The sequence below is a fragment of the Faecalimonas sp. LCP19S3_D12 genome (genome assembly GCF_052121495.1).
Taxonomy (GTDB): domain Bacteria; phylum Bacillota; class Clostridia; order Lachnospirales; family Lachnospiraceae; genus Faecalimonas.
This window is the reverse complement of sequence record NZ_JBQKED010000029.1, coordinates 1-43835: the sequence shown is the minus strand read 5'-3', so window position 1 is coordinate 43835 and position 43835 is coordinate 1. Positions and strand designations below refer to the sequence as shown.

The window sequence follows — 43835 nt, the reverse complement described above, 5'->3', positions numbered from 1 at the left end:
CCGCATAACCTTAACTTCTCAATATTCAATTTTTAAAGCAGCCACCGAAAGATGGCTTATTTGTCGTGTGCTTAAGGTAATGGATACCCTCTACTTCTCATTTTCAATCTTATTTCCCTCTTTCTCTTGCAATCACATAGATTCGTTCACTCGCCTTTGTCGGTGCTTCTTTTGTAAACGCATCATATGCCGTAATATATTCTAATCCAGACTGTGTAATCAGCCTTTTCATTGTCTCCAGGTCATACGCCTTTTGAAAATGTGTCTCTTGGTATTTGCGATACAACTCAGAATCTTCTTCCCGAATAAACAGACTGAGTTCATATTCATTTATTCTTTCCTCTTCGTAATAATAATTATCCCAGATAAAACTGCATTCCTCACGGTTCTCTGCAATCGTCTGATCACCTAGTATTTCCCTGTATTTATAAACCGTGTTGAAATCAAAGATAAACACTCCGCCAGGATCAAGATAATTATTAACGAGCCGAAATACCTCCTCCAGCTCTTCTTCCTCTAATATATAATTGACAGAATCACAGATACTGACAATTGCTTTCACTGTTCCATACAGTTCAAATTCTCGCATATCCTGCTGAAGATATAAAATATCAAGCCCAGATTTCATCCTTTTTTCTATCGCAATCTCAAGCATCTCTTCTGCATTGTCCACCCCGATCATATCGTAGCCGGATTGTGCCAGAATCTCTGTCATATTCCCGGTTCCACAGCCAAGTTCTAATACAAGTCCCTCACGCACACCGTATTCGTATAACAGATTTTTCAAATATTTTCCCCACTCTTCATATGGAATATTATCCATAAAGGTATCATAGACAGCCGCAAAACTTGTATACGCCTCCACAGAGCATCCCTCCTATTTTTACATAAGCTGATATATTATAGCATATTTTTAGTTTTGGAGCAAATTTTGAATAAAACTATTGACAAGTTCTGTTTCTCTGTATTAGACTAACAAAAAGAATAAGATTCGGTAGGTGAGGCTACCACAGGGATTTGGATTTTCCTAAGATTGCTGCCGCAACAACGTGGAGACACGATTCGCTGGTTAGCAGGATATGTCGCAGATAAGGCATATCTTAATGCAATTTATATGCCCTGTGATGCTAAAGCTTGAACGATGTTGTCACGGAATGATTCCCGCCATTGTTTTTGCTTTGGCGGGATTTTTTATTGCGTAGAAATTGCATCGCACTGCAGCGAACAGGTATCTTGTTCTTAAATTTTTATACGAGGAGGTGAGGGCAATGGATGCTGGTGCCAGTTTTGATCCCCAAATACAAACGAAAAATAAAATAATGAAAAGGAGAACGGACTATGAACAGAACAACTTTTATCGAACTGTTAGAGAAAAGAGATTTCAAAACGCTCAAAAACACGTTGGAGATAATGAATGCAGTAGACATTGCCCTGCTGCTTTCTAACTTAGAAGACAAGGAGAGAGCCTTTGCGTTTCGTCTGATTCCCAAGGACAAAGCTGCAGATGTATTCTCCAATATGAGTAATCCCATTCAGTCTTACCTTGTAAAAATTTTTACCGAAAAAGAACTTCGTGAACTGCTGGATAATTTATATATGGATGACACAGTAGATTTATTAGAGGAACTTCCGGCAAACCTTGTAACCAGGATTTTGCATACTGTTAGTTCCGATAAACGAGATCTGATCAATCAACTTTTGAAATTCCCTGAAAACAGCGCGGGAAGTATCATGACAACCGAATATGTATCTTTAAAGAAGACTATGACAATCAAAGAGACTATGAAACATATCAAAGAAGTCGGAATCCACAAAGAGACCATTTATACGTGCTATGTGTTGGAAAACCGTCGTTTGATTGGAATTGTCTCTGCCAAAGACCTGATGACTTTAGACGACAATACATTTATTCAGGATATTATGGAGACTGAGATTATCTCTGTAGGCACACATACCGATCAGGAAGAGACAGCCAGACTGTTTTCCAAATACGATCTGCTCGCACTTCCTGTTGTAGACCTCGATAACCGAATGGTGGGAATCATCACTGTGGACGATGCTATGGACGTTATGGTGGATGAGGCCACCGAAGATATCTCTATCATGGGTGCTGTAAATCCAAGTGAAAAAACTTATTTTGAGACTTCAGTCTTTTCACATGCAAAAAACCGTTTTTTATGGCTTTTGATTTTAATGCTGTCGTCAACCATCACCGGAACAATTATAACACAATATGAAAATGCATTTGCTGCTATCCCTCTGCTTGTCTCCTTCATTCCAATGCTGATGGATACCGGCGGAAACTGTGGTTCTCAGAGCTCCACTTTAATCATACGCGGACTTGCATTGGACGAGATCCGTTTCAAAGATATTTTCAGAGTCATGTTCAAAGAATTCCGTGTCGCACTGCTTGTAAGTCTTGGACTTGCACTCGCAAACGGACTGCGAATTTTTATCATGTACAAAAATTTGAAGCTTGCTGTCGTGATTGGTCTTTCCCTGATTTGCACTGTCATTTTATCAAAGATCATCGGCTGTATTCTGCCACTGTTTGCAAAAAAAGTACATTTAGATCCTGCAATCATGGCAGCTCCGCTTATTACAACACTCGTGGATACCTGCTCCATCATCATCTATTTTACGATTGCCACGCACATCTTTCAGCTTTAGACAAAATTAGGGACGTCACAACTCTCTGCGATGTCCCTTCTGTTTCTTTCCTATTTAATAACTTTAATCCAGCCTTCCGGAGCTTTGATATGTCCCATCTGAATTCCTGTCAATGTGTCATATAATTTCTTTGTCACAGGTCCCATCTCTTCCATTCCACTTGGGAAGCAGATCTCTTTTCCATGATCTACCACTTTTCCAACCGGTGAGATGACTGCTGCTGTTCCGCAAAGACCACACTCTGCAAACTGCTTCACTTCTTCAAACAACACTTCTCTTTCTTCCACTTCCATACCAAGGTACTCTTTTGCAACATATACAAGTGAACGTCTGGTGATGGATGGAAGAATCGTATCAGATTTCGGCGTTACCAACTTGTTGTCTTTTGTAATAAAGATAAAGTTCGCTCCACCTGTTTCTTCTACTTTTGTTCTTGTCGCAGAATCTAAGTACATATTCTCATCGTATCCCTGTCGATGTGCGTCCATGATCGCATAGAGGCTCATCGCATAGTTCAATCCCGCTTTGATATGCCCTGTCCCATGTGGTGCCGCACGATCAAAATCGCACACACGAATTGTGATTGGTTTTGCACCACCTTTGAAATACGGTCCTACCGGTGTTGCAAATACACGAAATTGATATTCATCTGCCGGTTTCACTCCGATCACCGGATTCGTTCCAAACATATACGGGCGGATATACAATGTAGCTCCTGAACCATATGGAGGCACATAATCTGCATTTGCCGCAACAACCTGCTCAACCGCCTTTATAAAACGATCTTCCGGAAATACCGGCATCTCCAGTCTTCTTGCACTGTCTGCCATTCTGCTCGCATTCAAATCCGGACGAAATGTGACAATATGTCCATCTTCAGTTCTATATGCTTTAAGCCCTTCAAAAACTGTCTGAGCATACTGAAGAACACCCGCACACTCATTTAATACCACATTTGCCTCTTCTGTAAGTCCGCCTGCATCCCATTTTCCATCTTTATAATTTGAAACATATCTTTTATCCGTCTGCACATAGCCAAATCCGATATTTGACCAATCTATCTCTTTTTTACTCATCACAATTCCTCCATTCCGTTACTGATTTCTCTTGTTTTTTATTATTATACTTTTTTATCCGCCTGTCAATAGAGCGCACTCTGTTTTTTGTGTTTTTTCAAAAAGAGACTAAGATACTTATCGTTCTGCCATATTGATTGCTTCTATTCCAACGCTTCCGCCACGGACAACCTCAATTGCCTTAAACTCTTCATTCATCAGCTTAATCAGCGCATCATTTTTTGACGCCGTCTGCACAAATTCCAAAAGCAGGCTGTCTTTCCCGTAATCGATGATCTTTGCTTTAAAAGACTGTGCAATCTGGAACAGTTCTTCTTTATCCTCTCTCGTACATTTTTTGACTTTCACATACATTAGTTCTTTCATGCACACAGAACTGTTTGTAAAGTCAATTACTTTAATGACCTCCACAAATTTATTGAGCTGTTTTTTGATCTGTTCAAATGTCTCATCATCACTGACTGTCTCGATCGTCATTCGCGAAATCGTCGGATCCTCCGTTGTTCCTACGGTAAGGCTTTCCAAATTGTATAATTTTCCGGAAAACAACCCTGATATTTTAGGAAGTACACCTACCTGATTTTCCACATACAGAGAAATCCATCTCTTTTTCATTGTCGTATTCATAATTTTTGCTCCTCCTAACAATCCATCAACATCTCTTCTAATGTTCCGCCCGGCTTGATCATCGGATATACCAAGTCCTCCGGATCCATAATGAATTCAATCAATGTCGGGGTCTTCGTATTCTTTCTCGCCTCTTCAAATGCTTCTTTGATTTCCTCTGATTGGAATACGCGAATTCCTTTTGCGCCATAGCTCTCTGCCAGTTTCACAAAGTCAGGTGTATACGGCGGGCACTCACATTCCGGTGTTCCGCATTTTCCCTCACAGGATTTTCTGGCACGAAGGCAGGTCATGGAATAACGCTTTCCGTAAAATAACTTCTGCCACTGACGCACCATTCCAAGATAGTTATTATTAAACACACATAAAATGAGAGGAAGTTCTTGCCCGACTGCAGTTGCAAATTCCTGTATATTCATCTGCATACCACCATCTCCGGAAATCGCAATGACCGGCGTGTCTGGATTGCCAAGTTGTGCGCCGATCGCCCCCGGAAATCCATACCCCATTGTCCCCAGTCCACCGGATGTCAAAAGTTGTTTTTTCTCCGTCAGTTCCAGATATTGTGTTGTGAACATCTGATGCTGTCCCACATCTGTCACCACAATTGCCTCCTCAAATGTCTCATTGATTGTCTCAATGACTTTTTGTGGTGTCAGCACTAGTTTTTCCTTCATTTTCAATGGATGTTCCTCTTTCCATCCTTCTATCTTTTCAAGCCACTGTGCCGTATCATGAAAGGCCGCATACTCCAAAATCTTTTCGGTCGCAGTTTTCGCATCTGCCACAATCGGAATATCTACATGTACATTTCTGGAGATAGACGCAGTGTCAATATCAATGTGTACAATCTGTGCATTTGGAGCAAATTCATGTATCTTTCCGGTAATCCGATCATTGAATCTTGTTCCAATCGAAAACAAAAGATCACATTCACTGACTGCCATATTTGCCGCATATGCTCCATGCATGCCCAAATTTCCGATAAACAGTGGGTGATTCGTAGGAATCGCTCCTCTTCCCATGATCGTTGTCACTACCGGAATCTTTGTGATGTCTACAATTTTCGTAAATATCTCGGCTGCATTGGCAATCTTGACGCCGCCCCCTGCTAAAAACAGCGGTTTTTTCGCTTTATTCAGCATCTTCATGGCACGTTTTAACTGTCCGATATGAACCTCTGTATTCGGCTTATACCCTCTGATATTCACAGTCTGCGGATACTCAGGACTTCCAAGTTCTGCCATCACATCTTTTGGAAGGTCAATCACTACCGGTCCCGGTCTTCCTGTCCTTGCAATATAAAATGCTTCTTTGATAATCCGCCCCAAATCTTCTCTTTTTTGTACCGTAATTCCATATTTGCAGATGCTTCTTGTAATTCCAACAATATCAACTTCCTGAAATGCATCATTTCCGATCAGATTTCTTGCGACCTGCCCTGTAAAACACACAAGCGGAACACTGTCATAGTTGGCTGTCGCAATTCCGGTAACAAGATTCGTCGCCCCGGGACCGCTTGTCACAAGACAGACACCTACCTTTCCGGTAGATCTTGCATAGGCATCCGCCGCATGCACAAGCGCCTGCTCGTGTCTTGGCAAAATCACTTTTGTATAGTCCTGCTTATAAAGCTCATCGCTGATATCAATCGTACAGGCGCCTGGATAGCCAAACAGAATATCCACCCCTTCTTCTTTTAGCGCCTTCACAAACAATTTATTTCCTGTAATCTTCCTCATATATGTCCTCCTTCCAGATACAAAAAAAACACCCCAAGCATACAGCTTAGGGCGAATCATTTTCTATATTGCCGACCAGTTTTTCAAAAACTGTGTACTCCTCCTTGACACTGTATTTTACAGACAATTTAGAGTTATTATAAAATTTTCTGACACTTTTGTCAACTAAAGTTTTTCCCTTTTTACAAAACTAAAGTCTTCCTCTGTATTCTAATGAAACTCCTCACCTGAAAATCTTATCTTAAAAGAAACGGTTCGGATAGTCATCACCACTGCTTCCTTCTTTGTGATATCCGAAGCAGAATCCATAATAATCATCATATCATTTTCCTGTACCAATTGACAACATCTGTTTGATTTTTTAAAATAGATAATACGAATGTATCAACGAGAAACTATATCACAACTATTAAAAAAGCAATTATAAACTAAAAGGAGAATGACTATTTATGATAAATCCGATGAAATTCATGCAGGTAAAAAGCATGTTAGCAACACTCAAACAAAACCATCCAAAGTTTCCTTCTTTTTTAGATGCTGTTTCAAAAAGAGCACTCTGTAAAGATACAATCATTGAAATCAAAGTTACAACACCGGACGGGGAATCTCTCGAGTCCAATCTTCGCTTAAAAGAATCCGATTTAGAGGTCTTACGGCAAATGCAGGAGCTCAGAAAAGAAGGGCTGTCTTCTTAAGACACGCCCTCCTTTGTTTCTTTATAATGCTTCAAAAGCTCTTCTATGGCATACGCCACTCCATACGCTTCATTGCTTTTTGTCACATATTTTGCCACTTCTTTAATCTCAGGTTCCGCATTTTCCATTGCAACCGTCGCTCCAAAATCCATAGAAAGCATTGAGTAATCATTCATACTGTCGCCAAATACCATCACTTCATCCATCGTATATCCAAGCGACTCAATATACCGCTTTAACATGGGTCCTTTCTGCGCATGTACATCTGTAATCTCCAGATTGGTAATAAACGAAGATGCCACCGCAACCTTGTTGTTTTCATCTAGTACGCTCTGAATCCGTTTCAATAGCGGAATATCTTCGGTAAAAATAAAAACCTTATAGATTGGCGCTTTTCCCTCTTTTAATTCTGCAAAATCCGATATTCTTCTGGTCGCTTTCCAGATACGCTCATACAATTCAGAATGTCGGATTTTCTCCGGCTCCAAATCCAGATGGAACAGATGAATCTGCTCTACAATGCTTTCCTCAATCTCCTCCTCGGTTCCGATTCGATAGTCAAAATCATCTGTAGAAAAGATGATCGACACTGGAAATTTTATCAGCTGCCAATATAGTTCTTCACACACCTCAATCGGAATCGGTGTTTGCAGCACCACTTCTCTTTGCGGATTTCTCACTTCTGCGCCACTTCCCACAAGATAATCACACTCTAGGTCCAATTCCTCCAGTTCCTCCATTGCACTTCGGAAATTTCTTCCTGTCGCGATCATAAAACGAATTCCCTGCTCCTGTGCACTATGAATTGCCTCCAATGTCCTCGGTGCGACCTTATGATCTAACCCAAGCAGCGTCCCGTCCATATCTGATGCAATCACTTTTATCATCTTGTCTTATCTCCTAACCAATTCTTTCGTATTTTACAAATTCATATTCCAGATTGAAATATGTCTGTTCCTCGCTGACCCCTGCAATCTTCCACTCCGGCATCTCATCCAGATTTGGGAAATATGTATCTGCCTCATACGCATGGTCAATCTTTGTAATGTGCGCAACCTTACAGTATGGGAGAAGCTGACGGTAAATGCTTTCCCCGCCGATTACATAAATATCCTCATCGTTATACTGTTTCACTTCCTCCAAAAGCGCTTCCACACTGTTGACTACAACAGCATCTTTGACCTTGTAATTCTTATCACTTGTCAGAACAATATTCGTTCTCTTTTTGAGTGGCTGCTCCCCCGGAAAACTCTCCAATGTCTTTCTTCCCATCACGACCACTTTTCCCATCGTCGTCTCACGGAAAAATTTCATATCTGCCGGAATACTTACCAAAAGTTTATTATGCAGACCAATTGCCCAATTCTTATCCACTGCTACAATCAAATTCATCTTTTTTCCTCCTACACTGCAATCGGAATATTTTTAATCTGTGGTCCTGTCTCATAATTGTCCAGACGCACATCATCCGGTGTAAACTCATAAAAATCCTTCACCTTTGGATTCAGCCAGAACGTAGGTGCAGGCAGCGGCTCTCTCGAAATCAGTTCTTCCACAAGCGGAATATGTCTGTCATAAATATGCGCATCTGCGATCACATGGACAAACTCGCCCACTTGCATATCACACACCTGTGCCAGCATATGCATCAACACTGCATACTGGCATACATTCCAGTTATTCGCCGCAAGCACATCCTGAGAACGCTGGTTTAAAATTCCGTTTAAGACCAGCTTGTCACTGTCATTTTTCTTTGTCACATTAAATGTCATGCTGTACGCACACGGATACAGGTTCATCTCGTGCAAATCCTGGTGGACATAAATATTTGTCATAATACGACGGCTATATGGATTATTCTTTAAATCATAGATTACGCGGTCCACCTGATCCATCATTCCCTCTTTATATTGATGCTTTACACTCATCTGATATCCATAAGCTTTGCCGATTGAACCATCTTCATCCGCCCAGCTATCCCAAATATGTGGCTTTAGATCATGCACATTATTGGATTTTCTCTGCCAGATCCACAACAGCTCATCCACACAACTTTTGATACCGGTACGTCGAAGTGTCAACGCTGGAAATTCCTTTGACAAATCATACCGATTCACCACACAAAACTTTTTCAGCGTATAGGCAAAGCTTCCATCCTCCCACTTTGGGCGCACCTTTTCGCCTTCCGTACTGACACCGTTATCAATAATATCACGGCACATATCTATAAACACTTTATCTGCATAACTCATATCGTTAATTCCTCCTTTTCACGCTCTCCATTGTACCACGAAAAACAATTGTTCTGCAATGCGATTTTCCACACAGACTTTCCACATAAATATTCATTGACCGCATGCACTTTTGCCATATCATACATCAAAAACTGTAGTTGTGCTTTCTTTATATTCGAATAAACCTTCCAATGTCCACACAAAACTGCCCCCTTCCCATTTTGCTTTATAAAGGCTTTTACATCCTCAGGCGGATACCCCAAGAACACACCTATCTCATGCGGAAATAGCTGTTCTTTCTGCAAATAGCATTCTAGTCTCATACGAAGCAGATTCAAACAGTTTTCCATATGCTCACAGTCATATCCATATGCTATTAAAAACTTACGCACCTCTGTCCTTCTCAGATAGTTTTGAAATTCTTCTTTTCGATATAAGAACACTTGAAAACCACTCTGCACTTTATAGAGCAGTTTATAACAGATATCCGTATTGTTCAATACTTCCACATATATTTTCTCGTCAAAGCACTTCGCGCAAAACATACCTGCTATCTTTATTCTTTTCAGAAAAGGAGCACATTGCAGAACCATCTGAGACTGCAAGTACTCCTTTTCATTCTCCTGTGAAAGCAAATAAGAGATTACTTCTGCCGTCATCTCGCATTCTCCTTTTTGCTTTAGTATGCCACATTCTTCTTTAATTATTTTATACTTTCACTCGAAATGCGGAAAAGACTTTTGCTTTTGCGAGCACCTCAACAACCGCATATAGCATGATTGACTGTATCGGCACCATGATGATCTGTTTGATCAGACGTGGAGGCAAAATTGCCATAAATGCATTTCCATATAACATCGAAAGCCAATATGTATTCAAAAATACATTGACAACGATTGCCACAACAATCTTTGACGCCAATATTCTTTTAAAGCTGATCGGCTTTTTATAGAGCATCACACCATAGATCACTGCTCCGAGTATCGCATTGAATGTAAACCCAAAGAAAAACGGGCCGGTAGGTTTGAGCAGATATTTGATAATATCGGCAATCCCTCCCATAATACCGCCAACTACCGGACCAAAAAGCATGGCAGTCAGTTCATTGGCAATAAATGAAAAACCGATTTTCAGATTTTCCGTCAACTGAACACTGAAAAATCCAAGTACGACGGCAATGGCAATCAGCAGCGCTGTCACCACAAGTGTCCTCAAGTTCTTCAACTCCTCAAAAGAGTCTGCAAATTGTTTCTTCATTTGCAACATAAAAAATACCTCCTTTGCAGTAGTCCTGAAGCTACGCATAGCAGGTATTTTCCTTATATCTGTCATGTGCAGCAGCGGGATGCAGAGTATGTACCGCAAGCAATTTTGCTTTTCGTCCGACTGGCAACTCCCCGTCCAACTGGCACTTAACGCACATACTCTTACTCTGCTTTTCTTTTTATTTTATTTTTCCTCGACAATTGTAACACAATCTGTTTTTCACGTAAAGGCTGATTTTTAATAAACACGGATCTTACTGCTGATTTCCTCCAAAATCGGCATTTGCATCAGCTCATCTAACGCCTCCTGTAAATATCCTTCTTTCACATACTCTGTCACGATTACCAGCTCCGCTTTTTCTTTTTCAACATCTTTTTGAATGATTCGTTCGATACTTACCTTATGTTTTCCAAATACATTTGCAATGCTTGCCAGCACTCCCGGCTGATTCGTAACTTGCATGCGAAGGAAAAATTTATTCTTGACATCGGCTATTGATTTAACCTGTGTTTCTCGATAACAGCCGCAGCCAATTCTGCTGGTACATCCATATTCCATATTTCTCACAACATCCAAAACATCTCCCACAATCGCGCTTGCCGTCGGAAGTTCTCCCGCGCCTCTTCCATAAAACATGGCATCGTCCACCGCATCTCCATGCACAAATACTGCATTGAACGAATCTCTTACCGATGCAAGTGGGTGCTGATTTGAAATCATCATCGGATAGACAGCTACCTCGATTCCTTTTTCTGTATGGTGAGCTGCGCCGAGCAGTTTGATCACACTGTCAAATTCCTTTGCATACGCAATATCTTTTGCTGTAATTTTTGTGATTCCCTCTGTATAGACATCCGAAAAAACGACTCTGGAATGAAATGCAATCGATGCCATGATTGCAACCTTCCGCCCTGCATCGTATCCTTCTATATCCGCTGTAGGATCTGCTTCCGCATATCCAAGCTCGGTCGCTTTTGCAAGCGCCTCCTGAAAATCCATTCCTTCTTCGCACATCTTAGTTAAAATATAATTGGTTGTTCCATTGACAATTCCGATGACATCTGAAATCTCATTTCCCGCAAGACACTGTTTCAGCGGACGGATGATTGGAATACCACCTGCGACAGCCGCCTCGAATAAAAAGTCTTTTTGATTCCTCTCTGCTGCTTCAAACAGTTCTTTTCCGTGCTCTGCTACCAGATCTTTATTCGCTGTCACTACATTTTTTCCTGCATTTAACGCCTCCAAAATCATAGCTTTTGCCGGTTCGATTCCCCCCATCACTTCTATCACAAGCTCAATCTCATCATTTTCAATGATCTCTTTCCACTGATCTGTCAAAAGACACTTCTTCACTCCCGGTCTTTCTTTTTTCAGATTATGTACCAGAATTTTTTCAATCTGAATCTTCGCACCCGTGCGTTTTTCAAATTCTTCTCCCTTTTCTTCAATTAATTTATATACACCGCTTCCTACTGTTCCCAAACCTAATAATGCTATTTTTACAACTTTTATTCCTTGATTCATCGCTTATTTCTCCTCCTGTTTTTTTGATTTGTATATAAGAATAACACATTTGTACGCACTTTGCACACATTTTCTTACGTTAAATGATTCACGTAGTTAAGTATTTCTTGACTTTCCCTCATTTTTATATTACACTTTAACCAAATAAAATCTAGAAAAAAGTAGCAAGTACCTGTGAAAGCCAATCAAATTTGACCACAAGTACTTTTTTTAAGAAAAAAAGAGGTTGAAATTTCAAAAATGCTTATAAATACAACATATAAAGGCATTTAAAAGGAAAAATAACATTAAATTTACAACGATTTTACAACAAATGAAAGAACCTTGAAAAACGACTTATGCTGAAATATATTGAGATATGAAAAATACTTAGCGTAAACTTAGAAAAGAAATGACTATTACTATTAAAGGTGCTATAATGTACCGTATAATATCAAATGAATTTTGAAAAATTTAGTATTATAGAAAGGGGAAAAGGTATGCCTAAAAATTTGTTGGTTAGTCCTATATTAAAATGGGTTGGTGGTAAAAGACAACTACTTTCTGAAATTTTACCATTAATTCCTAATGATTATTCAACTTATGTAGAGCCATTTGTAGGTGGTGGTGCTGTTTTCTTTGAGTTGCAACCTAAAAAGGCAGTAATAAATGATTTTAATGCCGAATTGATTAATGTATATGAAATTGTAAGAGATTACCCAGAAGAATTAATTAAAGAACTTGAAATTCATGCCGAAAATAATAGTTCTGACTATTTTTACGAAATACGAGGGATAGATAGAGAAGATGAATATGAAAATTTAAGTTCAATAAAAAAGGCTGCTAGAATTATTTATTTAAATAAGACTTGCTACAATGGATTATATCGTGTTAATTCTGCAGGGCAATTTAATTCCCCATATGGAAAATATAAAAATCCTCGAATAGTAGATAAAACGACAATTAGAGCTATGTCCAAATATCTTAATCAAAAAGGGATTAAAATTTGTCGAGGTGATTATAAAGAAGCTCTTAAAGGATTGCGAAAAGGTGCGTTTGTTTATCTAGATCCACCGTATATGCCCATATCTTCGTCTGCTTCATTTACAGGCTATACTGAGGGAGGTTTCTCCTATCAACAACAAATCGAATTAAAACAAGAGTGTGACAAACTAAAAAGAAAAGGGATCTCATTTTTGCAATCAAACTCTGACTGTGCAGAAATTAGAAATTTATACTCTGAATATAAGATTCTCACAGTAAAAGCAAAAAGAAACATTAATAGTAACGGTAATTCAAGAGGCGAAATTAACGAGGTTCTAATTTATTATGATAAAGAAGAAAAATAAGAGTATATCTGCTAATGATGCATGGAAGTGTTTAATTGAGAAATATGGAATAATTGAACAAATAAAGAAAAATGGTGTTTTTCATATTAAGGCAAGTCAAATCAAGGAATTTAAAGAGCCGCGATTAATGGCAAAATGGGATAGTAGTGACTCTTTACCAGAAATATTCAAAATAAATAAAATAAACATTTTGCCGGATAGTCGAAGTTCTTATGTATTAAGCGATTTTTTGCTATATGAAGAAATTCCTGAATTAGAAGAACATGTGACGCAAATGGATCATGTTGAAATTCCAGAATATGAGTCTATTGATATAAATAATATCAATTCAGAAGCTAATGCTATAAATGTTCTCATTCTTTCGGGGATACTAGACGATTTTCTGCAAACAACACCAAATGTTTCAACATTCAACGGGAGAATGGGAACAGGGAAATTTGATTTTGTGATAGATTGCTTTTCAAATACGCAAAAGCATATTGAAGTAAATAACGCACAATGTGAAATTGATGGTGGATTTGAAAATGATGATTCTGTTATCATTATGGAAGCCAAAAATGTAGTTCATGAAGATTTTCATATAAGGCAACTATATTATCCTTATAGACTTTGGAAAACAAGAGTCACAAAACCGATTAGATTAGTGTTTTCAATTTATTCCAACAAAATCTATAGATTATTTGAATATAGGTTTAATGATTTAAATGATTTTTCTTCAATTGAGTTAGTACAAACAAAAAATTATTCTTTACAAGATACAAGTATCACTTTAGAAGACTTGATTACAGTCCGTCAAGATACTTCGGTAATGACAAATGACTGTCAAGACCTTGCTACAAAAGAAACACCACCTTTTATTCAAGCAGATTCTTTAGATAGAGTTATTTCATTATTGGAAAATCTTTATGATAATCCATTGACTACAGTACAAATAGCAGAATTAATGCAGTTTGATATCAGACAGTCGGATTATTATTTTAATGCTGGTAGATATTTGGGATTATTTATAAAAAGAAATGATGACGGACAAAAATTAGTTGAGTTAACAGCATTAGGTGTTCGCATATATAAAATGGATTATAAAGAACGGCAATTAACTTTAGTTTCTCTCATTTTACAACACCAAATTTTTGCAGATTTTTTTGATTATATGATTGAAAATGGCGAACAACCAACCAAAAAAGATATTGAAAATAAAATGAGAAAATATAATGTTTGTAATGAGGGGCAGATAAATAGACGGGCTTCATCGGTTAATAGTTGGTTGCGTTGGATATTTAATCTTACAAAATTATAGTATATAGGGAGAAGTGAGACAGTTCTGGTGGCGTGGCTTTAGCCATCAACGCCATGCCAGCTTGTCTGGCAAAGTGCTGGATTGCTTCGACCATGAGCGAGCCTGTGGCAAGCGATTATCAAGCCCCCGTTATCTAACAAGGGGGGCACAAAAAACAAGAGACAATATACACTACTAAGTGGAAAATGCTGTATTTACAAGGCAAAACCGCTTTTAACAGGGTGTTAACTAGAAGATACTCATTTAACACATAAAATTGAATAGAACATAAGAAAGACAGTTGATTTCAAACGAGAAATTGATTGTCTTTTTTCTTTTAGGAAAAATTTAAGTATAGGCAATTATCAAATATGGTAGTTGCCTTTTTTGATTGGAGGAATTGAAGAATGAATGATAAAAACTTTATAGAAGAATTAAGACAAAAGCGTGAAGAATACGGAGTAACGCAAAGAAAACTTGCTGTTGCTTGTGGTATCAGTCGTACATATTTTAATCAGATAGAGAATGGGACTGTTGTTCCCTCTGCTGAACTAAAACAAACGATAGAAAAACAGATTGAGCGTTTCAATCCACAAGAACCATTATTCTTATTGATTGATTACTTTCGTGTCCGCTTTCCTACTATGGACGCATTAAAGATTATTCGTGATGTATTACAACTGAAAGCTGATTATATGCTTTATGAAGATTTTGGAAAGTACGGATATGAAAGTAAATATGTTTTAGGCGACATTAACATTATGTGTTCCATGCAGGAGCATTTAGGTGTTTTGTTGGAATTGAAAGGCAGAGGGTGTCGGCAAATGGAAAGTTATTTATTGGCACAGGAACGCTCATGGTATGACTTTATGCTTGATTGTTTAACGGCAGGCGGTAAGATGAAACGACTTGATTTGGCAATCAATGATAAAGCAGGAATATTGGATATTCCAAAGTTAAAAGAAAAATATAAGGTAGGTGAATGTATCTCCTACTTCCGTATGCAGAAAGATTACAGCGGTACAGAGAAATGTGGGAGTGATACACCAAAGAACACAGGCGAAACCTTATATCTTGGTTCAACAAGTAGCGAATTATATATGTGTGCCTATCAGAAAAATTATGAACAGTATGTCAAGAATGGCACAGAAGTTGAAGATACAGAAATTAAGAACCGTTTTGAAATACGCATGAAGAATGAACGAGCCTATTATGCGGTTAAAGATTTATTAGTGTATCGAGACGCTGAACGCACCGCTTTTTCTATCATCAATCATTATGTCCGCTTTGTAGATAGAGAGGACGATAAGCCAAAAAATCAATGGAAAATGAATGATGATTGGGCGTGGTTTGTAGGGGAAAACAGAGAACCGATACGCTTAACTACAAAGCCAGAGCCGTATACTTTACAAAAGGCGTTGCATTGGCTACAAAGACAAGTTGCACCAACGATAAAAATGGTACAGGCATTGGACAAAGAAAATCATACAACGATACTGAAAGATATGATTGAACAAGCAGAACTCAAAGACAAGCATAAACATTTATTACAGTTAGAAAAATCAACCATAGAAGAACGCATAGATACCGCTGTTCCACAAGAGAATGACGGTATTTTTTAATTTCTTAGAAAAATCTGCAACAAAACATCAACTAGCGTACAGATATGGTGCGAGAAAAGGAAATTTAACTTTTTTTCAAAACTACTCATTAAATCGAGTATTGCTGTCCCTATATGAAGTGAAAGAAGATTTTAGAAATCTGCAACAAAACAAGGTGTTTATTCCCTATATGGAGTGGAAGTTGAGAAAATCTAAACTTTTTTGAGAAACATGACGGAAATTCATGATTAGTGGACAGTGTTATGTGAAAGAGGAAAAACTTTCTTCAATTTGTATTCAAAAGCAGTATTCGTATCGAGTGTTAGTGCAAGAAAGAAGAAATTATATTTTATTCTTGATTTTGTATTCAAACAGGCATTGGCAGTTGAGTGTTGATGTGAAAAGAAGAAAATATTTTCATTTTCAACTTAACATTTGATAGTTGTCGTTCCCTATATGGAGTGAAAAAAATCTTTCATTCCATAGTTGACAGTAACGGTTTCATGGGGAGTTAGGGTGTGAAAAGAAAAAGTTTTGGATATTGGTTACATTTCCCCTATTTTCCAACGCGGTATATAGGAAAGACGATTTTCTTCTTTTGTGTTCTTTGACAACTGAATAAAGCAATTCAATACCTTAGACAGACAGCGAGCCGTTGAAACAGATACGCCATGACCTTTCCCCTGCAAAAGCGAGCGATAACCTATCTGTGTTCTTGTAAAAGACTTGTCCTCTTTTATCGCCATGACCTGTGCTGTCTGATAATGATACTCCCGTACAGCCACAGCTTGAGCGTTAAGAGCGTCGCACGCAATGGGTACGGCTACATTGGATAATGTAGAGGTGGAAGTCCTGTGGGCTATGACAAAAGCCGTTGAATTGCTTAGAAAATGATTTACAGAAAAGAGGTGAAGTTATATGCACGATTTAAGTATGCCACTATGGGAACGATACCTTATGACGATCGAGGAAGCGTCCAGTTACTTCCGCATTGGCGAAAATAAATTGCGTCAAATTGCCAATGAGCATAAACGAGAATGTGTCGTTATGAATGGGAATCGTATACTTATCAAGAAAAAGAATTTTGAAAAAGTGATAGATAAACTGGAACAAATTTAATGCAAAAGAGCCTTGTGCGTGTTATGATTTAATTAAGTCGTATATACAAGGCTCTTTCATACTTTGAAAGGAGTTTGAAAGATGTCAGCATTAAAAAGACGAGATAACAAAAACCGAATATTACAGAGAGGAGAAAGTCAAAGACCAGATGGAAGATACACTTACAAATATGTAGACGCATTGGGTAAAACAAAATATGTGTATGCTTGGAAATTATTACCGACAGATAGAACACCGAAAGGCAAACGAGATGATTTATCACTAAGGGAAAAGGAACGTATCATACAAAGAGATTTGTATGACGGTATCGACACGCAGGGCGGTAAAATGACACTTTGCCAGTTATACGCTAAAAAGAACGCACAGCGACCAAATGTAACGAAGAATACAGAAGTCGGCAGAAAATACCTTATGAAAGCCTTAGAGGACGATATACTCGGTTCTAGGAGCATTGACAGTATTAAACCATCAGACGCTAGAGAATGGGTAATCCGTATGCAACAGAAAGGTTTTTCCTTTGGAACAATCAAGAACTATAAGCGTTCATTAAAAGCGTCCTTTGGTATGGCAATCAATGATGATTATGTAAGAAAGAACCCTTTTGATTTTTCATTAAGTGAAGTGATTGAAAATGACAGTAAAACTAAAGTCGCATTAAGTGAAGAACAAGAGCAGGCATTACTTGATTTCATAGCACATGATAGCTGTTATCAGAAATATTATGATGATGTGCTGATACTGTTGAAAACAGGATTAAGAATATCAGAGTTATGCGGATTGACAAAACATGATTTAGATTTTGAAAACCATTCAATCAATATCAATCATCAGTTGTTGAAAGATAAAGACGGTTACTATATCAATGAACCAAAAACAAAAAGCGGTATTCGTAAAGTGCCAATGAGTGATGAAACAGAAAAAGCCTTTAAGAGAGTGCTGAAAAGGAAACAGAAACCTATGATAAAAGAGATTGACGGTTATCGTCACTTTCTGTTTCTTTTAGAGAATGGTTATCCTGCACATCAAGTAACATACAAAACTGCATTCGTACGCATGATTAAGAAGTACAACAAGACACATGATATTCCATTGCCACATATCACACCGCATACGCTAAGACATACATTTTGTACGAGATTAGCACAAAAGAATATGAACCCAAAGAATTTACAGTATATTATGGGACATTCCAACATAACAATCACACTCAACCTATATGCTCATGCCTCAGAAGTTGGAGCAAATAAAGAAATGAGAAGTATGATAGCGTGATTTACAACGAAATATACAACGATTGAGAGTGAAGATATGCGTAGTGTAGACCCAGTTCTGCGGTAGCTTTAAGAAATATGAAAAGCCGATAAACCTTGAAAAACAAGGATATATCGGCAATTCGAGAAGTTATAAGAAGATATAGAAAAAGTTGATACTTTTTTATGAGTAAAAAAATCCTTTGCTGCTTTTTTCTGCCAAGCAAAGGAGGAACTTATTGTGTTTAACAATTTACTGGCAAGTCTAAATGACTTTCTCTACAGCTACATTCTAATCTTTTTACTTGTAGCTGCAGGTATCTATTTTACCATTCGTACAAAATTTGTACAATTTCGTCTGATTGGTGATGCGATCAAAGCGCTGAAAGAAAAAGCGGAAAAGAATGACAATGGAAAATCTGTCTCTTCTTTTCAGGCTCTGATGATTTCTACTGCATCAAGAGTCGGCACCGGAAATATTGCCGGAATTGCAACTGCAATTGTAGCCGGAGGACCGGGTGCTGTATTTTGGATGTGGGTTATGGCAATCGTCGGCGGTGCATCTGCCTTTATCGAAAGTACACTGGCACAGGTTTACAAAGTAAAAGACGGAAAAGAATTCCGTGGAGGTCCATCTTATTATATTGAACGTGCCCTCGGCAAACGTTGGCTTGGAGTTCTCTTTTCCATTCTGCTGATTGCATGTTTTGCCTATGGTTTTAATGGTCTTCAGACTTATAATATGTCATCTGCTTTGGAATATTACATTCCAAATTACAGCGATACAATCCTTCCTGCCGTTGTCGGACTTTTGATTGCTGCCGCAACTGCATTTGTCATCTTCGGAGGGGTTCACAGAATCGGATTCATTTCTTCTGTAATTGTTCCGATTATGGCTGGAATCTACATTTTGATGGGAATCTTCATTACACTGACAAACTTAAACCATGTTCCTGAGATGTTTTCACTCATCTTTGACGGTGCTTTTGATTTTCGGGCAATCTTCGGTGGATTTGCCGGAAGTACTGTCTTAATCGGGATCAAACGTGGGTTATTCTCCAATGAGGCCGGTATGGGTAGCGCACCAAATGCATCCGCAACCGCAACTGTTTCTCACCCGGTAAAACAAGGAATGGTTCAGGTCCTTTCTGTATTTATCGATACACTTATGATCTGTACGACTACCGCTTTTATCTTGTTGCTTTCCGGAGTGACAGGCGTTCCTGAAAAATTGGACGGTATCCCATATGTACAGGCTGCAATCAGTGCAAATGTCGGTTCACTTGGTATCCACTTTATTACATTTTCCATTTTTGCATTTGCATTCACAAGTTTAATCGGAAATTACTATTACGCCGAATCAAACATTCTGTTCATCAAGAACAATCGCGTTCTGTTGAATGGTTTCCGCATCACATGTCTGATTGCGATTTTTCTCGGTGCACAGGCTGATTTTAGCACTGTGTGGAATCTCGCAGACGTGTTGATGGGATTCATGGCAATTGAAAATATCCTGGTCATTTTCTTGTTAGGCGGAATCGCTTTCAAAGTGCTTGACGATTACACAAAACAGAAAAAACAAGGGCTTGACCCTGTATTTAAAGCAAAAAATGTCGGTTTAAATAATACGGATACTTGGAAATAAACTCGTTCAGTTATATATAGAGGAGGCAGTGACTTGTGTAAATCACTGCCTCCTCTTTTTAGGACTATCTATTTCTCAATAGATTTGTTTCTTATCCTCTTTTTTTCTTTCCAAGCAAAACAACTACACTCAATGCTCCGATTGCCAAAATTCCCATTGGCATTGTATCAGAAGCATCCCCTGTTTTTGCTGCCGGTTTCTTTTCTGATGTCTGTGGCTTATCAGGTTTTGTCGTTGGCTGCTGTGGTTTTGTTGGCTTCTGTGGATCTACCGGCTGCTGTGGTTTTGTTGGCTCCTGTGGATCTGCCGGTTTTTCTTGCAGTGCTTCAATTGCATGATTTAACGCACTCTCTGCTTCATCAAGCTCTTTCTGTGTTGCCGCATTCTCATATGCTTCTTTTGCTGCCGCAAGCGCCGCCTCAAATGCTTTTACACTTTCTTCTGTGTATTTGCTTGTATCTATTCCTTCTGCTTTTTCGATCAACGCATTTAATTCTGTTTTGTCCAACTCTACCGCATATTCTACTGCACCAATGTCTGTCTTTCCATCAGTAAGTGGCGTGCCAAAGTAATCTTTTCCACCATTATTTTCGATATTCAGACCTGCATCAATTGCCGGTGAGTCTGCCTGAAGTTTGTAACCTTTTACAGAATCAATTCCTTTTCCACCTGTTCCAGGCGCCACAAATTTCGGATCTTCCTGAATCAATGTTGTATCGTTTGACGGAACTTCATCGAAACCTACAAAGATGTTGCTCTCGTAGTCAATTTCCTGTTCGTTAAATCCTTTTCCAGGTGTCATAGTTCCTTTATTTACTACGATATTATTGTAAAACTTCGCATCACTCTTTCCACCTGTATAGCCGTTTTTCAACCATTCTCTGTCAATTCCTTCACCCAGATAAATCGTGTTGTTATAAGCCATACTGCCTTCATGACCTTCTCTCCAGTCAATTACACCGTGTTTTGCACCGTCATTTTGGCTGATGTTATAGCGATAAATTCCATTAAATCCTCTTAAGCTTGCAGTACAGCACCACATAAATACACCACCTGCGTTATCATGTAGATAATTGTACTGTACTAATGTATTTTGGTTCAGTGCATCAATTTCGATTCCCTGTCCATCTCCTGCTCCAAGTAATGCATCTGCCGGAGATGATTCATATACTTCGTTGTATTCAAATACGACATTGTCTGAATTCCAGTTGAAAAGTCCAACGCCATACCAACAGTTATATACTGCGCGGTATACTGTGTTATGATCTACTGTTACATCTTTACAACCATCTACAATTGTTCCATCACCGTCAATATCATGAATAATATTGTTGCTCAGTGTAAATCTTTCATATGGTTTCCATGCACCTTTTCCTGTATATCCAAATGGTTCATACTTATTCCATTTGTCACCTTCTCTTGTTGTCCAAGGTGAAACAAAGTTGATTCCGGATCTTCCCAGATCATACAGTTCACAGTTTGTAACGCTGATGTCATGCACCGCTGTTGGAACTCTCTTGGATGCATCACTCAGGTTTGTTGTCACTGTCATAATAATTCCACCAGAAGATTTTCCTTCATTGCTGATTGGTCCTCTAAATCCGTGAATTGTCAGATTATCAAGCTTAAAGTAAGAAAGATCCCCAACATCTTCTGCCGAGATATTGATACCTCTGCGGTAAACAGTTGTATTTGTGTTTTGTTCATACGTTGGATCATATAATTCCAAATCTCTTACTTCCCAGTATTCCTGGTTAAAGAATGTAATTACATTGTTGACTCTTGGGTTGAGAACAACTTGATTCGCAATGTTCATATGCGAAATCGTCCAGTCCTCACCTGGCATTAAAATTGGTTTCTTTCCTTCTCCATAACTTGCAATCACAATCGGTGCTCCATCCACACCAGATCCTTGTGGTTTTAATGCACCTGTCCAAGTCTCTCCTGCTTTAAACAGAATCTGGTCTCCCGGCTGGAATTTTTCCTTGTTGACTCTGTCAATTGTCTGCCATGCAGTCTCAGGACTTGTACCGTTGTTACTGTCCTTTCCGTTTGTGGCGTCCACATAATATTTCACACCGCTTCCAAGTTCTACTTTGAACTCTGCTGTCTTAGCCACATCTTTATATGTTACTTTTACAGTTACATCTTTCGGATCTACAGCCCCTGAGATTTTGTCAAATGTCATAACAACATTCTTACTGTCCTTATTATAAGTAAACTCTTTAATTACAGCTTTCTCAAATGCTCCATCATTCACTTTATATTCTAATGTAAAGTCATCTTTTACCGGAGCTACTGTAGGTACTTTATCCAAATTCGCTGTAACACTGCCATTTTCAGCAGTAATTCCGGTAAGATTTGCTTCTACCAACTCTTCTCCAGATGCATCCACATCAAAATCTACTACCATAGGCTGTTTGCTTGGTTTATAAGTAGCAGTGACTGTGATTGTCTGTTTCATAGGCTGTTTTGCAATCTCTGCAAAATTCATTGTCAATGTCTTGCCGTTCACAGTTTCACCTGTAATATCCAGTTTCTTTGCCACTTCAGGTTCTAAAGAGGATGTGTAAGAGATATCAAAATCAGAACTCTTCATTTCGCCCTGATAGTCTGCATTATATTCTGCTTTCAGCGCCCCATTTTCCACGCTTAAGCTCTTAAGATCACTGGAAATCTGTAATGACCAGTCATCCACATATACATTTCCACTATTACCGCTTTCCACCCAGATTGCAGCTCTTGTATTTTTTCCTGCATCTGATCCGGTTGCTCCTGTATATGTAAATTCAATCTCATATTGTTTGTATTCTGAAGAATCGATTGCAACTTTCTTTTCGCTTCCTCCGTACCATTTCAGGCACAGCCATGTTCTAAGACCGGATGGGTTTGTATTTTTTGCCCATACAGAAAGTTTGTATGTTGCTCCTTTCTGAAGATCCGGGACATCCTGCTCCAATGCATCATTTTGTTTTGCAACAGTTGCTGACCATTCTCCGCTGTGTGCATTCTCTTTTACTTTCTTTACTGTTCCCGGGTTCTGTGTTGAATAAGCGAACCAGTTTCCCACTTTGTTATTCTGATTACCATCAGAATGAGTGCCAAGATCCACACCCTCTTCAAATGTAGGATTTTTCAGCAGATTTTCATTTGTCACTGTAGAAGCCGCCTGTACAATTTCAGGACCAGAAGTTCCCACTGTCTGGAACGTTGTCACCGCCATTGCAATAGACAGACCAACTGCCAATAAACGTTTTACCATTTTCCCTTTCATAATTTTTTACTTCCTTTCTTTATTATTTCTTAAAACAGAAACAGTACATCCTCTTTACTGTCCCTGATTTAATTCAAACTCCAGTGGATGCTCTTTCTCAGCCTGTTTCACCAGCTTTTGATAATAAACATCCGATATGTAAATCTTAAGGACCGTGCTTTTGTCCGTCTCAAAATCAGTAGTCTTCATTGCTTTTTTCAAAATCTCTCCACTGATTGGTTCGTCTCTGTCCGATAAGGTGAACTGCTCCCCCTCTTCCCCATAATACAAATATTCAAACAATTCACTATCTGTCTTTTCCAATGTGGAAAGTTCATCCCAGATAACTGTTTTCGTCTCTTCACCCAAACGATATATGATCTCATCTACTCTCTCAAATTTATCAGGGTGTGCTTCCCAATATGTTTTTGCTTCTTTCTCTAAGGATTCCTCATGATTTCTTACCATATAATCCACTGTCTGTATTTTCAGATTGCTGAGTGTATATTCAAGATAACTGTCTAATGCATATTCCAATGTACCGTAAACAACTTCTCCTGCACTCTTTTTCGCCTGACGCTGCTGATTTTCTGCTTCCATATCCATCTTTAGCGATTCATAGGAGTACGGTTTGCAAAGATTATATGCTTCCCCCAATGCAAATTGAGCATACACTTCTTTTGCATATTCTTTTGTCTTTTTCTCTAGTTCTTTTTGATCTTGCTCTTTATAGTCTTTTTGCACAACTTCGCTATAAAAGTGATATTCTTCCTCCGACACAACCGTCACCACTTTCGACGAAGAATCCTCTTCCACATTCTTGTTTCTATCATTAAAGATGACGGCAATTGCTATACCTAAAATGACTAATATAACTATCCCCGCCACAAAATATTGTCTCTTTTTCATAATCGTTTCTCCTAATTTAAAATTTTTGTCTCTCTTTTTTATAATTATAACACTTTTTTTCAAATAATACTTATATAAACTGCTCCTGTTTTTCTTATTTTTTGTACAATTCGGAACTCTTCTCAGACTTCGTCTTATGATTTACAAATATATATTTTACTATAAAAAAAGCCAACAGCACCTGCATATCAGGTAGCCATCGGCAATCCATTCTTTTCCTATCATTCAGACTTTCAGGGTATGAAAAAAGCACGAGACGGGATTCGAACCCGCGACCCTCGCCTTGGCAAGGCGATACTCCACCACTGAGCCACTCGTGCATATTATTGTTCTCTAAATCAGAACCTTTATTCAATTGTCATTGAAAGAGCACGAGACGGGATTCGAACCCGCGACCCTCGCCTTGGCAAGGCGATACTCCACCACTGAGCCACTCGTGCATATTGTGTTCTCTGAATCAGAACAATATTCATTATACTCATGTTCCACTTGTTTGTCAATTACTTTTTTTATTTTTTACAATTTTTTATTGTAAAAGGAAGCCCGTTTCCAAGCTTCCTTCCATCCTACTCTTCTATCGTTTCTTTCTCTTCCTTTTCTGTGACAGCCAGACAAAGTTCCTCTAACTGTTTCGGATCTACTCCAGAAGGTGCTTCTGTCATCAGATCCGATGCATCTTTTACTTTCGGGAATGCAATGACATCTCGGATACTGTCTTCTTTTGCCATCAGCATCACAAGACGATCCAATCCATATGCAAGTCCTGCGTGAGGAGGCACTCCGTATTTGAATGCATTCAACAAGAATCCAAACTGTTCCTGCGCCTGCTCTTTTGTAAATCCAAGCACTTCAAACATCTTGCTCTGAATCTCCTGATTGAAGATTCTGACACTTCCACCACCGATTTCGGTACCGTTCAACACAATATCATAAGCTTTTGCACGTACTTTTCCCGGATCTGTGTCGATCAGATGCAAATCCTCTTCCATCGGCATTGTAAATGGATGATGCATTGCTGTGTATCTTCCAGCTTCTTCATTCCACTCTAACAATGGGAATTCTGTTACCCACAAGAATTTATAATCGTTTTTGTCTAATAATTCCAATTGGCGTGCAATCTCCAAACGTAAGTTTCCAAGAACATCCCATACGACCTGATTCTTATCTGCTGCAAAGAGCAGTAAGTCACCATTTTCTCCATCCATTGCTTTTACAAGTGCTGCCATTTCCTCTTCACTCATGAATTTTGCAAAAGAAGACTTGATTGTGCCATCTTCCTGTATTGCCACGTATGCGAGACCTTTCGCACCAAAGTCTTTCGCAAAATCAACCAGTTTATCGATTTTCTTACGTGGCATTGCACCCTGACCTTTGGCATTGATTCCACGAACACTTCCGCCATTTTCCAATGCATTTTTAAACACCACAAATTCGCAGTCTTTCACAACTCCCGACACATCTGTCAATTCCATTCCAAAGCGGATATCCGGTTTGTCTGAACCGAAACGATCCATCGCTTCCTGCCATGTCATTCTCTGGATTGGAAGAGAAACTTCTATTCCAAGAATCTCTTTGAACATTTTAGCCAGTAATCTTTCATTAACGTCAATGACATCATCCACATCAACAAACGATAATTCCATATCAATCTGTGTAAATTCCGGCTGACGGTCCGCACGTAAATCTTCATCACGGAAACATTTTACAATTTGGAAATAACGATCATATCCTGCACACATCAAAAGCTGTTTAAAAATCTGTGGTGACTGTGGAAGCGCATAGAAATTTCCCGGATGTACACGGCTTGGCACAAGGTAATCTCTTGCTCCCTCCGGAGTACTTTTGATCAACATCGGTGTCTCGATTTCCAAAAATCCTTCCTCTGCAAGGAATTGACGTGTCAATGTCGCCGCTTTACTTCTCATCATCAGGTTTCTCTGTAAATCCGGTCTTCTCAAATCCAACACGCGGTATTTCAGACGTAATTCCTCTTTTGTCTTGCTGTTCTCTTCAATCGGGAACGGCGGTGTCTCAGACTCAGATAAAATACGAAGTTCTTTTACACGAATCTCAATCTCTCCTGTTGCAAGATTTTCATTCACTGCACCGGAACGTGCTTCTACAGTACCCACTGCTGCAATTACAAATTCACTGCGAAGCTTTCCTGCTTTTTCAAAATCTTCTTCGCTCACGCTTCCATTTTCAAAAATAAGCTGCAGCAATCCGGAACGGTCACGTAAATCCACGAATACAATTCCACCTTTATTACGGTTCTTCTGCACCCATCCCATTACAGTTACTGTCTCTCCGATATTTGCCTTACTTAACTCTGCACATCTGTGGCTTCTCTTCAAGCCCTGCATTGATTCTGCCATTGTTCTCTCTCGCTTTCTATTTTATATTGTCTTTAAAAATTTCCTGAATATCTGTATATCCTTCATTCATAAGCTGTTCTTTCTGGAACTTTTTGTTTTTCTTCATATTGACAAGCATCACCTGTTTTCCGTTTGCACGCTCTTCTTTCGCAATCGCAAGGATTTTTAACATTCCTTCTGCAGACATTCCTTTTTCAATCAGCAATGCCTTCTTTTCTCTGCTTGTCGGAACTTTATATCCTCTTTCCAAAAGCAGCATTACGATACGCTCAAATCCGATAGAAAATCCACATGCCGGTGTCGGCTGCCCTGTAAATTTCCCAATCATCTCATCGTAACGTCCGCCGCCTCCTACAGAGCCACCGAATTCATCCATGGAAATCTCAAAAATCGTTCCTGTATAATATGACATACCGCGCACTAATGTCGGGTCAAAGCTCACTTTAAATTCTGCCTCTTTTGCACTTTCTACACTGGAAATAATCATTTCTAATCCATCGGCTGTCTCTGCTTCCAAAAATCCTTCTAGTTTTTCTTTGCAGTAGCGTACACCTTCGATATCATTTGTAATCTTTTTAAAGAGTTCTAAGTATTTCTCAATAGATTCCTTTGCATATCCGTTCTCTTCCAGTTCTTTCGCCACACCGTCCAAGCCAATCTTATCCATTTTATCTAAAATAATAAATACAGTATCGTAATCTTTCTCTTCAAAACCACTGTAAGCAGCCATTGCTTTTAAGATTTTTCTGTCATTGATGCGGATCGTAAAGTTTTTGAAATCTAACTTTCCAAGCAGTGTTGTTGTCGCTAAGATCAGCTCAATTTCCGCTAAGTTACTTGGTTCACCAAGAATATCGATATCGCATTGCATAAACTGACGGAAACGTCCTCTTTGCGGTCTGTCCGCTCTCCACACATTCCCCATCTGCAACGCTTTAAACGGTGACGGCAACACACTTGCATTGTTCGCATAATATCTGGACAACGGCACTGTCAGGTCATAGCGAAGACCTCCATCCACCAAATCCATCTCTTCTTTCGCTGTATCTAATTTTAATTTTTCTCCACGTTTTAAAATCTTGAAAATCAGTTTTTCATTGTCTCCACCCTGTTTGCTGCACAGATTCTCAATGTGCTCCACACATGGTGTCTCCATGGAAGAAAATCCAAATGTGCGGTATGTGTCTTTAATCATCTGAATCACATAATCGCGGATCTCCATCTCTGCCGGCAACATATCTTTCATGCCTGTGACTGGTTTTTTCTTTAATGCCATAACCATTCTCCTTTTCGCTCTATCATTTCATCAATTCGATTGATGTATTGTTCGACGTCTTTTACATTCTCCGTCCTGACAATCTGCTTCGGATTGCCTGTCTTTTCATCTATCAAGGTCTTTTCTTTTGGCAGCACGATCTTTGTTGATGCCCCTGCTCCCACAGCCACGATAGATTGTTTCTCTTCCATAATAAGTATATTGTATATTCCGGCTTTGTCAACCTTTGCATAACCAACATTTTCAAAATTTCCCGCAATATTTTTCTGCCTGTACAGATAATACGGTACGAGCTGCATTTTCCCGGCATATTCTGCTGCGAGTTCGATCATCTCCGATAGCATCGCGGCACTGTCTGCCTGGTCATTTTCCTGATAGCTTCCCTCTCTCTTTTCCTGTGTCAGTCTGGATGCACGCTTCATCGCAAGGGCATGCACAGTCAGACTATCCGGCGCAAACATTTCTATCTGTCGCAGTGTATCTTTCATATCGTCTAAAGTTTCTCCCGGAAGTCCCGCAATCAAATCCATATTAATGTTCTCAAATCCTAGTTCCCTTGCCATCGCATACACTTGTCGAATATCCTCTACTGTATGTTTTCGCCCGATACAATCTAATGTCTTTTGCTGCATTGTCTGCGGATTGATCGAAATTCTGGAAATCTGATGTCTTCTCAGCACTTCCAGTTTTTCTTTTGTAATACTGTCCGGACGCCCCGCTTCCACCGTGAATTCTTTCAAATCTTCAAATGAAAATGTTTTTTCGATATGTGACAAAAGTCTCTCCAACTGTTCCGGTTCCAGCGTCGTAGGCGTTCCTCCACCAATATAAACGGTATTTAGTTTCTTTTCTTTTGACACTTCTCCTACAAAAGTGATCTCTTTACACAGAGCATCTAAATATTCATCTACACGGTTCTTCCATTTGTGGATTGGCTGCGAAGTAAAGGAACAGTAACTGCAGGTAGTTGGACAAAATGGAATCCCCACATAAAGACTGTATCCATCCTTATAGTCTAATTGAGCCAGCAGCGCTTTCTCTCGTTTTGCGATCTCCATGCCGAGGTTTGCTTTTTTGTCCGTTGTCCGATAATTTTCTTTCATATAGTTAATGACATCCTGTTCGCTTTTTCCTTCTTCCAGCAAGTTCATCATAATCTTCGTCGGTCTGATTCCTGTCAGCACACCCCAGGCAAGTTCCTTTTCGGTTTGTTTTGACAACCAGTCGTATACTTTCAGGTTCACATACCTCTTTTTCTGCTTTCGCTCTGCGTATTCTTCCACCTCATTTTTGTTGATTAAAAGACACTCTTTTCGTTGCCCATCTATTCTCAGTTCAATCAAATTAGGGACACCACTGTCGATTGTTTGGTCAATCTCACTCCCCGGGTAAAAAGCCCTTAAAATATGGTACATATCGTATATATACATTTCCTCTTTTACGATTATTTTTATCATTTTACACCTCACTTCAACCCAATTTGGGACGTAGTAAACTTCAATTTTACTACGTCCCAAATTGAACCTTTAAATAAACGGATTATACTGTTTTTCATCCGCAATGCAAGTCAAATCGTTATGCCCCGGATAGACCATCACCTGATCCGGAAGGCAGAATAATTTTTCTTGAATCGATTTCACCAAAACTGATGCGCTTCCGGTCGGGAAGTCGCTTCGACCAACGCTTCTGCAAAACAGTGTATCTCCACTAAACAGCACTTCCTCATCCTTCACATAGTAACAGCATCCGCCACTTGTATGCCCGGGTGTATGAATCACTTCAAACGTATATCCTGCCAGCACAAGTTTTTCCCCATCACTCAGACAGGTCACTTTCTCATAGGCATAACTTGTCCCAAACATACTGGAAAGATTTAATGCCTGATCTCTCAATATTGCCGCTTCATCTCTATAAATATATACCGGAATATGGAATTCTTTTGTCCACCCTTCAATTCCCATCACATGATCAAAATGACCATGTGTCAGAAGAATTGCTTTCGGCTTATAGCCGATTCGTTTCACATAACTGATCATATAATCCGGACAAATCGCCGGATCAATGATAACCAGCTCTTTTGTCTCCTCATTTTCCACTAAATAACAGTTGGTTCCCAGTGAACCCAATGCATATTTTTCTATCTTCATTCTTTTACCCTGCCGTACGTTCAATATCAATCACGCCCTCTATCTGACGCAATTTTTCCACAATTCGACTCAATTCTTCTCTGCCGCGAACAACAAAACCAAGCTCAATTGTTGCAACTCCCTGTTTGCTGACACGCGTATTCATCAAATTGATATCAATTTTATTCTCTGTAAATATCTTAGAAATCTCCATAAGCAGACCTTGCCGGTTATTTGCATACATCTTGATTCCCGACATATACTGCCCACCGGCTTCATCCGACGCATTTGTCTCCCACTCGGCATCAATCAATCTGGCTCTTTCCGCCTCCGATAAATGAATGATGTTGACACAGTCCGTTCTATGAATGGACATTCCACGTCCTCGTGTCACAAAGCCGACAATCTCATCTCCCGGAACCGGATTACAGCATCTGGAAAACCGAACCGCCATGTCATCAATTCCCTTTACAACAATTCCGCTTTTCGACTTCGTCACATGCACTTTATTCTTAGATGCTTCAGATACCCGTTCAATAATCGTCTCATCTGTCACAGCTGCCTTATGATCTTTTTCGTATTCCTCCAAAAGACGATTGATAACCTGACCTTCTTTTAAGCCACCATGCCCGATTGACGCAAGCACCGCATCCCAATCACGGAAGCCATATTTGACCTGTACTACCTGCATGTATTTCGGCTTGGTCAAATCACTGAGCATAATAGATTTTGTCTTGCAATACGCCGCAAGCATCTCTTTTCCGCGAACAATATTCTCTTCTTTAAATTCTTTCTTAAACCACTGATTGATCTTGTTACGCGCCTGCGTACTTTTTACAATGTTCAGCCAGTCACGACTCGGTCCCTTGGAATTTTGCGAAGTAAGAATCTCAATTCTGTCACCATTTTGAATCTTATAATCAATATTTACAAGTTTTCCGTTCACACGGGCTCCTACCATCTTATTTCCAACCGCACTGTGAATTGCATAAGCAAAATCAACCGGCGTAGAACCATTCGGCAGATTCTTTACATCCCCATTCGGCGTAAAGCAGTAGACATCTTCTGCGAACAAATCCAGATCTCCTTTCAAGAGACTTAAAAATTCGCGGTTATCTGTATCCTGCTGCCATTCCAAAATCTGTCTTAACCAGCTTAGTTTTTCCTCTTCCTGCGCGGCAACACTCTTTTTGCCATCATTGGATTCTTTATATTTCCAATGGGCAGCAATACCATACTCCGCCGTCTTATGCATCTCCTCGGTACGGATCTGAATCTCAAACGGCTGTCCCACCGAACTCATCAATGTCGTATGCAATGACTGATACATATTCGGCTTTGGCATCGCAATATAATCTTTAAAGCGCCCCGGAATCGGCGTGTACATCTCATGAATAACACCAAGTGCGGCATAGCAGTCTTTCACTGACTCCACGATGATCCGGACTGCAAACAAATCATAAATCTGATCCACTGTCTTATCCTGATTGACCATCTTTTTATAAATGCTGAAGAAATGTTTCACTCTACCTTTTACTTCTGCCTTAATCTTCGCATTTTTCATATGTTCTGACACTTCTTCGACAATCTGCTGCACAAACTCCTCACGCTCTGTCTTTCTCGCATTGATCTGCTGCACAAGATCATAAAATACTTCCGGTTGAGAATATTTCAAAGACAGATCATCAAGTTCTGTCTTAATCCTGGAAATACCAAGTCTCTGCGCAATCGGCGCATAGATGTCCATCGTCTCACGCGCTTTCTCAATCTGCTTTTCCGGACGCATGAACTGAAGTGTTCTCATATTATGCAGTCTGTCCGCAAGCTTGATCAAAATCACTCGGATATCTTTTGCCATCGCCAAAAACATCTTTCTTAAGTTCTCTGCCTGCACCTCCAGTTTGTCAGCGGAATACGACAATTGTCCAAGCTTTGTGACACCGTCCACAAGCAGTGCAACTTCCGAACCAAAGATCTCGGTAATCTCCTGCTCTGTCATCACAGTATCTTCCACAACATCATGCAAAATTCCGGCAACAATCGTCTCTTTATCCAACTCCAGATCAGCAAGAATGATTCCTACCCACAACGGGTGAATAATGTATGCCTCACCTGATTTTCGAAACTGTCCTTCATGCGCATGGTACGCGATATTGAACGCTTTTTCCACCATGGAAATATCTGTAGACGGATGGTACTTTCTAATTCGTTTGATCAATGCCTCATATAACATCTTTGGGTCCTGATAATCTTCCGGCGCCTTCACCGCATGCCCATCCACAATCTCAAGTCCCTTGTATGGATTCTCTATTACTTTATTGTCGGTCACATTAATCACCCCTTTCTGGTTCTTATTTTCCAGGGTATGCAATAACAGTCTCTACGTCAACCCCTTCTAATCTCTTTCTGCCTTCTAATCCTTCTAGTTCCATTAAAAATACTGCTTTGACAATCACTCCTCCCATCCCTTCAATGAGCTTTGTAATCGCCTCGATCGTACCTCCGGTTGCCATCAGGTCGTCGATGATCACTACTTTTTGTCCCGGTTTGATCGAGTTTTTATGCATCTCAATCTCAGCACTCCCATATTCCAAATCATATTGAATCGAAACAGTCTCGCATGGAAGTTTTCCCTTTTTCCGAACCGGAATAAATGGTTTATGCAGATTATATGCGATCGGTACTCCAAAAATAAATCCTCTGGATTCCGGTCCTACCACTACATCAAATTCCGTGTCTCCGATTTTTTCCTGCATCAAATCTATCGCCAGCTGAAGTCCGTCAGCATCTTCTAAAATACTTGTTACATCTCTAAAAATAATCCCTTTTTCGGGAAAATCCGGTATACTTCTTACATATTCTTCGATTGGTTTTTTCATTCTAACTCACTCCTATTTTTACAGTATATTATAGTATATCATTTTTCTGTCACTTTTTCAATTCATTTACACCACTCTCACTGATAGTTCTGAATGATGATCTGAACAGTTTTCTGCCCCATATACTCATTGATTCCGGGATAATATGTAAATGCCGCCTCAACTTTGCTTCTCTGTCCCCGAAGCAGACCATCTACCGCCGGCTTTCCATACTTCTCTCTAAAAAATTCCAAAAATGCCTCCACATCACCAAAGTACATGGCATCCATCTGAGTCCCAGGCGCATCCTGCACCTGCATCTTCAACACATTTTTATTTTTCCCAAGAATTCTCGCGCTTAAAATTTCAATGTTTTTCTCCACAAATACAGGCTTTACATTTCCTTTCCCAAAAGGCTCCAGAAGCTCTAGTTCATTCACAAACGCTTCATTGATATAGCCAAGCGGCATCTGCATATCAATAGAAATCTTAGGAATCAGATCTTCTTGTGTGAGTAGTGACAGCTCATTTAAAGTTTCTCTGAGTCTGTCTACATTTTCCGCCTCCAAAGACAGTCCCGCCGCAAGTTTATGTCCGCCAAATTTCGTCAACAGCGATTTGCACTTATTCAATTCTTCATACATGTGGTAACTCTCAATAGAACGCCCCGATCCTTTCACGCCTTCTTCTGCCTTCGTCAAGATAAATACCGGCTTATGATAACGCTCCCTCACTCTTCCAGCTACAATTCCGGCAAGACTTTCGTGACAATCCGGAAGATAGATCACCAGCACTTTATCCTCGCCAAGTCTGGTCTCCTCCACCTGCTTCACCGCCTCTTCCACCGCTGAAGCCGTCATATCCTTCCGGTTGTCATTTAGCGCTTTTAAGTCACCCGCCAGTATGTCTGCCTCTTTCTTGGTCTTTGCACACAAAAGCTCCAATGCCCGTTTCGCCGTATCCAGTCTCCCGCTTGCGTTCAGGCACGGTCCAATCACAAATCCGATATGATATGCCGAAAGTCTCTCCACCGGCACACCGGTACATTCCATCAGCGCTCGCAATCCCAAATTGTTTGTGCGTTTCAGCATTTCCAGACCTTGTTTTACAAAAATACGGTTCTCTCCGACCAGATCCATAACATCTCCGACTGTCGCAATTGCCACATTCTCCATCAGATAATCCACATCTTCGATATCTTTTCCACACGCGCCGAACAGCGCCTCGATCACTTTATACGCAACTCCTGCCCCACACAATTCTTTGAATGGATATGCACATGTCTGCTGTTTTGGATCAATCACTGCATCAGCGGGCGGCAGAATATATTGTTTTTCACTTTCTACCTCCTCATAAGGAATCTCATGATGATCTGTCACTATGATCGTCATCCCAAGACTCTTTCCATACGCAACCTCTTCTCTTGCGGCAATTCCATTGTCACAGGTGATGATTGTATCAATATCATCGTCAAATGCCCGGTCAATCAAATTCCGGTTCAAGCCATACCCGTCCCTCATGCGGTCCGGTATATCGATATCAGCCTCTCCTCCAAGATACTTGATTCCTTCCAATAGAATATAAGTCGAATTAATTCCATCAATATCATAATCTCCGATAATTCGAATCTTTTTGTCCTCGCGTATTTTCTCGAGCAAAATGTCTACCGCTTTATCCATATCTTTCATGAGCATGCCATCGTACAAATCTGCGATTGTGCCGTTCAGATACAATTGAATCGCTTCATTCCCTGTCACATCACGATTCCGTATCAGCCGGGCAAGAATCGGATGAATTTGAAATTTCTCCGCAATCTCCTGAAACGGAGCCCCTTTTCTCATTACAAACCATTTTTCCATACGTACTCCTCAATGCAAAAACGGGAGTAATATCATGATTACCCCCGTCCCCGTTTATTTTTTCTTTACAAATTTTGTTTTCATAACATACCACAATGGTCCTGTGATACAGATAGAAGAGAACGTACCTCCTAATACACCAACCATAAGCGGCATTGCAAATTCTTTAATCGAACTTACTCCAAGCACATACAGTACCGCAAGCATAATAAAGGTTGTCGCATTTGTGTAAATACTTCTCGTCAAAGTATCTGTAATACATCTGTTGACCAATCCTGATAATTCTTCGTTTTTCTTTTTCGTCTTTAATTCTTCTCGGATACGGTCGAAGATAACAATCGTCGCATTGATCGAGTAACCTACAATTGTCAGGATACATGCAATAAATGTATTTCCGACGGACGTTCTTGAAATTGCATAAAATGCGATTACAAACAGAACGTCATTTAACAATGCGATAACTGCACTTGTTCCGAAACGAATGTCTTTGAATCGGAACCAAATGTAAAGCAGCATACATATCGTAGCAATCACAAGGGCAACGACTGCATCTGTTCGCATCTCAGAGCTGACTGTGGAGCTGATATTCTCCGCAGTAATCGTAGATGTATCTACACCGAAGTTGTCCGCCATCGCTTTGTTGAATGCCTCACGTGCTTCCAAATCCAAACTGATTGTCTTAATAACAACCGCATTCGAATCTTTTACTTTCTGGAACTGAACGTTCTTATCGCCTGTTACCTTCTCTACAACCGGAACAATCTTAGAATCAATCTCTTCAATCGAATAATCTTTGTCAAATGTTACCGTAGATGAAGTTCCTCCCATGAACTCAAGGCTGTACTTAAACGCACCTTTTCCGTTTGCCGAGTTCACTCCCATCATAATAAATCCTGCTACAATGATCACAAGTGAAATCGAAAAGCTCAACACTCTTCTCTTTAAGAAATCTCTTTCTTTTCTTGGTTTCTGAGTACCATATAATTTTGGACTTCTAAGTCCTACTGCATATAATGAGTAGATAATGATTCTTGTCACAACTAGTGCCGTAAACATAGACACCACAATACCAAGTGCCAATGTCTGAGCAAATCCTTTTACACTTCCTGTTCCCTTAACCCAAAGTACAATTGCCGCAATCAAAGTTGTCATATTTCCGTCTACAATCGCTGACATCGCCTTCTGGAATCCAGACTTCAGAGATGATTTTACACTTTTCCCGCCTGCCATCTCTTCTTTTACTCTGGCAAAAATAATAACGTTCGCATCTACCGCCATACCAATCGAGAGAACGATACCTGCAATACCAGGAAGAGTCAATGTAATGTTAAACGCATTCAACAATACGATTACAATTCCTGTGTAGATAACTAACGCAATGCTCGATGCAAGTCCCGGAAGCAGATATACGATACACATGAAAATGAACACGATTGCAAGTCCGATTGCACCTGCCATCAAACTTGTGCTGATCGCCTCTTCTCCAAGCTGTGCTCCGACTACTTTGGAACTCAATTCCTCCAGCTCTAGTTTCAGACCACCGATACGGATTGTAGATGCAAGATTGTCTGCTTCTTCATAAGACTCCATTCCGTCAATATAAGCCTGTCCACCGTCAATTTTATCTTTTACAGACGGATTGCTGATGATCTCATCATCATAAACGATAGCAATCTGTTTTCCGATATTTGCCGCTGTTGCTTCTGCAAATTTTGTTTTTCCCTCATCTGTAAGATTCAACTCTACGATATACTGCTTATTGCCCATATCATCTTGAGATGTTTTCGCAGATGCTGTTTTGATATCTGTTCCTTCTAAGACAATATTCCCTTCCGAATCCTGAAATTCAAGTGAACCCGGTTTCCCAAGCTCTTCCAGAATTGCATTCGCATCTGAAACACCCGGAATCTCAATATTGATACGATCCGAACCTTCCTGATAAACAGTCGCTTCTGTACTGTATTGCTCTACACGCTTTTGCAGCTTGTAGATTGTATCTTTCATCTCTTCCTCTGTCGGGTTCTCATCTTTTACCTGATATGTAATGCTGACACCTCCGGCAAGGTCAAGACCAAGCTTGATGTTCTTAGCCGCTCCCGCACCTGTTGCACCAAATCCCACAACCGAAGTAAACCCTAACAGGCAGATCACCGCCACGGTGAGAATCAGGTTAATGATACCTCTACTCTTTTTCATCTCTTACATCCTTTCTCTGTCTGCCAATGCAGCCTTAATCATAATCGCGCATTCCACACGCTTTCTTTGCATCTCACAACCGACATCATATGTATCATGAATAGAACCGTGAAACTTATTCGAATTCGCCATGCATCCTCCACTACAGTAAAACTTTGCAAAACAGTTCTTACATTTCTCTTTTGAATAGACACTGCAGCCTCTGAATTCATCTGCAATTTCTGGTCTTACAATCCCTTCGTCGACATTTCCCATCAGGAAATCTTCCTCACCGACAAACTGATGACAAGGATATAAGTCCCCCCAAGGTGTGACTGCAAGATACTCTGTTCCGGAACCACATCCGGAAAGTCTCTTTGCAACACAAGGACCTCCGTCCAAATCAATCATAAAATGGAAGAAGTTAAATCCTTTTCCCGCCTCTTCTCTCTCAATGATCGCTTTTGCCAATGTATCATATTCTTCAAAAATCTGTGGAAGATCTTCTTTCTTGATCGAATAAAAATCTGAATCCTCTCCTACTACAGGCTCAATGGAAATCTGCTCAAATCCCAAATCCGCAAAATGCAGAACATCTTTTGAGAAATCCAAATTATCTCTTGTAAAAGTTCCTCTGATATAATATTTTTCCTGATTACGGCTCTCTGCCAGTTTCTGAAATTTCGGCACGATCAGGTCATAACTTCCTTTTCCGTTGCGGAACGGACGCATCTTGTCATTGACTTCTTTTCGTCCGTCCAGACTTAATACCACATTGTCCATCTCTTTGTTGACAAATTCCTGCACCTCGTCATTCAGAAGCACACCGTTCGTTGTCAGTGTAAAACGGAAATGCTTATCATGGAGTTTTTCCTGCTCTCTTCCGTATGCCACAAGGTCTTTTACTACCTGCCAGTTCATAAGCGGTTCCCCGCCAAAGAAATCTACTTCCAGATTCTTTCGGTTACCCGAATTTGCAATCAGGAAATCCAGAGCCTTTTTCCCGACCTCATATGACATCAGAGCTCGTCTTCCATGATATTCGCCCTCTTCTGCAAAACAGTATTGGCATGCGAGGTTACAGTCATGCGCAATGTGGATGCACAATGCCTTTACAACCGTCTTTCTGCTTTTTACTTCTCCGATATATGCCTCGTATATATCTTTTGTAAAGAGCTGTCCAGCCTTTGTAAGTTCCGCAATATCTTCTAACGCCTCTTTTAATTCGTCCTCTTTATACTTTTCTCCTAATTGTTCTTTCACATACGCCGATGTCTCTTCGCTTTGCAGTGTCGCTTCTGTATGATCCGGGTTCATCGCCTCTAAGCAGGCAATCAAATCATAGCACAAATCATCTACCACATGCACGGAACCGCTATTCACATCGAGCACAATATTATAACCATTGTTCCGGTACTGATGAATCACAACATGTACCCCTTTCTATTTTCTCTATTTTTTCTGTCATGCAAAAAGAATGTGCCATCGCACATTCTCTGCCTGCGTCGACTGTCAAAAGACAGCACTTGTCTTTTTGTTCAGCTTACGCAATCATTATCTTTTTTGTTCGCAAGTCTGATTTCCTACTGTACAAGATGTCTTACATGCTGACTGGCATGATGTCTGACATTCTCCACATCCACCTTTTTTCACTGTATTGTTTAATGTCTGTGTATTCAATGTTTTGATATGTTTCATTGTCATTTCCTCCTTCGCTTTGCATTACTTCTGCTATTATACCACAGGACTGTATGTTTTGAAAGCCTTTTTTCTCACTTCAGTTAAGAATCACTTAAGAAATCATTCCTCCAAACATCCCCCCTCCGGCACACATCAGAAATGTCGTAAGAATATTGCTCCAGTTCCCGTCAAGCCCCCTGTATATCCCAAGCGATATCAAAAGCAGCAATACAAAATAAACAACTCCAAGCGTCAAGCCCCATGCAAATCGTTTTACTTTCGTAAGCTTTCCTAATATAAGACCTCCCACAAAAGTAGACACCACATAAATCACCACAATCCCGGCGGTCACTTTCTGTTCGTCCAGCTCAAACTGATACAATAAAAATGTCAGCAGCACAAGCAATATGCCCGTTACAAGATACGCCGCAAGCAGTGATTTCAAGATCCAGATGAGCTTCGATTCTTTTTGAACCTGTTTTTCCATACTATTCCCTCCTCGCATATCACAATCTATGATTGTCCGAAGGGTTTTATGCTTCTATTGTTCCATTTGCCTTCCAAGAAAATTAGCTGCACATGCGGCGAGCTTTTCTTCTGTCTCTCCAAGTTTTTTCTTCTTTTCCAACAGAATTACCGCTCCGATAACATCTCCTGCGCACAGGATCGGATGAATGATCTCATCTTCATATTCCTGTATCCGTTCATCAATCACCGCCACATATTTCTTTTCCCCTGCCGATGCATGCACTGCTTCCCGTTCCTTGAAAATACGTTCCAATTGTTTGCTCACATATTTGTCCTGTAATTCTTTTTTCCCCGCACCCGATGCCGCAATAATCTGATCATGATCTGTCACACAGACAGTTGCTCCGCACGTTACTGCAAGACTTTCCGCATATTCTTTTGCAAATGAGGAAAGCTCACTGATCGGTGAATATTTTTTCAGGATAATCTCTCCCTCACGGGCCGTGAATATTTCCAATGGGTCTCCCTCACGAATCCGAAGCGTTCTCCTGATTTCTTTTGGAATGACTACTCTCCCCAGATCATCAATTCTTCTTACAATTCCTGTTGCTTTCATAATAAAAATTCCTCCATTTACTGTACTTTCCAACTTTGGAAATAGTATCTGTAAACAGAGGAAAATTATACATTTTTACTGGTTCAAATAAAATCTATTATTTTAACAGTGCGTTTTCTAAATCTTCAAGCATAAATCCGAGTGCATTTACACCGCCTTCTGCCGTATACCAAACTGCAGGATGTTCTAAGTAGACGATTTTTCCGTCCTTATAAGCATCTGTTCCCATAATCAGCTCATTTTCCATAATATCCTTTGCAAGCTGTGCGCCATCTGTACCGATCGCTGCATCACGGTCCAATACAAAAATGTAATCCGGATTCTTCTCTACCACAAATTCAAATGACGCCTCATTTCCATGTGTAGAAGTATCGACATTTGCATCTACTCCGATATTCTCAAATCCAACCTCATTGCCGATCAGAGCACAACGTCCATCGTTTCCGAGAACATTGAATCCTCCACTTGTACACATTCCGATAATCGCAGTTTTTCCTTCGGCAAACGCTTTCAGTTTCTCAATTCTCGCATCATAGCCGTCCATCAGATCTTTCACATCATCTTCCATACCAAACATAGATGCAATCGTCTTTGCATTTTTCTCCACACTTTTTACAAGCCCTATTTCTGTGTCTGTGGACAGGTAGACAACCGGTGCAATTTCACTCAGTGCATCATAAGACTGTGCAAGACGTCCTCCGATAAAGATCACATCCGGCTCACACGACATCACTGCCTCCATATCTGCCTCTTTAATTGTTCCTAAATCCACAATTTCATCATTCGTAACGTACTCCTGAAGATAATCCAATGATGTGCTGGAAGAACCCACTACACGATCTCCCAATCCAAGACTGTCTAAAATATCAAGCGACGCCATATCCATCACAGCGATTCTTTGTGCATCATAAGGCACTTCCAAATCTGTTTCTTCATTGTTCGCATTAAAGCTTTTAATTGTAACTGTTTTTGGTTTTTCTGTTTTATTTGTATCTTCTTTTGAAGTTGTTCCTGAATTCTTATTTCCGCAAGCCGCAAGACTAAATACCATCGCAAGCGCAAGCACTAAAGTTGTCAATTTTTTCATCTTGTTTTCTCCTTATCTCTTCCCAATAATCTTTTGTTGTAAAATTCTGTTTCTACGTCGTTTCAACAGACCTGATTAATAATAGATTGATAACGGTTTCCCGGCAATCTTCATAATCTCAAAATCTACTTTATAAATTTCTGTCAATGCCTCTTTCGTCATCACCTCCTCCACGGTTCCGAATTTTGCGATCTTGCCGTCCACAAACGCACAGATATAATCGGAATAAAATGCCGCATAATTAATCTCATGCAATACTAAAACAATCGTTTTCCCAAGCTCATCACAAAGCTTTCGAACCGTTTTCATCAGATTTGTTGCATGGTAGATATCAAGGTTGTTCGTCGGCTCATCGAACAGAATGTACTCCGTATCCTGTGCAATTACCATTGCGATATACGCTCTCTGTCTTTGACCTCCTGACAGCTCATCGATAAAACGCTCTCGAAATTCGTCCAGTTCCATGTATGAGATTGCCCTGTCAATCATCTTTTTATCTTCCTCTGTAAGACGGCCTCCTGAGTAAGGGAATCTTCCAAACGCCACCAACTCTTCCACCGTCAGCTTCATCTGAATGTGGTTGCTCTGCGTTAAAATCGCAAGGCGCTTCGAGAGCTCTTTGCTCTTCCATTTTCCGATATCCTGCCCTTCAAACTCGACAAGTCCTCCATCTCTTGCAATCAGTCTGGAAATCATTCCCATAACCGTTGATTTTCCTGCTCCGTTTGGTCCGATCAAGGACGTCACTTTCCCTTTCGGGAGCGAAAAGCTGACCGAATCTACCACCGGTTTTCCATCATATGTTTTTATCAATTCTTCTACAATCATTGTCTAACTTTCCTTCCTTTCTCTCAGCAGCAGATACAGAAAATAGATTCCTCCAAACACGGTAATAAACACACTTACCGGAACGGTATAGGAATAAATCTGCTCTACCAAAAGCTGTCCTGCCACCAGAATCACCATTCCGAAAAATGCAGATCCCAAAATAAGATGACTGTGACGATATGTCTGCAAAAGCTGTCTGGAGAGATTTGCAATGATCAGTCCCAAAAAGGAAATGGGTCCAACCATCGCAGTCGCCACTGCAATAAACAGCGTCACACCCAATAACAGTCGTCTGATACATCTGTCATAATCCACTCCCAGATTAATTGCCTGCTCTTTTCCGAGTGTGATCACATCTAACAACGCCAGCTCTTTTCTCAGGCAAAAGACCACGAGTCCCATAACAATCACAGAAAATACAATAATCTCTGAATTGACGTTACTAAAACTTGCGACTAAGGTCGCCAGCAGGCTGTCATATTCATTCGGATCCATCACCCTCGTCAAAGTGGACTGGATACTTCCGAAGAAGGAAGTCAACACAGTTCCTATAAGCAGTACATAAAGCACATTATGATTTGTCTTTTTAAACAGATAACTGTAAATAACGGTCGCGGTTCCGCCCATAAATACAAGATCCACCGCAAATGCAGCATTTGGATTGACAGCTAAAACACTTCCTGAGCCGGCAACAAACACAACCGCAGTGTGTATGACCATGTACAGAGAATTCATTCCAAGCAGACATGGTGTCACAATAGTATTGTTGATAATAGACTGGAACACAATAGATGCCCCGCCGATGGCAAACGCCGTGATCAGCATCACAATTAATTTGGGTGTACGAATTTTCATCGCATACCAGAACAATTTCTCATTGCCAAACTTTACATTCACCAGCATGTAAAGCGCACATGCTAAAATCACAAGAACCATCATCACGATAAGTTTTTTCTGATTTCTTCGATTTACCGCTCGATTCACAGACTCGTTCCCCCTTCCATAATGCACGTCTTATTTTCCCCTCTACGGGTAAAACGAATCGCCTTGCGGCCATGTTTCAGCCGGTAAAGCAACAGCATAATAAAAAGCAGACTTCCGAAAATTCCCACAATCAATTCGATCGGCAATTCATACGGCGCAATTACGACTCGACCGATCAGATCACACACAAGAACAAAATTTGCCCCAAACAATGCCGTATCCACAAGCGTTCCACGAATCTTATCCCCTTTAAACATAGAGACAATATTTGGAACGATCAGACCGATGTAGGAAATGGAACCCACCACGACAACTACCGATGCTGTAATCATCGCTGCAATCGTCAGCCCCATAAACAGAACAAACTTATACGGGACTCCAAGATTTTTGGAAAAATCCTTTCCCATTCCGACGATGTTAAAATGATTCGCAAACAAAAATGCCAGTATCACAAGCGGTACCACAAGATATACAATCTCATATCTACCCTTTAACACCATTGAAAAATGCCCGACAAGCCATGAGGAAAGTGCCTGCGTCATCTCATATTTGTAGGCGAGATAACTTGTAATTCCCGACACCACATTCCCGAACATAATTCCCACAAGCGGTACCATAACCGCTTCTTTAAACTGAATTCGTTGTATGAACCACACAAAAATCCATGTTCCGAGAATCGCCGTGGTAAATGCAAATATTGCCCGCCCCCACAGTGTGGACTGCGGCATAAACAAAAGCGCCAGAAGAATTCCAAATTGCGCAGACGAAATCGTTGCTCCCGTAGTCGGAGAAACGAATTTATTCATGCAAAGCTGCTGCATAATCAGTCCTGCCGTACTCATCCCGACACCGGTACAGATGATCGCAAGCAGGCGTGGCAGCCTGGAAATCAAAAAGATTTCCAATTGTTCCATATTTCCACGGAACAATTCCATAGGGGTCACATCAATCACACCCACAAACAAAGACACCGCTGACAGAATCAGAAGAATTGCTGCAAGGATGATTGTTGACATCCTCTCTTTCATAAATTTCCTCCTTTTAAAAGTTAGTTTAGACTAATCCATGATTAAAATAAAATGTGCCTGATCACTGCCAAAATCATTTTCTGTGTGGTCACAGCACATTTCCACGTTAGTTTAAACTAACTTATTTGTTTTGTCAAGTATTTTTAGGTTCTTTCCAATGTTAGTTGACTTTTCGCTTTAATTCAAGTCGTAACAGTTTTGCTTTCAGTAGTTCAAAACTGTTACGGCCATACATAATCCTTTTCACTACTTTGAGT

37 protein-coding genes, 2 tRNA genes and 2 riboswitches are annotated in these 43835 nt (G+C 40.0%); of the genes, 8 read left to right on the top strand and 31 right to left on the bottom strand.

Annotated elements, in window-relative coordinates; genetic code table 11:
- Positions 1 to 109 precede the first annotated feature (109 nt).
- Positions 110 to 865, bottom strand: coding sequence for a methyltransferase domain-containing protein (locus tag ACTQXY_RS10050; protein ID WP_441659327.1), 756 nt, complete (start codon positions 863 to 865; stop codon positions 110 to 112).
- 118 nt (positions 866 to 983) lie between these two features.
- Positions 984 to 1154: riboswitch (M-box (ykoK) riboswitch) on the top strand.
- A gap of 184 nt (positions 1155 to 1338) precedes the next feature.
- Here ACTQXY_RS10050 and mgtE point away from each other — a divergent pair.
- Positions 1339 to 2670 (top strand): magnesium transporter, encoded by a 1332-nt coding sequence (mgtE, locus tag ACTQXY_RS10045; protein WP_441659326.1) that lies wholly within the window; start codon positions 1339 to 1341, stop codon positions 2668 to 2670.
- 50 nt (positions 2671 to 2720) lie between these two features.
- On the opposite strand, the gene ACTQXY_RS10040 is transcribed toward mgtE, so the two are convergent.
- From ACTQXY_RS10040 to ilvB, 3 genes are all read right to left on the bottom strand, one after another.
- Positions 2721 to 3746, bottom strand: coding sequence for a branched-chain amino acid aminotransferase (locus ACTQXY_RS10040; RefSeq protein WP_441659325.1), 1026 nt, complete (start codon positions 3744 to 3746; stop codon positions 2721 to 2723).
- Between the two features lie 117 nt (positions 3747 to 3863).
- Positions 3864 to 4373, bottom strand: a complete 510-nt coding sequence (gene ilvN, locus ACTQXY_RS10035) for an acetolactate synthase small subunit (protein ID WP_441659324.1) — start codon at positions 4371 to 4373, stop codon at positions 3864 to 3866.
- A 14-nt stretch (positions 4374 to 4387) separates the two neighbouring features.
- Positions 4388 to 6115, bottom strand: a complete 1728-nt coding sequence (gene ilvB / locus ACTQXY_RS10030) for a biosynthetic-type acetolactate synthase large subunit (RefSeq protein WP_441659323.1) — start codon at positions 6113 to 6115, stop codon at positions 4388 to 4390.
- A gap of 449 nt (positions 6116 to 6564) precedes the next feature.
- Between ilvB and ACTQXY_RS10025 the strand changes: the two genes are divergently transcribed.
- Positions 6565 to 6810, top strand: a complete 246-nt coding sequence (locus ACTQXY_RS10025; RefSeq protein ID WP_004614088.1) for a hypothetical protein — start codon at positions 6565 to 6567, stop codon at positions 6808 to 6810.
- Here the strand turns inward: ACTQXY_RS10025 and ACTQXY_RS10020 are convergent.
- The 6 genes from ACTQXY_RS10020 to ACTQXY_RS09995 all read right to left on the bottom strand — a co-directional run bounded on the left by ACTQXY_RS10020 (position 6807) and on the right by ACTQXY_RS09995 (position 11837).
- On the bottom strand, positions 6807 to 7697 hold the full coding sequence (locus ACTQXY_RS10020; protein WP_441659322.1) for a Cof-type HAD-IIB family hydrolase: 891 nt from the start codon (positions 7695 to 7697) through the stop codon (positions 6807 to 6809). The two genes, ACTQXY_RS10025 and ACTQXY_RS10020, sit on opposite strands and share 4 nt — an antisense overlap.
- 13 nt (positions 7698 to 7710) lie before the next feature.
- Positions 7711 to 8202, bottom strand: coding sequence for a dihydrofolate reductase (locus tag ACTQXY_RS10015; protein ID WP_441659321.1), 492 nt, complete (start codon positions 8200 to 8202; stop codon positions 7711 to 7713).
- 11 nt (positions 8203 to 8213) lie between these two features.
- Complete coding sequence (gene thyA / locus ACTQXY_RS10010) at positions 8214 to 9062, bottom strand: thymidylate synthase (RefSeq protein WP_373206432.1); 849 nt, start codon at positions 9060 to 9062, stop codon at positions 8214 to 8216.
- Positions 9059 to 9703 (bottom strand): DUF3793 family protein, encoded by a 645-nt coding sequence (locus ACTQXY_RS10005; RefSeq protein WP_441659320.1) that lies wholly within the window; start codon positions 9701 to 9703, stop codon positions 9059 to 9061. Before ACTQXY_RS10005 ends, thyA begins: the two co-directional genes overlap by 4 nt.
- Positions 9704 to 9752: 49 nt before the next feature.
- A complete protein-coding gene (locus ACTQXY_RS10000) occupies positions 9753 to 10310 on the bottom strand; it encodes a folate family ECF transporter S component (protein ID WP_441659319.1) in 558 nt (185 codons plus the stop codon).
- A gap of 70 nt (positions 10311 to 10380) precedes the next feature.
- A riboswitch (THF riboswitch) is annotated at positions 10381 to 10481 on the bottom strand.
- A 66-nt stretch (positions 10482 to 10547) separates the two neighbouring features.
- Positions 10548 to 11837, bottom strand: coding sequence for a homoserine dehydrogenase (locus tag ACTQXY_RS09995; RefSeq protein WP_441659318.1), 1290 nt, complete (start codon positions 11835 to 11837; stop codon positions 10548 to 10550).
- Between the two features lie 479 nt (positions 11838 to 12316).
- On the opposite strand from ACTQXY_RS09995, the gene ACTQXY_RS09990 reads away from it, so the two are divergent.
- The 3 genes from ACTQXY_RS09990 to ACTQXY_RS09980 all read left to right on the top strand — a co-directional run bounded on the left by ACTQXY_RS09990 (position 12317) and on the right by ACTQXY_RS09980 (position 16063).
- Positions 12317 to 13165: a Dam family site-specific DNA-(adenine-N6)-methyltransferase gene (locus ACTQXY_RS09990; protein WP_441659317.1), complete on the top strand. Its 849-nt coding sequence runs from the start codon at positions 12317 to 12319 to the stop codon at positions 13163 to 13165.
- Complete coding sequence (locus ACTQXY_RS09985; RefSeq protein ID WP_441659316.1) at positions 13146 to 14462, top strand: type II restriction enzyme; 1317 nt, start codon at positions 13146 to 13148, stop codon at positions 14460 to 14462. Before ACTQXY_RS09990 ends, ACTQXY_RS09985 begins: the two co-directional genes overlap by 20 nt.
- Before the next feature lie 386 nt (positions 14463 to 14848).
- Positions 14849 to 16063, top strand: coding sequence for a replication initiation factor domain-containing protein (locus ACTQXY_RS09980; RefSeq protein ID WP_441659315.1), 1215 nt, complete (start codon positions 14849 to 14851; stop codon positions 16061 to 16063).
- 524 nt (positions 16064 to 16587) lie between these two features.
- Here ACTQXY_RS09980 and ACTQXY_RS09975 read toward each other — a convergent pair.
- Complete coding sequence (locus tag ACTQXY_RS09975) at positions 16588 to 16788, bottom strand: hypothetical protein (RefSeq protein WP_441659314.1); 201 nt, start codon at positions 16786 to 16788, stop codon at positions 16588 to 16590.
- A 172-nt stretch (positions 16789 to 16960) separates the two neighbouring features.
- Between ACTQXY_RS09975 and ACTQXY_RS09970 the strand changes: the two genes are divergently transcribed.
- The 3 genes from ACTQXY_RS09970 (at position 16961) to ACTQXY_RS09960 (ending at position 20056) form a co-directional block, all read left to right on the top strand.
- Entirely contained in the window at positions 16961 to 17161 is a 201-nt protein-coding gene (locus tag ACTQXY_RS09970) for an excisionase (protein ID WP_441659313.1), read from the top strand.
- An 81-nt stretch (positions 17162 to 17242) separates the two neighbouring features.
- The gene (locus ACTQXY_RS09965) at positions 17243 to 18433 is read left to right on the top strand and encodes a tyrosine-type recombinase/integrase (RefSeq protein ID WP_441659312.1); all 1191 of its coding nucleotides are present in this window, start codon (positions 17243 to 17245) and stop codon (positions 18431 to 18433) included.
- Between the two features lie 219 nt (positions 18434 to 18652).
- The gene (locus ACTQXY_RS09960) at positions 18653 to 20056 is read left to right on the top strand and encodes an amino acid carrier protein (RefSeq protein WP_441659311.1); all 1404 of its coding nucleotides are present in this window, start codon (positions 18653 to 18655) and stop codon (positions 20054 to 20056) included.
- Positions 20057 to 20147: 91 nt separating this feature from the next.
- Here ACTQXY_RS09960 and ACTQXY_RS09955 read toward each other — a convergent pair whose 3' ends face one another.
- The 20 genes from ACTQXY_RS09955 to ACTQXY_RS09860 form a co-directional block, all read right to left on the bottom strand.
- Positions 20148 to 23330, bottom strand: coding sequence for a right-handed parallel beta-helix repeat-containing protein (locus ACTQXY_RS09955; RefSeq protein ID WP_441659310.1), 3183 nt, complete (start codon positions 23328 to 23330; stop codon positions 20148 to 20150).
- 54 nt (positions 23331 to 23384) lie between these two features.
- Positions 23385 to 24218: a hypothetical protein gene (locus tag ACTQXY_RS09950; protein WP_441659309.1), complete on the bottom strand. Its 834-nt coding sequence runs from the start codon at positions 24216 to 24218 to the stop codon at positions 23385 to 23387.
- A gap of 248 nt (positions 24219 to 24466) precedes the next feature.
- Positions 24467 to 24538: transfer RNA gene (locus ACTQXY_RS09945), tRNA-Gly, on the bottom strand.
- 48 nt (positions 24539 to 24586) lie between these two features.
- Positions 24587 to 24658, bottom strand: a tRNA-Gly gene (locus ACTQXY_RS09940).
- Between the two features lie 126 nt (positions 24659 to 24784).
- Positions 24785 to 26593 (bottom strand): aspartate--tRNA ligase, encoded by a 1809-nt coding sequence (aspS, locus tag ACTQXY_RS09935; protein ID WP_441659308.1) that lies wholly within the window; start codon positions 26591 to 26593, stop codon positions 24785 to 24787.
- Between the two features lie 16 nt (positions 26594 to 26609).
- On the bottom strand, positions 26610 to 27869 hold the full coding sequence (hisS, locus tag ACTQXY_RS09930) for a histidine--tRNA ligase (protein ID WP_022250811.1): 1260 nt from the start codon (positions 27867 to 27869) through the stop codon (positions 26610 to 26612).
- Positions 27860 to 29326 carry a coproporphyrinogen dehydrogenase HemZ gene (gene hemZ / locus ACTQXY_RS09925; protein WP_441659307.1) on the bottom strand — a complete coding sequence of 489 codons (1467 nt, stop codon included), beginning with the start codon at positions 29324 to 29326 and terminating at the stop codon, positions 27860 to 27862. Before hemZ ends, hisS begins: the two co-directional genes overlap by 10 nt.
- Positions 29327 to 29395: 69 nt before the next feature.
- Entirely contained in the window at positions 29396 to 30016 is a 621-nt protein-coding gene (locus ACTQXY_RS09920; protein WP_441659306.1) for an MBL fold metallo-hydrolase, read from the bottom strand.
- 4 nt (positions 30017 to 30020) lie between these two features.
- A complete protein-coding gene (locus tag ACTQXY_RS09915) occupies positions 30021 to 32324 on the bottom strand; it encodes a RelA/SpoT family protein (protein ID WP_441659305.1) in 2304 nt (767 codons plus the stop codon).
- Between the two features lie 22 nt (positions 32325 to 32346).
- Positions 32347 to 32874, bottom strand: a complete 528-nt coding sequence (locus ACTQXY_RS09910) for an adenine phosphoribosyltransferase (protein ID WP_004614105.1) — start codon at positions 32872 to 32874, stop codon at positions 32347 to 32349.
- Between the two features lie 77 nt (positions 32875 to 32951).
- Positions 32952 to 34712, bottom strand: coding sequence for a single-stranded-DNA-specific exonuclease RecJ (gene recJ / locus ACTQXY_RS09905; protein ID WP_441659304.1), 1761 nt, complete (start codon positions 34710 to 34712; stop codon positions 32952 to 32954).
- A 54-nt stretch (positions 34713 to 34766) separates the two neighbouring features.
- Positions 34767 to 36908, bottom strand: a complete 2142-nt coding sequence (secD, locus tag ACTQXY_RS09900; protein ID WP_441659303.1) for a protein translocase subunit SecD — start codon at positions 36906 to 36908, stop codon at positions 34767 to 34769.
- 3 nt (positions 36909 to 36911) lie between these two features.
- The gene (gene scfB, locus ACTQXY_RS09895; protein ID WP_441659302.1) at positions 36912 to 38315 is read right to left on the bottom strand and encodes a thioether cross-link-forming SCIFF peptide maturase; all 1404 of its coding nucleotides are present in this window, start codon (positions 38313 to 38315) and stop codon (positions 36912 to 36914) included.
- Between the two features lie 126 nt (positions 38316 to 38441).
- Positions 38442 to 38585, bottom strand: a complete 144-nt coding sequence (gene scfA, locus ACTQXY_RS09890) for a six-cysteine ranthipeptide SCIFF (protein ID WP_004614112.1) — start codon at positions 38583 to 38585, stop codon at positions 38442 to 38444.
- A gap of 94 nt (positions 38586 to 38679) precedes the next feature.
- Positions 38680 to 39054, bottom strand: a complete 375-nt coding sequence (locus tag ACTQXY_RS09885) for a TIGR04086 family membrane protein (RefSeq protein ID WP_441659301.1) — start codon at positions 39052 to 39054, stop codon at positions 38680 to 38682.
- A gap of 54 nt (positions 39055 to 39108) precedes the next feature.
- Positions 39109 to 39651, bottom strand: a complete 543-nt coding sequence (spoVT, locus tag ACTQXY_RS09880) for a stage V sporulation protein T (RefSeq protein WP_441659300.1) — start codon at positions 39649 to 39651, stop codon at positions 39109 to 39111.
- Positions 39652 to 39748: 97 nt separating this feature from the next.
- Entirely contained in the window at positions 39749 to 40738 is a 990-nt protein-coding gene (locus ACTQXY_RS09875) for an ABC transporter substrate-binding protein (RefSeq protein ID WP_441659299.1), read from the bottom strand.
- Positions 40739 to 40813: 75 nt separating this feature from the next.
- Positions 40814 to 41566, bottom strand: a complete 753-nt coding sequence (locus ACTQXY_RS09870; protein ID WP_004614116.1) for an iron ABC transporter ATP-binding protein — start codon at positions 41564 to 41566, stop codon at positions 40814 to 40816.
- A 3-nt stretch (positions 41567 to 41569) separates the two neighbouring features.
- The gene (locus ACTQXY_RS09865; RefSeq protein WP_441659328.1) at positions 41570 to 42505 is read right to left on the bottom strand and encodes an iron chelate uptake ABC transporter family permease subunit; all 936 of its coding nucleotides are present in this window, start codon (positions 42503 to 42505) and stop codon (positions 41570 to 41572) included.
- 41 nt (positions 42506 to 42546) lie between these two features.
- Positions 42547 to 43578, bottom strand: coding sequence for an ABC transporter permease (locus ACTQXY_RS09860; protein WP_441659298.1), 1032 nt, complete (start codon positions 43576 to 43578; stop codon positions 42547 to 42549).
- Positions 43579 to 43835 lie beyond the last annotated feature (257 nt).

Coding starts and splice junctions, on each gene's coding strand:
- secD (WP_441659303.1), bottom strand. CDS start 36,908: ATGAAAAAGAGTAGAGGTATCATTAACCTGATTCTCACCGTGGCGGTG.
- mgtE (WP_441659326.1), top strand. CDS start 1,339: ATGAACAGAACAACTTTTATCGAACTGTTAGAGAAAAGAGATTTCAAA.
- ACTQXY_RS09965 (WP_441659312.1), top strand. CDS start 17,243: ATGTCAGCATTAAAAAGACGAGATAACAAAAACCGAATATTACAGAGA.
- ilvB (WP_441659323.1), bottom strand. CDS start 6,115: ATGAGGAAGATTACAGGAAATAAATTGTTTGTGAAGGCGCTAAAAGAA.
- ACTQXY_RS09975 (WP_441659314.1), bottom strand. CDS start 16,788: ATGGCGATAAAAGAGGACAAGTCTTTTACAAGAACACAGATAGGTTAT.
- ACTQXY_RS10015 (WP_441659321.1), bottom strand. CDS start 8,202: ATGAATTTGATTGTAGCAGTGGATAAGAATTGGGCAATTGGTCTGCAT.
- ACTQXY_RS09865 (WP_441659328.1), bottom strand. CDS start 42,505: ATGATGGTTCTTGTGATTTTAGCATGTGCGCTTTACATGCTGGTGAAT.
- ACTQXY_RS10025 (WP_004614088.1), top strand. CDS start 6,565: ATGATAAATCCGATGAAATTCATGCAGGTAAAAAGCATGTTAGCAACA.
- scfA (WP_004614112.1), bottom strand. CDS start 38,585: ATGAAACATATCAAAACATTGAATACACAGACATTAAACAATACAGTG.
- ACTQXY_RS09955 (WP_441659310.1), bottom strand. CDS start 23,330: ATGAAAGGGAAAATGGTAAAACGTTTATTGGCAGTTGGTCTGTCTATT.
- thyA (WP_373206432.1), bottom strand. CDS start 9,062: ATGAGTTATGCAGATAAAGTGTTTATAGATATGTGCCGTGATATTATT.
- ACTQXY_RS09995 (WP_441659318.1), bottom strand. CDS start 11,837: ATGAATCAAGGAATAAAAGTTGTAAAAATAGCATTATTAGGTTTGGGA.
- ACTQXY_RS09870 (WP_004614116.1), bottom strand. CDS start 41,566: ATGATTGTAGAAGAATTGATAAAAACATATGATGGAAAACCGGTGGTA.
- ACTQXY_RS09885 (WP_441659301.1), bottom strand. CDS start 39,054: ATGGAAAAACAGGTTCAAAAAGAATCGAAGCTCATCTGGATCTTGAAA.
- spoVT (WP_441659300.1), bottom strand. CDS start 39,651: ATGAAAGCAACAGGAATTGTAAGAAGAATTGATGATCTGGGGAGAGTA.
- ilvN (WP_441659324.1), bottom strand. CDS start 4,373: ATGAATACGACAATGAAAAAGAGATGGATTTCTCTGTATGTGGAAAAT.
- hemZ (WP_441659307.1), bottom strand. CDS start 29,326: ATGATAAAAATAATCGTAAAAGAGGAAATGTATATATACGATATGTAC.
- ACTQXY_RS09920 (WP_441659306.1), bottom strand. CDS start 30,016: ATGAAGATAGAAAAATATGCATTGGGTTCACTGGGAACCAACTGTTAT.
- ACTQXY_RS09970 (WP_441659313.1), top strand. CDS start 16,961: ATGCACGATTTAAGTATGCCACTATGGGAACGATACCTTATGACGATC.
- ACTQXY_RS10040 (WP_441659325.1), bottom strand. CDS start 3,746: ATGAGTAAAAAAGAGATAGATTGGTCAAATATCGGATTTGGCTATGTG.
- ACTQXY_RS09875 (WP_441659299.1), bottom strand. CDS start 40,738: ATGAAAAAATTGACAACTTTAGTGCTTGCGCTTGCGATGGTATTTAGT.
- hisS (WP_022250811.1), bottom strand. CDS start 27,869: ATGGCATTAAAGAAAAAACCAGTCACAGGCATGAAAGATATGTTGCCG.
- ACTQXY_RS09985 (WP_441659316.1), top strand. CDS start 13,146: ATGATAAAGAAGAAAAATAAGAGTATATCTGCTAATGATGCATGGAAG.
- ACTQXY_RS10000 (WP_441659319.1), bottom strand. CDS start 10,310: ATGTTGCAAATGAAGAAACAATTTGCAGACTCTTTTGAGGAGTTGAAG.
- ACTQXY_RS09980 (WP_441659315.1), top strand. CDS start 14,849: ATGAATGATAAAAACTTTATAGAAGAATTAAGACAAAAGCGTGAAGAA.
- ACTQXY_RS10020 (WP_441659322.1), bottom strand. CDS start 7,697: ATGATAAAAGTGATTGCATCAGATATGGACGGGACGCTGCTTGGGTTA.
- ACTQXY_RS09950 (WP_441659309.1), bottom strand. CDS start 24,218: ATGAAAAAGAGACAATATTTTGTGGCGGGGATAGTTATATTAGTCATT.
- aspS (WP_441659308.1), bottom strand. CDS start 26,593: ATGGCAGAATCAATGCAGGGCTTGAAGAGAAGCCACAGATGTGCAGAG.
- ACTQXY_RS10005 (WP_441659320.1), bottom strand. CDS start 9,703: ATGACGGCAGAAGTAATCTCTTATTTGCTTTCACAGGAGAATGAAAAG.
- recJ (WP_441659304.1), bottom strand. CDS start 34,712: ATGGAAAAATGGTTTGTAATGAGAAAAGGGGCTCCGTTTCAGGAGATT.
- ACTQXY_RS09910 (WP_004614105.1), bottom strand. CDS start 32,874: ATGAAAAAACCAATCGAAGAATATGTAAGAAGTATACCGGATTTTCCC.
- ACTQXY_RS09990 (WP_441659317.1), top strand. CDS start 12,317: ATGCCTAAAAATTTGTTGGTTAGTCCTATATTAAAATGGGTTGGTGGT.
- ACTQXY_RS09860 (WP_441659298.1), bottom strand. CDS start 43,578: ATGAAAGAGAGGATGTCAACAATCATCCTTGCAGCAATTCTTCTGATT.